Genomic DNA, 52,533 nt, shown 5'->3' with positions numbered 1-52,533 from the left:
CAGTTCTAAATGACGAAGGCTTCTAAATTCCATCTGGTACATAAACTCCGTTTTCATGACCTTGTAGGTGGCTTCGGCCACGGCATTATCGTAGGGACATCCTTTCTTGCTGAGTGATCGACCAATACCAAATGTACCTAGAAGCTGGTCCATCGTGTGATTTTTAAACTCACTTCCACGATCGGTATGAAACCACTGGATTTGGCTCAAGTCGCCTTCTACCGTTGCAAAGGCACGTGAAACCAGAGCAGCGTCCTTATGTGGACCTGCACTGTGGCCAATGATCTCGCGATTGAACAGGTCAATGAGGACACAAACGTAATGCCAGCGATATCCGACCTTCACATACGTGAGATCGCTTACCACGAAGCGCTTTGCTTCCGTCTGGTCAAACTTACGATCGAGCTCATTCGCAATTGTCGCCTCATTACAGGCCGTTTTATTTGGCTTAAACTGGGCAATCGTATACGTGGAGACGAGACCTTGTTCTTGCATGATTCGACCAATACGACGTCTGGAGACGATGAATCCTCGTTCCTGAAGTTTGGTTTTGATTTTTCGTGTACCGTAAGCTTTTCGGTTTTTGTGAAAGATACTCACAATAGCTGCCGTGAGCTCATCTTCACGTGGCGCTTCTTTCATTTCATAATAGAAGGTACTTTTAGCGATTTCGAGGACGCTGCACATTGCTGATACCGAGTATTTATCACGGTTATTCTGGATGATAGCTACTTTCGTCCCATGATCAGCGCGGCTTGCTTTAAAATGTCGTTCTCCATTAGGAGACGCTGGTTTTCTTTTCGTAAGGCGATAAGCTCATTTTCTTCAGGCGAACGATTGTCTTTTTCTTTAAAAGAACCCGTGTCCTGCGATTGCTTGATCCAGCGATCTAAAGCTGAAGCTGTGAGGTCGTACTCCTCTACAATTGCAGCTCTGGGTTTGCCATTTTCATAAAGCTGCACCATCTGTTTTTTAAACTCTGTTTTAAACGTTCGTCGTTGTTGTTTGGACATGGTAGAAATCCGCTCCTTAGCTTAATAAGTTCATTCTACTAGCCCTTATTTTTTCTGTCCAACTAAGTGTAGCCGATCCAGAGCATGGTCAGCAAGATAGGGAAGGAATAAGCGTGTGGAGGCCGTATGTAGGTGTTGAACTCTAACGATCACGAGAAACCGATACTCTCCTTCCAGTCGAGACTGCGAAGTTAAAGCTTTCGATGCGGATGCTCCGACGAACCCTTGGGGTTCTCATCCCCAGAACGCAAAAAAGCTTCACGAAGGAAGCTCCTTTATATGACGTCCCAGGAGGGATACTCTCCTTCCAGTCGAGACTGCGAAGTTAAAGCTTTCGATGCGGATGCTCCGACGAACCCTTGGGGTTCTCATCCCCAGAACGCAAAAAAGCTTCCCGGAGGAAGCTCCTTTATATGACGTCCCAGGAGGGATTCGAACCCCCGACCGACGGCTTAGAAGGCCGTTGCTCTATCCTGCTGAGCTACTGAGACATGAAATTTTTCAAGCAAAAATGATTTTATCATAAATAAAAAAAAATATCAAATGTTTTATTTCAGGCTCATTTTCGTATATGATATTTGGCGGCTGCAACGTTTTTTTCTTTCTAATTAAGGTTATGTTAGAATATCAGAAGAACTCAGACAATAGATCCATATTTCGTTGATATATATCTATTCTTGGTCGATTCCAGCTGGAGATTCAGGAACAGAGGAGGTGCCCCTATCAAGGAATCCAGGACCCCGGAGACTGAACAAAATAACAATATTGTACTGTTTCCAAAAACGCTTGACTATTATCAAATCCAACTGACGGTTATGCTTGAAAATGAACGTTACGTTGAAGCAGTGGACTTGCTTCGCTTTTTGTTGCAATGCCAAGGACAGGAAGAACGTCACTATGATGAGTGGAGAGCATTGCTCGAATGGCTGCAGGCAGCATTTCCTCAATATGAAGAAATGGAAATGCCGGCAATTCGTGAAGAAGAGGAAGAAGACATCAGTGAGGAAGACATGGCGAGGCAGCATGCCAAGTTGAAACTTGCACAGGACGATGGTTATGTTGATAAGCTGCTTCGTACCGTTATGGAGGGGCCACTATCTGAACAGACGATGCTGGCACTCGAGCAACTGGCCTTTTTGGACGTTCCTAAAGTGGATGAAGAACTGATCCAGTGGTTGCAAAATAAAGCACTCCATCCTTTATTACAGTTCAGAGTGATGCAGACCTTACGTCGACGAGGGGTGCAAGATATCGTACGGTTCACAAGAGGCGAGGAAGATGTAGAGATTGAGATCGCTGATGTTCCGCTTAGACCGGAAGAATTCCCACTACAGATTGTACAGATTTTGGAGCGAGTGGCAGACCAGACGGAGGTTCATGAACCTACGCTCTTTTATTTTGCTCAGGAATTGTGGATACAGTATGTTATGGCAGTATATGGAACACGTGATTACCAGTCTATGCTGGAGCCAAATGATGCTATGGCCGACATTTGGGCTGCTGCGTTACATATGACGGTGGCAGACAGTCTTGGCGGATCGCACGATGAGGAAAATACGCGCTCAATGTATGCTGTGACTGGTGCGATGAGGTTTCGGCTTGAGCAGGCATATCGCTCTATGAAACAGTTTGTTTCTGCCGGTTTGGACGGTCATTAGAGGCCGGAAACGTTTACCTCAAACCGTATCAAGGGATTCCCCTTGAAAAAGAATGCAAACTTGTTTATACTAAAATGGTTATTTTGTACGTGATTGCCTACGTGAACATGTGAATTTTGGAGGGGAAAGTATACAATGAAAGCAACTTGGGAAAAGATAGAGAAGAACCTTGGGGTTCTTGAGGTTGAAGTCGGTGCAGAGCGTGTAACGGAAGCACTCGACAAAGCTTTTAATAAAGTGGTTAAACAAGCAAACGTACCTGGATTCCGTAAAGGTAAAGTACCACGTCCAATCTTCGAAGCTCGTTTCGGAGTAGAGAGCCTTTATCAAGAAGCAATCGACATTTTGCTTCCTGAGGCTTACACAGAAGCGATTGATCAAACGGATATCTTCCCGGTGGATCGTCCTGATGTAGACATCGAGCAATTCGGTAAAGGACAATCCTTCAAATTTAAAGCGAAAGTAACTGTGAAACCAGAAGTTACCCTGGGTGACTACAAAGGTATCGAAGTTGCTGTAGCTAAAGGTGAAGTAACGGATGCAGAAGTTGCAGAAGAGCTGGAGCGTCTGCAACAGCGTCATGCTGAGCTTGTTGTTATTGATGAAGGTGCTGCAGCGAACGGCGATGTTGCTGTAATCGACTTCGACGGTTCTGTTGATGGTGTACCTTTCGAAGGTGGACAAGCAGAGCGTTATTCTTTGGAACTGGGTTCCAACACATTCATTCCTGGCTTTGAAGAGCAAGTAGTGGGTCTGTCCACTGGCGACTTGAAAGACGTAGAAGTAACTTTCCCGGAGAGCTACCATGCAACTGAACTTGCTGGTAAACAAGCGGTATTCAAAGTGAAAGTTCACGAAATCAAACGCAAGCAACTTCCAGAACTGGATGATGAGTTTGCTAAAGATGTTAGCGAATTTGATACTCTTGAAGAATACAAAGCTGATCTCAAAACACAATTGGATTCCCGTAAAGCAGACGAGTTTAAAGCTGCTCAGGAAAATGCAGTTGTAGAAAAAGTAGCTGAGAACGCTGAAGTGGACATCCCTTCTGCAATGGTTGACAGCGAAGTACAGAACATGATGCGTGATTTCGACAACCGTCTCCGCAATCAAGGGATGAACCTTGAGATGTTCCTGAGCTTTTCCGGCCAAACTCAAGCTGACTTGAGAGCTCAAATGAATGATGATGCTTCGAAACGTGTTCGTAATAACCTGGTGCTTGAAGCAGTAGGTAAAGCGGAAAACATCGAAGTTTCCGATGAAGAAGTGAACCAAGAACTCGAGAAAATGGCTGAATCTTACAAGCGTCCTGCTGAAGAGATCCGTGGCATCCTTGAAGGTAATGGTTCCCTGGACAGCCTTCGCGATGAAGTTAAATTGCGCAAAACAATCGATGTTCTCGTTGAGAACAGTAAAGTTGTTGAGCCGGTTGAAGCTCCAGCCGAAGAAGCTGCTGCAGAAGCTGACGAAAAATAAGACAAGCTGTTTGAATTTGACAGCTGTATAAACGATAAGGCACGTGAGTTATTGCGTGCCTTATTTTTAAATTGTGACATCCATTTTATAGAAAAATGAGTATTGATATGGATTCTCATTGATCTTGTTTCTAGGTGCCCGTTTTCCGTTGATTTGATACCTTTGTTGTTGGCTGGAAATAAAAAAAGTCAATACGGCATAGGATGGGTGTAATTTGCACATACATAGAAAACATGGTTAAATATGATCAGGCTAAATCGTAAACATCCCTATGATGACGTGATTTCTGATAAATGACATTGTCACAGGAACATGTTAAAATGATTTTGGGTTTGCTTTACATTTAGCAATGTCTAATTACATGTAGAAAAGAGGTTGGTCTCATGAGTCTGGTGCCAATGGTTGTTGAACAAACCAATCGAGGCGAGCGTTCTTACGATATATATTCACGTTTGCTGAAAGATCGCATTATTTTTCTTACCAGTGCGATTGATGACGATGTAGCCAATCTTGTCATAGCTCAGCTTTTGTTTTTGGCAGCCGATGATCCTGAGAAGGATATCAGCTTGTATATTAATTCACCTGGTGGTTCTGTTACCGCAGGGATGGGTATATACGATACGATGCAATTTATCAAGCCTGATGTATCGACCATTTGCGTAGGCATGGCAGCGAGCATGGGCTCTCTTTTGCTGACCGCAGGCGCTCCTGGCAAAAGATATGCGCTTACGAACAGTGAAGTGATGATTCACCAGCCGCTTGGCGGCGTTCAGGGACAGGCTGCGGATATTAAAATCCACGCAGAATGGATTATTAAAACTCGTCAGAAACTAAATCAAATATATGTTGATCGTACAGGTCAGCCCCTTGATAAAATTGAGCGGGATACAGACCGTGACTTTTTCATGAGTGCGGAAGAAGCGAAAACGTACGGCATTATTGACCAGGTGCTCAGCAGACCGATCAATTCCTAAAGGGGTGGTTTCATGTTTAAATTTAACGATGAGAAAGGGCAACTGAAATGCTCTTTTTGCGGTAAATCTCAGGAGCAGGTTCGCAAGCTGGTCGCTGGACCAGGGGTATACATCTGTGATGAATGTATCGAACTTTGCACCGAAATCGTAGAGGAAGAACTCGGTCATGATGAAGAGTTGGACCTGAAAGATATTCCAAAGCCAAAAGAAATCCGTGATATTCTCGATCAATATGTTATTGGTCAGGACCAAGCGAAAAAATCATTGTCCGTTGCAGTGTACAACCACTACAAACGGATCAATACACAAAGCAAGATTGAGGATGTAGAGTTGTCGAAGAGTAACATTTTGCTGTTAGGACCTACGGGTTCGGGTAAAACGTTGCTTGCACAAACGATGGCGAAAATCCTGAACGTTCCTTTTGCTATTGCGGATGCAACTTCATTGACAGAAGCAGGATACGTGGGTGAGGATGTAGAAAACATTCTGCTCAAGCTGATCCAGGCAGCTGACTATGATGTAGAAAAAGCAGAACGCGGCATTATCTATATTGATGAAATTGATAAAGTGGCACGTAAATCGGAGAACCCGTCCATTACTCGTGACGTATCCGGTGAAGGTGTTCAGCAAGCTTTGCTGAAAATTCTCGAGGGTACCGTTGCTTCCGTGCCTCCACAAGGTGGTCGCAAGCATCCACATCAAGAGTTCATTCAAATTGATACTACAAACATTTTGTTCATCTGCGGTGGTGCTTTTGATGGCCTTGAGCAAATGATCAAACGCCGGATCGGTAAAAAAGTCATTGGCTTTAATGCTGCTACGGAGCAAAAAGATTTGAAACCGGGTGAATACCTGGGGATGGTATTGCCGGAAGACTTGCTGAAATTTGGCTTGATTCCGGAATTCGTAGGCCGTCTGCCAGTCATCTCTACTTTGGAGCCACTGGATGAAGATACGTTGGTACGGATTTTGTCCGAACCGAAAAACGCGCTGACGAAGCAGTATCAAAAACTGCTTGAGCTGGATAATGTCAATCTGGTGTTCGAACCGGGTGCATTGCTAGCGATTGCCAAAGAAGCAATCAAGCGTAACACGGGTGCACGTGGTTTGCGTGCAATCATTGAAGGTATCATGCTGGAAATCATGTATGAAGTGCCTTCACGTGAAGACGTAACCAGCTGTGTCATTACCGAAGAAGTTGTCGAGAAAAAAGTTGTGCCTGAACTTGGCCAATCAAAGGATGATAAGCAAGAAGAGAGTGCTTAATCAGCACATCTTCAATTGAGCTTTGAAATATAGACTTGTCAGTTCTCCACTTGGGCAGAAGGCGTATATATGGTCTTTTGTCAGAGTGGAGCTTTGACGTTGTGGGGAGAGAAATCACTCATGTATTTAAGACAGGACACCCGTCCCGTAAAAGTAGGGAACTTGACAATTGGCGGCAGTAACGAGGTTATTATTCAGAGTATGTGTACGACCAAAACAGCAGACGTTGAAGCGACAGTTGCAGAAATTTTGCGATTGGAAGAAGCTGGATGCCAAGTGGTGCGTGTAACAGTGAATAATGAGGAAGCTGCAGCAGCGATTAAGGAAATCAAGAAGCAGATTCATATCCCGCTTGTAGCGGATATTCATTTTAACTATAAGCTCGCTTTGCTTGCTATCGAGAATGGCATTGATAAAGTTCGGATCAATCCGGGCAACATCGGTAAACGTGCCAAAGTAGAAGAGGTTGTCAAAGCGTGCAAAGAAAAGGGTATTCCGATTCGGATCGGGGTAAACGCGGGTTCACTAGAGAACCATCTGCTTGAAAAGTATGGTTATCCTACAGCAGATGCTATGGTCGAAAGTGCTTTGTTCCACATTGGTATTCTGGAAGAGCTTGATTTTCACGATATCATTGTGTCACTTAAAGCATCCGATGTACCAATGGCTATCGAAGCTTATACCAAGGCGGCTCAGATTATTCCGTATCCGCTGCACCTTGGCATCACCGAGGCAGGAACACTGTTCTCGGGCACGATTAAAAGTTCCGCGGGTATGGGCGCACTTCTCTCCATGGGAATTGGTTCAACGATGCGTATTTCGCTTAGTGCCGATCCGGTAGAAGAGATTAAGGTTGCACGCGATCTGCTCAAAACCTTTGGCCTGATTTCTAATGCGGCTACACTGATCTCTTGCCCAACTTGCGGGCGTCTTGATATCGATCTTTTTTCCATCGCCAACGAAGTGGAAGAGTATATCTCTAAACTTAAGGTACCGATCAAAGTATCTGTGTTGGGTTGTGCGGTGAATGGTCCAGGCGAGGCAAAAGAAGCGGATATCGGCATTGCTGGTGCCCGTGGTGAAGGGCTTTTATTCCGTCATGGTAAAATGATTCGTAAAGTGCCGGAAGAGATCATGGTAGAAGAATTGAAAAAAGAAATCGATAAAATTGTCGAAGCATACGAAGAAACAGGTGTCATCCCTGGACGTTCGCACTAATCTTATGATGTACAATTGTTCCGAATGAACTTGTTCCTAATTTTATTCAAGCGATCGTGTTAAGTTAAATAGGTGAAATATGAAGGCCCGTCATACTTGGCGGGCTTTTTGTATGGCTACATACAATTTCTCTGGCACAAAATCCTCTTCTTCCGTTTACGTCTCGTTGAAAAGGCTATACTACCAAGTATTAGAATGATCACAGATGAGATGAAGCACAGAACAGGAGGATGTTGAAATATGGGTGACTTGGGCATGGTATTCATGTTGATACAGTTATTTTTTGGCGTGGTGATCGGGTTATACTTCTGGAATTTGCTTCGGGGCCAGAAAACAAACCGGACTGCCGTTGAGCGTGAATCAAAGAAAGAATTGGAGAAGCTCCGCAAGCTACGTTCTATCTCGCTGACCAAACCACTGGCGGAGAAGACACGTCCGGCTACCATTAACGATATTGTCGGGCAGAAAGATGGACTTCGTGCACTCAAAGCAGCATTATGCAGTGCTAATCCGCAGCATGTGATTATATACGGCCCGCCAGGAGTGGGGAAAACGGCTGCTGCAAGGGTCGTGCTGGAAGAGGCGAAAAAAAATCCGACCTCTCCATTCAAAGCCGATGCCAAATTTACAGAACTGGATGCGACAACTGCTCGCTTTGATGAGCGAGGTATCGCTGATCCGCTAATTGGTTCTGTCCATGATCCGATCTATCAGGGAGCAGGAGCCATGGGCGTGGCGGGTATTCCTCAACCGAAGCCGGGTGCGGTCACCAAAGCGCATGGCGGTATGCTTTTTATTGATGAAATTGGAGAATTACATTCTATCCAGATGAATAAGCTGTTGAAAGTACTGGAGGACCGCAAAGTCTTTTTGGAAAGTGCGTACTATAACTCGGAAGACACGCATACTCCTGCTTATATCCATGATATTTTCCAGAATGGGTTGCCGGCTGATTTTCGTCTTGTTGGAGCGACGACACGTTCCCCGCATGAGCTTCCCCCTGCTTTACGTTCACGGTGTATGGAAGTTTACTTCCGTCCATTGTTACCAGAGGAGATTGGGGAAATTGCGGAAGATGCGGTACAGAAAATCGGGTTCAGTCCTTGCCCGGATGCAGTAGATGTGGTCAAGCGATATGCGACTAATGGACGCGAAGCAGTCAACATCATTCAGCTGGCTGCTGGACTCGCGCTTACCGAAAAGCGTGAGACGCTTCAGGCTTCCGATGTAGAGTGGGTTGTCGGGAGCAGCCAGATTCAGCCAAGGCCGGATCGCAAGGTTCCTTCGAAGCCGCAGGTCGGTTTTGTCAATGGGCTTGCCGTCTACGGACCAAACATGGGCACGATTCTGGAAATCGAGGTGTCAGCTGTTCCTGCTCCGAAAGAGCAAGGCCGCATCAATATCACAGGTGTCGTGGACGAGGAAGAGATTGGAGGCGGTTCCCGCACACTCCGGCGGAAAAGTATGGCTAAAGGATCGGTTGAAAATGTGTTAACCGTATTAAAAGCGATGGGCATCCGCACGGGTGATTACGATTTACATGTGAATTTCCCGGGAGGTACGCCAATCGATGGGCCATCGGCCGGAATTGCCATGGCGACAGCGATTACTTCAGCCATTCAAGGACGCCCTGTAGACCATGAGTTGGCGATGACGGGTGAGATTAGTATCCACGGTCGTGTTAAGCCGATTGGCGGCGTGCTGGCGAAGGTAGAGGCAGCTTTCCAGGCTGGAGCGAAGACGGTTATTATACCGGCGGAAAACTGGCAGTCCATTTTTGATAATCTGGATGGTTTGCGGGTAATTCCTGTAGAAACAGTTCAGGATGTGTTCCGTGAAGTCTTTGGCTGGGAGCCGGGAGCGCAACAAGTGGAACGGCAGTTGGCGGCAGAAGAGACTGTGACACCGAAACCGGAGATTTTCCCACCGGCCTCGGCCTCTTTTTTTAGGGCAGAGTCATCTCGTCAAGAGCGAGTTACAGATTCGGGAAGCTGCTAAGCGCTTCCCTTCATTGGTTTTTTATGTGAACATTTGATAGAATAATGGATGACTACAACCTGAGAGCCATTGGAGGTGCGAAAGCGATGGGACCGAGCAAAGCGAAAGGTCGTCGTTTTCCTTTACTGCCTTTAAGAGGACTTCTCGTCTACCCGAGTATGGTGCTGCATCTCGATGTGGGCCGGGAGAAATCGGTCAAGGCTTTAGAAAAAGCGATGGTAGAAGAACATTTGATTCTCCTATGTTCCCAAGCCGAGGTAAATATTGAGGAACCTACACGAGAGGATATATTCCGCATTGGAACCGTAGCTAAGGTAAGACAGATGCTTAAGCTGCCCAACGGAACGATTCGAGTACTTGTGGAAGGCTTGGAACGGGCTGAAATTATTGAATATACGGACAACGAAGAATATTACGAGGTGCTGGCGCAAGAGCTGCCTGAGGAAGAGAATAACCATCCAGAGACGGATGCCCTCATGCGTACCGTTCTGAACCAGTTCGAGAATTATATCAATCTGTCCAAAAAAGTAACCCCCGAGACACTGGCTGCCGTGTCAGACATTGAAGAACCGGGGCGTCTTGCGGACGTTATTACAAGCCACTTGTCTTTGAAGATCAAGGACAAACAGGAAATCCTGGAGACCATTGATGTGCGTGAGCGTCTAGAGAAACTACTGGACATCCTGAACAATGAGCGTGAAGTGCTGGAACTTGAACGCAAGATCAGCCAGCGTGTGAAGAAACAGATGGAGAAAACACAGAAGGAATACTATTTGCGTGAGCAGATGAAGGCAATCCAGAAGGAACTCGGTGAAAAAGAGGGCCGTGCAGGCGAAGTGGAAGAACTTCGTAATCAGATGGAAAGTCTCGGCCTGCCGGACAAGGTGAAAGAGAAGGTTGAGAAAGAGATTGATCGATTGGAGAAAATGCCGGCAAGCTCTGCCGAGGGCGGCGTCATCCGTAACTATGTGGATTGGTTGCTAGCTCTACCTTGGAGCCAGATGACGGATGATGATCTCGATATTCAAAAGGCTGAAGAGGTGCTTAACGCAGATCACTATGGTCTCGAGAAACCCAAAGAGCGTGTACTGGAATATTTGGCTGTGCAGAAGCTTGTCAAAAAGCTTAAAGGTCCGATCCTTTGTCTGGTTGGCCCGCCAGGGGTAGGTAAAACCTCTCTTGCCCGTTCCATCGCCAGATCGCTGGGTCGGGAGTTTGTCCGGATCTCGCTCGGCGGCGTACGGGATGAAGCAGAGATTCGTGGACACCGTCGTACCTACGTAGGTGCGATGCCTGGTCGAATTATTCAAGGCATGAAAACAGCAGGATCACTTAATCCTGTATTTTTGCTCGATGAGATCGACAAGATGGCTTCCGACTTACGCGGAGATCCTTCGGCTGCATTGCTAGAGGTGCTTGATCCAGAGCAGAATAATACGTTTAGTGATCACTTTGTAGAGCTGCCGTTTGACTTATCCAACGTTATGTTTATAACTACGGCGAACACGGTGCACAACATTCCGCGTCCGCTATTAGACCGTATGGAAATGCTGAATATCCCAGGTTACACCGAGCTGGAGAAGCTGCAAATATCCAAAAATTATTTGCTGCCCAAACAGAAGAAGGATCATGGTCTGGAAGAAGACCAACTGGAAGTTCCGGAGGACAGCCTGCTTAAAGTTATTCGCGAGTATACGCGTGAATCGGGTGTGCGGAATTTGGAACAGCAAATGGCGTCGCTCTGCCGGAAAGCAGCTAAAAATATTGTATCCGGTGCAGAGGGCCAGATTGTGATCTTGCCAGATGATGTTAAAGACTATCTCGGTCCGGGCAAATTCCGGTATGGCATGGCTGAGCTGGAAGATCAAATTGGTACTGTAACAGGGCTTGCATGGACTGAGGTCGGCGGAGACACGCTTGTGATCGAAGTAACTGTGGTGCCAGGAACGGGCAAGCTGACCCTTACAGGTAAGCTGGGAGACGTAATGAAAGAATCTGCTCAGGCGGCTTTCAGTTATACACGTTCGAAAGCTGCACAGCTGGGCATTGCTTCGGATTTTCATGAGAAAAATGACATTCACATCCACGTACCGGAGGGTGCTATCCCTAAAGATGGCCCATCTGCCGGTATTACGATGGCGACTGCCTTAATCTCGGCCCTGACGAATAAACATGTGTCCAAAGACATTGCCATGACTGGTGAAATTACACTGCGCGGACGGGTGCTGCCGATTGGCGGTTTGAAAGAAAAGTCACTTGCGGCCCACCGTGCGGGTTACAAAAAAATATTATTGCCTAAGGATAACGAACGAGATCTGCGCGACATTCCAGACAGTATCAAGGAAGATGTGGAATTTGTGCCAGTAGCTCATATGGATCAGGTGTTGCAGCATGCTCTAGTGGAGCAGGCGGGCATTCATCTGTAATCTACACGTATCCGCAGGGATCGTATGGAGAGTAGACCGTTCTGCGGAAGCTTCGGCGTCCGCTGGAACGGTTTTTTTTGTTATAATCTGTTGTGATTTGGTCAAAATCGTCGTTTTTCGAGTTCAATCGTTGTTTTTTTGGTACAGGAGAAGTTTTTTTTGATATGATAGAAGGTATGATGGCATAATACGGGATGAAAATGTGGAATCGTTATGCTCGCAAGACAGGTGTTCAAGAGAGGAAAGATGCAATTTGAAAGTCAATCAATCTGAATTTATAATTAGCGCCGTTCGGCCTGAACAATATCCAGATGATGGCCTGCCGGAGGTTGCCCTGGCGGGGCGCTCCAATGTGGGCAAGTCATCACTGATTAACCGTTTGATCAATCGCAAAAATTTGGCGCGTACAAGTGCTACACCCGGTAAGACCCAGCAACTAAACTATTATAAGATCAATCAGGATCTGTATTTTGTGGATTTTCCGGGTTATGGGTACGCCAAGGTATCCAAAGAGCAACGTTTTGCCTGGGGTAAAATGATGGAAAAGTACTTGCTACAGCGCGATGAATTGAAACTTGTCATGCAGATGGTGGACATGAGGCATGAGCCGTCCAAGGAAGACAAGATGATGAATGAATGGCTACGCCATCATGGTCTGCCGCTGGTCGTTGTGGCTACGAAGATGGACAAGATTCCTAAGACTCGCAGAGCAAAGCATATTAAAGTCATCAAAGAAGCACTCGGTCTTCGCTCAGGGGACTTGTTTGTCCCTTTTTCATCCGAGGAAGGTTTGGGCAAGGAAGAGCTTTGGGATATTATTACCCGCCATGCCCGCATAGACAAATACGCACCAGTTGAAGAAGAGGCCGATCACGAGACCGGAGAAGCTGTTCAAACAGCTGAAGATGACAATCGCTAACCTAAAATATTTGAAAAACACATCATGTTTCCCGCAACTAGATAGTCATGGAATGATTCCATGGCTATTTGTTATAAGCAGTCTTGAATCGGCTTGCAAAGTCTTCGTTTCCTCGAATGTTCATCATTCCTATTCTATAACGCATAACGGTGAACATTGGTGAGACACTACAATAAATGACAATGCATATGATAATCATCATGTGGATTTCATAAACATTTCATAAAAACGGGCGAGTGGTGGACGTGATGTGTGATATAATTAACTATGTCATTCTGAATTGGATAGAGATATACAGTAAGCACTTTGATTGGAAATTTATTAGGCAGGTGAACTTGCAATGCACATCGTTGTTGTTGGTTTGAATTATCGCACGGCGCCTGTAGAGGTCAGAGAACGATTCACATTTGCAGAAAAGGACTTGTCTGAAGCGCTGCAGCAGCTCAAGCTGACCAAGAGTGTATTGGAAGGTGTAATCGTAGCCACTTGTAACCGTACGGAATTGTACGTTGTGGTCGACCGTCTTCACATGTGCGGTTATTTTATTCGAACTTTTATGGAGCAGTGGTTTAACGTTCCACGGGAAGAATTTACGCAACACTTATATATATATGAGGATGATCAAGCCATGCGACATCTGTTCCGGGTCATTTGCGGACTGGATTCAATGGTCATTGGAGAGACTCAGATTCTTGGCCAAGTGAAACAGGCTTTTTTCAAAGCGCAGGAAGAGAGAGCAACCGGCACTTGGTTTAACAAACTGTTCAAACAGGCAGTGACCTTGGGCAAACGAGCGCATTCGGAGACTTCCATCGGGGAGAGTGCCGTTTCTGTCAGCTATGCTGCGGTTGAACTCGGCAAGCGGATTTTTGGTATGTTCACAGACAAGAAGGTGCTTATCTTGGGTGCCGGCAAAATGAGTGAACTTACGGTTAAACATCTGTATGCCAACGGGGCATCTGAAGTTATTGTAGCCAATCGTACGCTCGCCAGAGCGGAGGAGCTTGCCAGCAAATTCCGGGGAACGCCATGTACGATGGAGCAAGCCCTGACCAGACTGGGTGAGGTTGATATCGTCATCAGTTCCACTGGAGCTGAACGTTATATTCTCGATGCAGGCATTGTTCGGGAAGGTATGAAGCGCCGGCAATCACGTCCGCTGTTCCTCATTGATATTGCAGTACCACGCGATATTGATCCGGCGATTGGCGAAATCTCTAACGTATTCCTATACGATATCGATGATCTGGAAGGCATTGTGGAGAGTAATCTGGAGATGCGTAAGGTGGAAGCGGCGAAGATTGAGAGAATGATTGAGCTAGAGATGGAAGATTATTACCAATGGCTCAGAACACTTGGTGTTCGTCCAGTCATTCGGGCATTGCAAGAGAAGGGCGTGTCTATTCACGAAGAAACGATGGATAGCCTGTTTAACAAGCTGCCAGAGCTCGATGAGCATCAGCGTAAAGTCATTCGTCGATTGACTAAGAGTATTGTGAATCAAATGACGACCGATCCGATCAACCGGATCAAGGAAATGGCAGGTACGAAGCAAGGTGATGAAGCACTGCGCATGTTTACGCAGATTTTCGCGCTGGAGGATGCAGTTGATATGGCTGCTGAAAAAGTGAATCAGAGTGACGCAACAGCTCTGGGCAAACCAGCGGTTCACCTTAACGAAAACCGGCAAGAACCCGTGCCGGCTTATATTCCGGCAGGCGTATAAGGCAGGTGAGCAGCATGACCCTTGCTGAACAAGTCTATGAGGCTTTAATTTATATGTATGCCCTGAGCCTACTGTTCTATTTCTCGGACTGCATTCGACGCAATGCGGGGGCGAAACGGACAGGCACAGGGTTTCTTGTTGTTGTTTGGGGATTGCAGGTAACCCATGTTATTCTGCGCATGTGGATGGAAGGTCACTTCCCTATTTATACTACCTTTGATTTTCTGTTTATTTTCTCTTTCAGCATCGTTCTGATGTCATTGATTATGACTCGGGTACAGCGCTCGGAGTTTGTTATCTTGTTGCTCAACATCGTTGGATTCTCGGTGACCGTACTGAACCGGTTATGGTTTACAGCAGGTGAAATCTCGCTGCACAATTGGCAGACAGTTCATGGTTTGCTGATTATGCACATTACGCTAGCCAACCTGGGCTTTGCAGCACTCACGGTTGCTTCCGTATTCGCTTTGTTGTATCTATTCCTTCATCACAAGTTGAAAAACAAAAAATGGAATGACACGGTGCGGCGTCTGCCCAGCCTGGAGGTCATTGGAAAATATATGGATGGCGCAACACTGATTGGTACGCCGCTTCTGGGAGTATCTGTTGTGCTGGCTGTGTTGTCCATCGTGGCGGAACGGCGCTGGCATCTATTGCTGGATCTGAAGGTCATTTCGACAGGTCTGGCGATTGCCATCTATTTTGGCTATTTTATCGTGAAGAGAAGAAAACAGTTTTCGATGATGGTCATGTCCAGATGGACATTGATTGGCTATGCGCTTGTCATCATCAGCTTTTTATCCAATGCGTATTCGGCGTTTCATCGCTGGACGGGAGAGTGAAGGGTATGGAACACTACACGCCGATTTATGTGAATATTTCAGACAGATCCATACTTGTGATCGGCGGCGGGCGTGTCGCTGAGCGTAAGGTGAGGGGATTATTGCAGACGGAAGCCCGAATTACGGTGGTTAGCCCTCTGCTTACGCCTGCTCTCGAACAATTGCATCAGGAATTCCGAATTGATTGGATAGCCCGGTCCTACCGCAATGGAGATTTGCGGGGGGCCTTTCTCGTATATGCTGCAACGGATGATCAGAATGTGAATCATGCTATAGTTCAAGAGGCTGAAGCGGAGGCAATACTGGTGAATGATGCGATGTCTTCTGGCAATAGCAGCTTTATTACGCCGAGTGTGGTCAGACGAGGGCGGTTAAGCATCGCCATCTCGACTGCCGGTGCAGGACCTGCTGCGGCAGCCGAGATTCGTGCTTTGCTTGAACAACAGTTTGGAGATGAATACGAGACGTATCTTGATTTTTTACACCAGATGAGAATGGAGATCAAGTCCCGTGGACTGCCTCCAGTTGCGAGAAGAACATTGCTACGGCGTCTGACGGAAATGGATATGCTGGATACGATACGTGCGGGGCAGTTTGAGTGGTGGACCGAAGAAGAAATCGGGAACTGGATATCCCGTAATCAGGAGGAAATGTAGATATGCGTACAATTAAAGTGGGCAGTAGACAAAGTGCTCTGGCGTTAACACAGACCGGATATGTGATTCAAGATTTACGTGATATTTGTAAGCGGGAAGGTTTAGCTTTTGATTTTGAGGTACATAAGATCGTAACAAAGGGAGACCTCATTCTGGATGTTACGTTGTCCAAAGTGGGCGGTAAAGGATTGTTTGTCAAAGAGATCGAACAGGCGATGCTGGAGTGCACCATTGATATGGCTGTACACAGTATGAAGGACATGCCTTCCGAGCTTCCCGAAGGTCTCGTGAACGGTGCAGTTCCCCGGCGGGCAGATCCTCGGGATGCACTTGTATCTCGTGGCGGCCTTACACTGGACCAGTTGCCAGAGGGTGCACGGGTTGGGACAAGCAGTCTGCGCAGATCAAGCCAGTTGAAGGCCTATCGCCCAGACCTGCAACTGGAATCTATCCGCGGTAATATCGACTCACGGCTGCGGAAGCTTGAAACCGAAGGACTGGATGCCATTATTTTGGCAGCAGCTGGCTTGTCTCGAATGGGCTGGGAGGATCGGATTACGGAATATTTGTCTGAGGAAGCTTGCCTTCCGGCTGTGGGCCAAGGGGCTCTTGGCATTGAGTGCCGCGAAGATGATGAGGAATTACTACATTTGCTGTCTCTCTATAACGATCCGGCAACAGCTTCGCCAGTCATGGCAGAGCGTCGTTTCCTGAGCGTGTTAAACGGAGGTTGTCAGGTACCGATTGGTGCACATGCGGTGTGGATTCCGGAAGATGCAGATTCCCTGAACAGTGAAAACAAGTTACAATTAACGGGAATGGTTGGTACGCCGGATGGAGGACTGATCTTGAAGGAAACATTGAGCGGTAAAGATCCGGTTCGCCTGGGAGAAGAAGTGGCCTGGAGATTAATTGATCGCGGGGCTGAACAGATACTGGCAGAAGTTAGGGGATGAAGGCATGGTGGGGAAAGTCTTTTTGGTAGGTGCGGGTCCTGGAGACGCAAGACTGATTACGGTAAAAGGATGGGAGAGCATCGGCAAGGCAGATGCCGTTGTTTATGATCGGCTCGCAAGTCCACGATTGCTGAAACTAATGAAACCCGGTGCAGTTAAAATTTATGTGGGGAAACGCCCGGATCGACATACGATGAAACAGGAAGAGATTAACCAGCTCCTTGTGGATCTGGCTCTTGAAGGCAAAGTGGTTGTGCGTTTAAAAGGTGGAGATCCGACCATATTTGGACGGGTAGGGGAAGAAGCGGAATTGTTGCACAAAAACGGCATTCCGTTTGAGATTGTACCTGGTGTAACAGCAGCAATCAGCGTGCCTGCGTATGCGGGTATTCCGGTGACACACCGGGATTATGCCTCCTCCATCTCCATCATTACCGGACATGAAAGTCCGGACAAGCTGGATCGCAGCATTCAGTGGGATAAAGTAACGAATGCAACGGGCACACTGGTGTTTATGATGGGTGTTGCCAAGATTGGTTATATTAGCGAGCAGCTCATTCGTCATGGTCGTCCGGCTACTACCCCCGTGGCGCTTGTACGTTGGGGGACTCGGGCGGAACAGGATACCATTACGGGAACGCTGGAGGATATCGAAGCCAAAGTCATTGCGGCGAATTTTCAGCCACCAGCTGTGATCGTCGTTGGAGATGTGGTCAGACAGCGGGAGCAATTGAAATGGGCTGAGGTGCTGCCGCTGTTTGGCAAACGAATTCTGGTTACCCGTGCCCGCAGTCAGGCGAGTGAACTGGTGAATCGTATTGAAGAACTCGGTGGTGAACCCTATGAGTTCCCGGTCATTGAAACGGTTATGCCGTCGAGCGAATCCTCCAAACAAAGTGTCAAAGATGCACTGAGTGCGTTAAATACATTTGATTGGGTCTTTTTCACAAGTGTCAATGGTGTAGAGTTTTTCTTCCGTCATCTGGAAAACGAAGGTAAGGACATTCGCTCGCTTCATCTGGCCAGAATCGCAGCCGTGGGACCATCCACGGCAGAAGCGCTGCGCAAGCACGGGATCGCGCCTGAAGTTGTTAAAGGGCCTTTTCAAGCAGAAGGCATGCTCGAAGCGTTTGAAAGTGAGTTGAAGGCAGGCCAGAAGGTGCTGATCCCTCACGGCGATCTCGCGCGGTCTTGGTTACCGGAGCAATTGAGAGAGCGAGGATTGCACGTTACCGAGGCAATCATATATGATACCATCCTTGCGGGTGAGGATGATGACGAATTACTCAAACTGCTTGAAGAGGGTGGTATTCATGCGGTGACCTTTACCAGCTCATCTACGGTGAAGAACTTCATGAAGATGCTGAAACGAATGGGTGTGGAAGATCCGTTGCCGCTACTAAAAGGAGTAGAGGTTGCGTGTATTGGACCAGTTACCGCTGAGACCGCGGAGGCTGCCGGGCTAGAGGTTACTCTTATGGCGAAGGAAGCCACGATGACTAGCCTGATCGATGTTTTATGTGAATGGAAACGCGCTGCCGCAAGTGTTGGTAGCAATTAAGCTGGATTAGCTGTGGTTAAACATATGAAGCGTGCTGAATTCGTGAAGAACCGGCGCGCTTCCCTTTTTGCAAATGAAATTCAGGGAGGCAAATGATAAATGGGTTTTCCAATCGTACGTCATCGCCGGTTACGTCAATCGTCAGGTATTCGCAACATGGTGAGAGAGACACATCTGACAGTGGATGATTTTATTCAACCGATCTACGTCACATATGGTGAAAATGTAAAGTCTGAGATTAAATCAATGCCAGGCGTATTCCGTTTCTCGCTGGATCGTCTACAGGAAGAAGTCAAAGAAATTGCTGAACTGGGTATACCGGCTGTACTGTTGTTCGGTATTCCGGAAACAAAAGACAGTGTGGGTTCATCCGGTTTTGCAGAGGATGGCATTGTGCAGGAAGCGACGAGATTGATCAAATCCTGGTATCCTGAATTACTGGTGATTGCAGACACTTGTCTATGTGAATTCACCGACCATGGTCACTGTGGCATGGTGCATACTACAGAGATTGACGGACATATCTGCGGTGATGTTCTGAATGACGAGTCCTTGGAATTGCTTGTTAAAACAGCGGTATCGCAAGCCAAGGCAGGCGCAGATATTATTGCACCTTCGAATATGATGGACGGTTTTGTACAAGCGATCCGTACCGGGCTGGATGAGAATGGATTTAATCATATTCCAATCATGTCTTATTCCGTTAAGTATGCTTCGGCATTTTACGGTCCATTCCGTGAAGCTGCAGATTCCACACCGCAATTCGGGGATCGAAAATCCTATCAGATGGACCCGGCAAATGCTCGGGAAGCGCTGCGCGAAGCTGAAACGGATGTGCTGGAGGGAGCGGACATGTTGATGGTCAAACCATCATTGTCCTATCTCGATATTATGCGTACCATTAAGGATCAGTTTGATCTTCCGCTCGTGGCTTACAATGTAAGCGGGGAGTATGCAATGGTTAAGGCGGCCGCAATTCAAGGATGGATTGATGAGAAAAAGGTGGCTATGGAAATCCTGCTCAGTATGAAACGTGCCGGGGCAGATATGATTATTACGTATTACGCCAAAGATGCATCCCGCTGGTTGGCTGAAAAGTAAATTTAAATTAAGGAGGATGTTCATGACTGCACAACAAGGCAATCGCCGCAATGATGAGCGCTCACGCAGCGCATTTGAGGAAGCCAAGCAGTACATACCTGGAGGGGTGAACAGTCCGGTTCGGGCGTTCAAATCGGTCGGACTCACGCCGATCTATGCCGAGCGTGGGGAGGGCTCCAAAATCTACGATATTGATGGCAATGTGTTTATTGATTACGTAGGTTCATGGGGTCCACTGATTATGGGACATGCTCATCCTGAAGTCGTGGAGGCACTCCGGCAGACAGCCCTGAAAGGCACAAGCTTCGGTGCACCAACCCTGCTTGAGACAGAAATGGCAAAGCTTGTATGCGAGCGTGTGCCTTCTATTGATATCGTGCGCATGGTGAATTCCGGTACGGAAGCAACGATGAGTGCCATTCGTTTGGCTCGCGGGGCAACTGGACGTAGTAAGATTTTGAAATTTGAAGGCTCCTATCATGGACATGCAGACAGCTTGCTTATCAAAGCTGGATCGGGAGTCGCTACGCTGGGCTTGCCGGACAGCCCGGGAGTACCTGAAGGGGTGGCTTTGAATACCATCACGGTTCCTTATAATGATTTGCAGTCCGTGCGTCTGGCTTTTGAAAAATTTGGAGAAGAGATTGCGGCTGTGATCGTTGAGCCGGTTGCTGGCAATATGGGTGTCGTGCCTCCCGCTACTGGTTTTCTGGAAGGATTGCGCAGTGTGACTAAGGAGTATGGAAGCCTGTTGATCTTTGACGAAGTCATGACAGGTTTCCGTGTAGGACTTAACTGTGCACAAGGCCGATTTGGGGTTACACCGGATTTGACATGTCTGGGTAAAGTTATCGGCGGCGGGCTTCCAGTAGGAGCTTATGGTGGTCGCCGAGATCTGATGGAACAGATTGCGCCGACAGGACCAATCTATCAGGCTGGTACACTAAGTGGTAATCCGCTCGCAATGGCGGCAGGTTATACGACGCTGAAGCTACTGACACCAGAAGTTTATGATCGTCTGGAGATGTTGTCTGCACGTTTGCAGGCTGGATTCGAAAAAAATGCAACAGAAGCAGGCGTTGCGGTGACGATCAACCGTGTCGGTTCAATGGTATGTCCATTCTTCAGTGACGTGCCAGTAACGAATTATGATATTGCAAAGGAAAGCAATCTGGATCAGTTCCGCCGTTATTTTGCAGCGATGGTTGATCAAGGAGTTAGTGTGGCGCCTTCCCAGTATGAAGGGATGTTTGTGTCCGGTGTGCATACGGAGCAGGATATCGAGGATACCATTGAGGCCAACCGTAAGGCTTTGCAGTCACTATGAATATAAAAAGCTGGAAACGTCGCGGTCAATGGCTTGAACTGATGCCAGGCAAGGCGGTGATTGGAAAAGAGGACAGACAAGCTGCTGCTGAACAGTGGCTCCTGTCTGAACTCGAGTTCCCGGAAAAGCTATTGCGCCAGCTCAAGGCAACCCAGGGAGTACAGCTAGCAGGGGACCGGCTTCGGCTGGCCCTTTTTGCTGTGCAGCCGTTAGATGTGGAGCCACGTTGGTCTGATCTGGATGTGTTGTACGAAGATGATTTCTGCCTCGTTGTGCACAAACCAGCCGGAATGAAGCTTCACCCGGATGGCAGTCGTGAAGAACAGACAATAACGCTGGATCAAGCGGTGGCTTCGCACTACCAGATGAATGGAATCGAAACCAGTGTGCGTCATGTTCATCGTCTGGATGAATATACGACCGGCCCTGTTTTATATGCCAAAAATGCTTTTGCGCTCGCCAAACTTGATGAAGCGATGCGCCGTAAAGCGATCCATCGCCAGTATGTTGCTATCGCAGGCGGCCAAATAGCGAGTGATCTTCGCAAGATTGATGTGCCGATCGGCAAGGACAGGCATCATAAGCAACGCAGACGTGTCTCCGAAGCAGGACAGGATGCGGTCACTCATGTGGACATCGTAAACGCATGGGAAAAGGCAACGCTCGTACGTTTGAAGCTGGAGACCGGACGTACCCATCAGATTCGCGTGCACCTCAGCTATGCGGGTTATCCTCTTGTCGGTGACAAACTGTATGGAGGTCGCCCAGATCCCATTGGGAGACAGGCATTGCATGGCGAAGTGCTCAGCTTTAAGCATCCTCTAACCGGAGCTTTAATTGAGGTGCAGGACCCTTGGCCAGTCGATTTCGAACAATTGGCAGCGAGGGAGAGTAACAGCGTAAAAGGACAGACCTGATATAGCAGGTCTGTTTTTTAATTCTTGCTTCTTCATTCCTCCAAAAATGGATGAAACCAGAGCAGGCTTTTTCACAAAAGGTGGCATGCCCATCTCTTTTAAGGCATATAGATGGGTAACGAAGGATTGGACCATGGATCAGTCCCATGAGAAGGATCATGGTGAACATATGCCGAAAGGAGGACGCCACCTTTGTTGAATCAACCTTATGGTTTACGGTTCGATATTTATGAGCGCGTTCATTTGTCTGAGGGAGTGCCGGCTATTGAGGAACTAGAGGAAATTGAATTATATCCCCGCATTCAAGTGATTGGACAGGACGACCATGCTACCTTGAGGGGGCATCTGCTGCTTACAGGAACGTACCGGGGAGAGAGCGAAGATTCGGAGGAGTTAAAACATTTTATTCCTGTCGAGATTACCGTGCCATTGAACAGGGTGAGATCCATTGATGACATTTCAATTGAGATTGAAAATTTTGATGTAGACCTGTTATCTAGCCGGAGTTTGAATATTACAGGTGTATTGTCTTTGCGAGGTATTGAAGGTTTCCCGGCAGAGGAGCCACAAGTGTGGTCGGCCGACGAATTCACGGTTGTTCATTCTCCCGAAGTTCAGCCTGACAGCAGGGAGAGCGAACTGGGTAAGACAGATCATTCCGAGTTGTCGGAACAAGCCGGGTTGCGTAATGAAGAGCAAGAGCTGGCGAATGCGGCTGAGCTTGCTGCGTACGGTTCTCCAGAATCTGCTGATTTGTCTCTGAGAGTTGAAGAGCAATCGGGGTATGAAGAGCTCTCGCAAGCCTACTGGAACCAGGCAACAGCCGAGCCTTTTACATCTGATGCTGCTCCTTTGGAAGAACCGGATGAAAATAGACAGCCTGATTCGGGTGAGGGAATTCTACCATCACAAGCATCGAATGAAATGGTTGAAGCCCCTTCTCCAATCTCATCGTTCATGGCCGAAACGGCTGACAGATTGGCTTCTTATCCAGAATCCGAGCCATTGCTTCCGATAGAGGATGAAGCCTCGGCATGGCCCGAACCTTCGGTAAATAGTGCACCTGAGAGTTCAGGATCATGGAGTCCAGATACGTCTGTGCAGGCCCGTTCTGAAACAACATCGAAGCCACTTGTGGAGACTGCACCTGATGTATGGCACTTTGAAGAAGCTCGGTCCGTGGGCCCGCAAGCAGAGCAATTGATTTCGAGTGCTCCAGCACAGGCTCAGACAGAGAACTGGCAAGATGTATTTGCGACATCCGAAGCGGCTCAGTCTGAAGAGGAGCGGCCTTCTGTTGAAGCTGCGGAAGAAGGGGGTCTTTTACAGAACGACGGGACTGTCCCTGAACCGATCGCTGAGATGGAAGACAAGCCGGAATTGAAGGTTGCTTTTGGCAGTAAGAAGGAATCGGCAAGAAGAGAAGAAGAGGGCGTAGGCATTTCTTCTCTGTTGTCTTCCGGCCGTGCTGTCCGTGAAGGTGAGGGCGAACGCAGCGAGGAAATATCAGCTGGAGTCGTTCCGGAAGAGGATAGTCAGGCAGAAGATGTGGAATGGAAAAATCTGTTCCTGGGTACGATCGTGGATCAGACGCCTTTCCGCAAAGTCAAACTGTGCATCGTACAGCGCGAAGAAACACTCGATGCTATTGCAGACAGGTACCAGCTTAGCACCAGAGAGCTTCAGTTATATAATCGATTGACCGAACAGGTTGTTGAAGAAGGACAGATTCTATATATTCCTTAGTCAAACTTACTAAGGTAATCCTAGTTTAAGCTACCCGTAATCCTTGGCCAGGATTACGGGTTTTACTTGTTTTTTAACATTACAGTTGTCCGATAGCCTGGTTCCGCTGCTGCCAGGTTGACTATCACTCACGAGCAAGGTATGATGTGTTTAGGTTTTTTTGAATAATGACGTGGATCGGGAGTAGTAGACAGTATGACCTTTCAGAGAGTGGAATCGATACGCTGTGAGATTCCGCAGGAACCAACTGATCGAAGTCGCCCGGGAGTTGCCTGTTTGAGTACTTGAGGTGGATGTGTTAATTCACTAACCTCGGAGGTAGGATGGGCCGGTCGCAGCCGTTATCTGCTTGAAGTGTCACGCCAGATACAGAGGATAGATGGTTATTCTGTTGTCAGCGTGAAACAAAGGTGGTACCGCGAAAGCTAACCTTTCGTCCTTTGATGGATGAAAGGTTTTTTTTGTTTTTTTTGCCCTAATAATGAGTTTAGGGGCTATGATGAAGATGAAGTAACGGAGGAATGACACATGTCTGAACAAAAAAATGCAACAACCGAAATGCCGACAACATACGATCCGAAGGCTGCAGAGGACAAATGGTACTCCACCTGGACAGAGCGCGGGTATTTCCAAGCGGGTAAACGAAAGGATGCCGAGCCCTATACTATTGTAATTCCACCCCCAAACGTAACGGGGATGCTTCACATTGGGCATGCGCTTGACTTCACATTGCAGGATATCCTTATTCGTACAAAGCGGATGCAGGGATACGATGCACTTTGGCTTCCAGGCTCTGACCATGCAGGGATCGCGACCCAAACGAAGGTGGAGCAGAAGCTGCGTGAAGAGGGATTGACGCGGTACGATCTGGGACGGGAGAAGTTTCTGGAGAAAGTATGGGACTGGAAAGACCAGTACGCTACAACCATTCGTCAGCAATGGGGTAAAATGGGGCTATCGCTGGATTATTCGCGTGAACGTTTTACACTGGATGAAGGTCTGTCCAAAGCGGTGCGTAAAGTGTTTGTACAATTGTATGAAAAAGGCCTCATTTACAGAGGTAAACGCATTATCAACTGGGATCCGGTAAACCGTACGGCGCTCTCAGACATTGAGGTTGAATATAAAGAAGTTCAGGGACATCTCTACCATCTGCGTTATCCGCTCAAAGACGGAAGTGGTCACATTACTGTGGCAACGACACGTCCGGAAACAATGCTGGGTGATACCGCTGTTGCTGTTCATCCTAAGGATGAGCGTTATGCTGACATGATCGGCAAAACTCTTGTGCTGCCAATCATTGGACGCGAAATTCCGGTCATTGCAGATGATTACGTAGACAAAGAGTTCGGCAGTGGCGCGGTGAAGATTACTCCAGCACATGATCCGAATGACTTTGAAGTAGGTCTTCGTCATAATCTCCCACAGATTACAGTGATGGATGAGACTGGCACGATGAATGCTGAAGCAGGCAAATATCAGGGACTAGACCGCAGTGATTGCCGTAAACAAATTGTGGCTGATCTGAAAGAACTGGGTGTTTTAATTAACATTGAAGACCACCTGCATCAGGTTGGACATAGTGAACGTACGGGTGCAGTTGTAGAGCCTTATCTGTCCACACAATGGTTTGTTGAGATGAAACCTCTCGCCGAGAGAGCGATTCAGAAACAAAAAAGTGGAGATGGTGTAAACTTTGTACCCGAACGTTTTGAAAAAACGTATTTGAACTGGATCGAAAATGTTCGTGACTGGTGTATTTCACGTCAGCTTTGGTGGGGACATCGTATTCCTGCTTGGTATGACGAAGAGACTGGTGAAATTATTGTCACTGCTGAAGACCCAACCACGATGCCTGAATATGCAGGACGCAAGTTGAGACAGGATGAAGATGTCCTGGATACATGGTTCAGCTCTGCGCTCTGGCCTTTCTCCACACTGGGATGGCCGGAAGAAACCGAAGATTTACAGCGTTATTATCCAACGAATGTGCTTGTAACCGGATATGACATCATTTATTTCTGGGTGTCCCGTATGATCTTTACGGCATTGGAATTTACCGATGAAATTCCGTTCAAGGATGTGTTGATGCATGGTCTTGTACGTGACGCAGATGGACGGAAGATGTCCAAATCTCTTGGTAACGGTGTAGACCCGCTGGATGTTATCGAGAAGTATGGTGCAGATGCAATGCGTTACATGATTTCGACTAGCAGTACGCCGGGACAGGATTTGCGTTTCCGCTGGGAGCGGGTGGAGCAAGCACGTAACTTTGCCAACAAAATCTGGAACGCTTCCCGCTTTGCATTGATGAACCTAGAAGGGTTCACTTACGAGGAACGTGACATCAGCGGTGAGCTGGGAACAGCGGATTATTGGATTTTGCACCGCCTGAACGAAACTTCCCGTGATATTACGCGTCTAATCGATGCGTATGAATTTGGGGAAACAGGCCGCGTATTGTACAACTTTATCTGGGATGATCTGTGTGACTGGTATATCGAATTTGCCAAGCTGTCATTCTACGGAGAAGATCCGGTTGCGAAGAAGAAAACACAATCAGTGCTGGCTTACGTGCTGGATCAGACTATGCGCCTGATTCATCCGTTCATGCCTTATATCTCCGAAGAGATCTGGCAACATCTGCCTCATGATGGGGAGACGATTACACTTGCTTCCTGGCCGGTATACGACCCTGCGCTAGAGAATCCGGAAGCTGTTGCCGAGATGAACTTGCTCATGGATACCATTCGTGCCGTTCGGAACATTCGTGCCGAAGTGAATGTGCCAATGAGCAAAAAGATCGAATTAATGGTCAAAGCGAATAGTGATGAAACGTCCAGCATTATTGAGCGCAACAGTCATTACATCAAACGCTTCTGTAACACATCCGAATTCGAGAGTGGATTGGATCTGAGTTCGCCAGAAAAAGCCATGACAGCGATCATCACGGGAGCAGAATTGTACTTGCCGCTGGCTGGTCTGATTGATATTGAGCAGGAAGTAGCTCGTCTGGAGAAAGAACTTCAGAATCTCGAAAGTGAAGTACTCCGCGTGGAGAAAAAACTGGCGAATGAAGGTTTCGTAGCAAAGGCTCCCGCTAAAGTCATTGAGGAAGAACGTGCCAAACAAGCAGATTATTCCGATAAACGGGATAAAGTCATCGCACGGATCAAAGAACTGAAGGGTTAATATCCAAAGGGTCGGATGGATTGCTTGCTGCGCCATCCGGCTGCTTTTTTCAATCTTCAATCAAACACAGAGAACCGAAGGTGAATTAGATGACGGAATTAAACGGAACAGATACAGCAACTCCTTTACAAACTTACGATGAGGCCGTGGACTGGATCAATGGCCTTATTCCTTTTGGTATCAGGCCAGGGTTGGAACGAATCGAGAGTTTGATGTCAGAGCTTGGCAATCCGCATCAACGGCTCAAATTCATTCATGTCGCGGGAACGAACGGTAAAGGTTCGACTTGCGCTTTTTTGACGTCAGTGCTGCTTCAAGCGGGATATGATGTTGGAACGTATACATCACCTTATATCACCAAGTTTACAAATCGTTTTCAATATAACGGTGAAGACATCCCAGAAGAAACGTTGTTAAAATTGTCGAACCGCTTACGTCCACTCGTGCTGGAGATGGCTTCTACACCGCTGGGTTCACCGACGATGTTTGAAGTGTCTACGGCTTTGGCACTGCTTTATTATGCTGAAGAGTGTTACCCGGATATTGTAGTATGGGAGACTGGGCTGGGGGGAAGGATGGACGTAACGAATATTGTTATTCCAGTCGTGTCCGTCATCACTAATATCGGTATGGATCACACGGATTTGCTTGGAGATACCATCGAGCAGATTGCATGGGAAAAGGCAGGCATTATTAAGCCTGGTGTACCTGTTGTGACCTGTGCGGTACAGCCTGAAGCCGTAAAGATCATTCAGGAGCGAGCGAAGCAGCTGAAATCAACGGTTTATCTGGCTGGAGATCAATTTTCCTACCGCAGACTCGATAGCAGCAAGGAGGGGCAAAGTCTTCATTTTTCGGGCCCATTCCGTGATTTGAACATTCACATTCATATGCAAGGGATATATCAATGTGATAATGCTGTAGCCGCATTAATGTCTCTCGAATTACTGAGACAATATATGGCATTTATGCTGGATGAAGACGATATTAAACTTGGATTTAAAAATGCCTTTTGGGCGGGTAGATTTGAGAAAGTCACTGACAATCCTCTGATTATACTTGATGGTGCTCATAATCCCGAAGGGGCAGAATCGCTTGCCAAGAGCATTATCGACGTATATCCTCAAAAAAAGTTAATTTTGATGATGGGTATGCTGGCGAATAAGCATCACGAAGCATATTTGCAGCATATACTGCCACTAGTGGATACGCTGATCCTGACCGAGCCAGATTTCCGCCGTAAAATGGCTGCAACCGAACTGTTGCAGATTGTAGAACGGGTACGTCCCGCCATTGCGAAGCAGGAACTGGATGTCATTGTCGAGCCTGAATGGGCAAAGGCACTTGATCTATTGAAGTCACGGACGGAAGCGGAGGATCTGGGGGTGGTTTCCGGCACGCTTTATCTGATTGCGGACGTGCGGGCAGCCCTTTTGCATCAAACCGATTCTGAAAAAGGTTGGTGAAAGTTTTGTTAAACACATCGGAACACGTTCATTTTATAGGGATTGGCGGTTATGGCATGAGTGCCATCGCCCGGGTTATGCTGGAGATGGGATATACCGTTACCGGATCGGATGTCGCTTCACAGGAGTTGACGGAGAAGTTGGCAGCCAAAGGGGCGAAAATATATATTGGACATACCGCAGAGCATGTGAATGGAGCAGATCTGGTAGTCTACTCTACAGCAGCTCCTGCGGATAACGTAGAGCGTGTCGCTGCTGAGCAGCTAAACATACCTATTCTTCACCGCGCGCAGATGTTAGCGCGTTTGTTAAACGAGCGCAAAGGCGTGGCCGTAGCGGGGGCGCACGGCAAAACGACGACTTCTTCCATGATTGCGCTGGTCATGGAGCAATGTGATACAGATCCGACCTATATTATTGGTGGAGAGATCATGAATTTGGGTACGAATGCCAAAGCAGGACAAGGCGAGTGGGTTGTTGCGGAAGCGGATGAGAGCGACGGCTCCTTTTTGCAATACCATCCTTGGCTCGGCATCGTAACGAACATTGAAGCTGACCATCTGGAAAATTATAATAGTGACTTTGAGGAGCTCAAAAAAGCCTATGTACAGTTTCTGAGTCAGATTCGTCCAGAGGGTACAGCGATTGTGTGCGCTGATGATGAAAATGTGCAGGCCATTTTGCCGCATCTTAAATCCCGCATTACCACTTATGGCATCGATCAGGCAGCGGATTATACGGCTACAGATATCGTACTTGGGGACCGCCGCATTTCCTTCACCATGAATCATCAAGGAAGTGCAATGGGAACAGTAGAGTTGTCAGTACCTGGTAAACACAATGTTTATAATGCGATGGCTACAGTGATTACCTGTCTCGAGGCAGGCATTCCGTTTGAGAAGATTACAGCGGCTATCGTGCAATTCCATGGGGCTAAACGCAGATTCCAAGTGCTGGGTGAAGCGCGTGACATGCTGATTATCGACGACTATGCTCATCATCCTACAGAAATAGAAGCTACGATCAGTGCGGCGAAAGCAACAGGCAAGCGTATTATTGCCGTATTCCAGCCACAGCGTTACACACGTACATTTTTCCTGCTGGATGCGTTCAGTCGGGCTTTTGCCGAGGCGGATGAGGTGCTGATTACCGATATCTACTCTCCTGCCGGCGAAAAGCAAATTGAAGGAGTGCATTCGGCCAGACTGGTTGAACTAATTGTGCAGAATAGCAATGCTACAGCAAGATACTTGCCTACCAAAGAGGAAGTTGTTGCTGATCTGCAGCCAAGGCTGCAACCGGGGGATCTTGTGCTTACAATGGGTGCAGGGGATATTTGGAAAGTGGGCGACACACTGGCCAAAGGTTTGAAATAACTATTCAAATGTGAAGTTCTGTTTATATCGTATTCAAAACGTCTGTCTTCTTCATGAAGCAGGCGTTTTTTTGTATGTCACATACATGAGTGAATTATATGCGGGAAATGATTTTTACCGACTCATGGAATATTGTCCTCATTGCAATCATATAGCTGATATAAATGGGACAAAGGAGAGGGTACGGGTGAGCAATGCCAGAATGACGTTTCGCTTCGGAGATCAAGAGTCGGACAAGCTGGAGAGCAGGGAAACGCCGACATCCAGTCCGCTGGTTACAAGGAACGAAGAATTATCTAATGCCTTCCAACCGCAGCGGAATTCTGAACCAGGCACAAACCATACGACAGTACCATCATGGACAGCGGAGGACATGCCTGTGGACTGGGGAGGAACGATTCTGGCAGACGCTTCCCGTTCTGGATCGGATCGTTTGGAGTACACGGATTCGCTGAACTACCGGAATTTGGATCCAGAGTTGGATTTTGCTCCTCGTACAAACGATGTAGACTCCCCTTCAAATCAGGATGAGCATTATGATCCCTATGAGTCTGAGCGAAGTCACGATCTGGATCAAGGACATAACTGGATGGTCGAAACAGAGAATTATTCATATAAACGAAATCGCCCTCCCAAAGGGTGGAAGATGATTGGGTCTGTTTCAGGGGCATTGGTAACTGGAGCTTTGTTTGGGATGGTTATTTTGTCCTTCTTTAACAAGGAGAGCTTGGTAAAACCGGATGAGATGCTTCCTGTGAATCAAACCATTGTTGCTGAAAAAGATCAGGAGGGGAGTGCTGGAACAACAGGACAACTTGGAGTTTCCTCAGTGGGCGGTACATATTATGCATTGCAATACGGGGTGTTCAGTTCCCCGGAACGAGCGGAGCAAGCGAAGCTTGAACTCACTCAAGCAGGCATCGCTGCTGGTTCAGATCCGGAAGATGGCAATCGTATCTATGCAGGCATCTCTGCTGATCGTGAGGAGGCCAAGCTCCTTAGTACCAGACTAAAGTCCCAGGGAGTTGAATTGTATGTAAAAGAGATCGTTAACCCGGAAATAAATCCGGAAATTTTCGGTAACAAACAGGAGGATGTCGCTCTTTTTTTCAACAGCAGCTCGGCTCTTGTCGATCAGTTATCAACCCTGTCGATCCAGCAGCTGGGTCAGTCGGTGCAAGCGGCTATTGTACCGGATATGATGGCAGCACTACAGACTCAGCATCAAACGTGGATGACTGGGATAAAGAGCCTCATGCCAGGAATGGCGGCCGATGTGCAACCGGTCATGTCCAGCATGGAGAAATCCATGAACAGCGCTATAACAGCAGTGGCGGAATATAATAAAAATCCAGATGTCGTTCATATGTGGGCAGTCCAGTCGAATTTGATGGAGTATGTGTTGCAACAGAAAAAGTGGCTTGAGTCGATTAAGCAATAAGAAAATCTCTTCCCATAACAACGACTTTAAATCCCTATCCGGCAAGGAACTGGAAATAGTTCCCCCTGCCGGATTTGTGTTTGTATTGACGTACAAAACCCCGTATAATAATGTGGGTGTCAAAAAATGGCGAGGGAAGATTAACCGATGAAAAAAAACTTCGGCGTGTTATTATTGTTTCTGCTGCTCGGCTGGATGGCTGGAGCGTGGATCGCCAAGGCACTGCAGCCTGTAAAGGCCGTAGCCTTTCTAACCAAGGTCACAACGATTAGTTGGTCGCCTCAGGCTGATCTGGATATTTTCAGTTATGACCTTTCATTTCAATTTCAAATGAGCCTCTTAAGTCTGATCGGTATTATTGCAGCAGTATGGCTGTATCGCAGACTGTAGGAGAATGACGAATGTTGACCAAAAAAATAAACTAGTGACATCTATTATTGTGATTCGGACAGGTGTTGCCACAGTATAAGGAGCCGTTAATGTTGAATAACACAGAGCAGCGCCCGATTATTCTGGCCTCCACATCGCCGCGGCGCAAGGAACTGATCGCATCACTCCATTTAGCGTTTGAAATTATACCAAGTTATGCAGACGAGAACACACCATCGGACTGGACACCGGAACAGACGGTGCAGGAACTCGCTCTGCGCAAGGCGCTTGCAGTGTATCGCGGACTTGAAGGTAGCGGGCAGAATGCTATTATCGTTGGCAGTGATACCGTAGTTGTGCTGGATAATGAGATTCTTGGCAAACCTGTCGACGAGGCGGATGCTGAACAGATGTTGTCTCGACTGCAAGGGCGAGAGCATCGTGTGTTCACCGGCGTCGCTTGTATTGATGCAGTCAGCGGACATTCGGTGGTGCATTATCGTCAAACCAATGTAACGATGAAGGAACTGTCTGAAGCCACTATTCGCGCTTATGTGAAGACGGGAGAACCTTCGGATAAGGCAGGATCGTACGCCATTCAAGGTATTGGCGCTTCACTGATCGACCGCATTGAAGGGTGTTATTTTAATGTGGTGGGCTTGCCTCTATCCTTACTCAGTGACATGCTGAAGGGGTTTGGCGTGTACGTGTTGCCACAGACTTAAAAAACGGATGCTGTGAAAAGAGGGTGCATATGGAGTCGCCTCATTACATGATGCGCGACATCCCCCAGGAAGAACGCCCGAGAGAACGCATGATGGAATACGGGGCGGGCGCCTTGAGTCATACCGAATTGCTGGCTATATTACTTCGAACAGGCACCAGACAGGAATCAGCGATGCATATGGCGCAGCGGATACTGAATCAAGCAGGTGGCATCCGTTCGTTGATGGATCTGACCCTTGAAGAGATGACAGCTATGAGGGGCATTGGACAAGCCAAAGCGGTTCAACTCAAAGCTGGTATTGAACTAGGGCATCGCATTGCCAAGAGCCGGCTTGTTGCCTCGACATCAATCCGTACTCCGCGTGATGCTGCGGATATTTTAATGGAACAGCTGCGTTATTTACAGAAAGAACATTTTGTGTGTCTTTTTTTGAATAGCAAAAATCATATCATAGCCCAGGAAACACTCTCCATGGGCAGCCTTAATGCTTCGATTGTACATCCGCGTGAAGTATTTCGTGCCGCCATCAAATGCAGTAGTGCCTCAATTGTGTGTGCACATAACCATCCTAGCGGTGACCCAACGCCCAGTCCGGAAGATATTCAGATAACCAAAAGACTGATTGAAGCCGGTGCAATCGTGGGCATTGACGTTCTGGACCACCTTGTTATTGGTGACGGAATTTACGTAAGTTTGAAGGAGAAGGGCTTGGTATAATATAATGGTTGGCGTTGATGTTTTCCTATGAATGATAACGGACGTGTCCGTCAAAGATAGGTTCACTTTATTTTTACAGATTCAAAATACGAGATGCGAATATTAGCTCCACGGTTTCGTGGGAATGAAAGTTATGCTCTTGCAATGAAACAAGAGCAGCAATATGAGGCAGAAAAGGAGAATACGTCATGTTTGGTGGTTTTACGAAAGATTTGGGTATTGATTTGGGGACAGCGAACACGCTGGTTTATGTGCGGGGTAAAGGAATTGTGGTGCGGGAGCCTTCGGTTGTTGCACTGCGTACGGATACAAAAAGCATTGAAGCGGTGGGGGAGTCTGCCAAAAAAATGATCGGACGTACACCTGGCAATATTCGTGCCATTCGTCCGATGAAAGATGGCGTAATCGCTGACTTCGATACTACAGCAACGATGATCAAATACTTCATTCGTCAGGCACAGAAGCAGCGCTCGATATTCCAGCGTCATCCCAACGTGATGGTATGTGTACCATCCGGAATTACGGCAGTAGAGCAACGTGCGGTGGAAGATGCGACCAAACAGGCGGGAGCACGCGAGGCTTACACGATCGAAGAACCATTTGCAGCTGCGATTGGTGCGGATCTGCCTGTATGGGAACCGACAGGTAGTATGGTCGTTGATATTGGCGGCGGTACAACGGAAGTGGCAGTCATTTCTTTAGGTGGTATCGTAACGAGCCGTTCGGTGCGTGTGGCGGGTGACGAGATGGATGAATCCGTCATTCAGTACATCAAACGCCAATATAATCTGATGATTGGTGAACGCACGTCTGAGCAGTTAAAGATGGATATCGGATCAGCTATGCCACTGGAGCAAGTAGAAACGATGGAGATTCGTGGACGTGATCTAGTGACAGGTCTGCCGAAGACGATCACTATCACTTCTGATGAGATCAGCGAAGCTCTGGCAGACACCGTGAATGCTATTGTTGAAGCGGTAAAAGTAACACTGGAGAAATGTCCTCCCGAGCTTGCAGCAGACATTATGGATCGTGGAATTGTCCTGACAGGCGGCGGAGCATTGCTTCGCAATCTGGATAAGTTGCTTGCTGGTGAGACAGGAATGCCTGTCATTGTTGCAGAGAACCCGCTGGATTGTGTAGCAATCGGAACAGGTAAAGCATTGGAGAATATTCATATGTTTAAAAGCAGAAGCAGTTCAGCAGTTCGTTCCAAGCGTTAATGGGTTGCTTGCCGTTTGATCTCTAAATTAGGCGGCAGCACTTCAATGTAGATAGCCCGGTTAACCCGGGAGGGCTATAACCCGCTTAACAGGGGAGGATCGACTGATATTCTCGCAGGGACTTGAGGTCTGATGTCTCCCCGCCGGGCTGGGCTCGGAAGAGAATAATGGATGTTAGAGGGTGTTGGAACTGTTTAAACTGCTGGGCAACAAAAGACTTTTTGTTTTGCTGGTGGGCCTTGTTACATTTATCGCGCTGATGGGCTTTACGCTTAGTCCGCGAGCCAATTTATCCTGGCCGGAGAAATTCCTGAAGGATTCAGTTGGATTTGTACAATACGTATTTTACAAGCCCGCTTCTTATGTAGCGGGCTTTTTCAAAGATGTGGCGAACATGCGTGCGGTATATGAGGAAAATGAAGAGCTCCGTATTGCAATGGGGCACTATACACGTGACCGGCTGAAATACAATGATTTGGAGCAGACAAATCAGCAGCTCCAAAAGGAACTTAACTTCACTGAAGAGCAGAAGAATCGATATAACTACGGCTCACGAATTGCACAGGTTATCAGTGCGAATTCCGATCCGAACAGCAGAACGATTAACATTGATATCGGAGAAAACGCAGGTATTAAACCAGGCATGGCTGTTACTTCGCAGCAAGGACTCGTTGGGGTGATCAGCCACGTCAGCTCATACACATCAACGGTCAATCTGTTAACTTCGATGGATGCCAATGACCCAACATCGAATGCGATTGCAGCTACGGCTGTAGGCAAAGAGAAGGTATTTGGCATGATCGAGAGTTATGATCCGAAGAGCGGCACACTGAAGATGACGAAAATTTCGGAAGACTCCAATATAGCAGACGATGATGAAATCATCTCTTCGGGTATTATCAATAATTTTCCGAAGTACATGCGCATTGGTAAAGTGAAGAGTGTGGAGAAGAGCGAATATGGTTTGACCAAGACAGCTACCATTGAGCCCTATGCCAACTTCCTCGATTGGAAACAGTTGATTGTGATCATTCCGCCTGAGGTTAAACAATAATGGTTACGCGCAAACAGGTTCTGTTTCTGTTACTGTTTGTTCTGTTCATTGCTGAAGATACGATTCTGCCGCAGATCATTCCTTCGGCTTGGCAGATGCGCATTTCAGTCAATCTGGTTTATATTGTTATTCTGTTTTTTGCTGTGTATCATCACCGGCATACGGCATTGGTACTGGGCATAATGTTTGGTCTTCTGCATGACGTCGTCTTCTATGGGGAGATGATTGGGCCTTACGGATTCTCGATGGGATTATCTGCGTATACGATGGGACTCATATTTCAAGCACCGCGTGCACCGATGCCTATCATGGTTTCGGTTGTCCTGCTCGGAAGTTTGCTGAATGATACGATGTTATTTTTCTTATACAAACTTTTTCAGCTCAATCATGTGACCTTTGACTGGGCACTGATTGAATACATGATCCCTAATCTGTTTGTCCACTTTGTGTTTACCCTGATCATTTATGTTCCTCTGCGCAAACAGCTGGAGAAGATCGGCACACCGAAAAGCAAGGCAGATGAAGCTTCCTGATGACATTTATGGAGCAAGAAGCAGGAACTCGGGGACCAGGGCACGAAATGTAATGAGATGGGAGGGACAGGCTTATGACGGTAAAATCGAATCACGTAACGATTAAAGGCATCCGAGACGGCTTGGTTTTCCTGTTGGACGATCAATGTGAATTCGAGGAATTGCTCTATGAGCTCCGCTATAAGCTGGAACACAGCCATCAAAACATTTTGACCGGACCGATAGTTCATGTGGATATCAAGCTGGGAGCGCGAGAAGTTACAGAAAACCAAAAAGAAGAGATTCTGGATGTTTTGAAGCAAAAAGGCAATTTGTTGATCCGTTCCATTGACTCGCCTGCACTTGTACAGGAGGTCAAAGGTCCACCGCCAATTTTGACGATGTGTGGCATGGTACGGTCAGGTCAGGTGCTTCATCATGAGGGGAATCTTCTGTTTCTTGGAGATATCAATCCTGGCGGCACAGTAACGTGCACCGGGGATATATATGTTTTGGGTTCACTCAGAGGTATGGCTCATGCCGGAATTAGCGGGGACGAAGAGGCTATTATCGCAGCATCGGTGTTTGCACCGACACAACTACGTATTGCAGATGTGATTAGCCGTCCTCCGGATGAATGGGAGAGCCGTGAAACCGGAATGGAATTTGCTTACTTGCAGGACAATCAGATGCAGATCGACAAGATGAGCAATATCGTTCGGTTGCGCCGAGATTTTAATGTGTTTAAAGGAGTGTAGCTCATGGGAGAGGCGATCGTGATCACTTCGGGTAAAGGCGGCGTGGGTAAAACAACCACCTCGGCAAACATCGGGACAGCGCTGGCGCTGCTTGGCAAAAAGGTTTGTCTGGTCGATACGGATATCGGCCTTCGTAATCTGGATGTTGTGATGGGACTCGAGAACCGCATTATTTACGATCTGTGCGATGTTGCGGACGGCCGCTGCCGTCTGAATCAGGCTTTGGTGAAAGACAAGCGTTTCGAAGAATTATACATGTTGCCTGCAGCGCAGACGAGAGACAAAAACTCTGTATCGCCAGAACAGGTGAAGGATATCATCCTGGAACTAAAAAAAGATTTTGAATATGTCATTATTGACTGCCCGGCGGGTATCGAGCAGGGATTCAAAAATGCGGTAGCCGGAGCAGATCAGGCCATCGTGGTCACTACACCGGAAAATGCAGCAGTACGTGATGCGGATCGTGTCATCGGTTTGCTGGAGAGCTCACACATCCAGTCACCGAAGCTGGTGGTGAACCGGATTCGCAATAATATGGTGAAGTCAGGCGACATGTTAGATATCGATGGTATTCTACAAGTACTTAATATCGACCTGATTGGTATCGTGCCGGATGATGAACTTGTCATCAAGGCTGCCAACTCAGGCGAACCTACAGTGATGAACCCGGATTCACTTGCAGCCATTGCTTATCGCAATATTGCAAGACGAATTTTGGGAGATACCGTGCCATTAATGCAACTGGAGCAGAAAAAGGGTGCGTTTTCCCGTTTCAAGAAATTTTTTGGAATGGGTTAAATGATACGAATCACTTTAAATAAACATAGTTGACCGTAAATTAACGCATACAGCCGGGGCATTGTGCCCGGCTTTTTTTGTTTTCATTTAATTCGTCTGTTTAACGTGTAGCCTTATTTACAGTTCTGTAGAGGGGCTTGTTCATATTCTCCGCTGCTGTTTCATAGGATGTAGTAAACAAGCCTCAGCGGGAGGACATGGCATGAATACAAAACTGAGAATCAAACAGAGAAGAGAAGAACGGATTCGGCGGCTTATGGATGGGGCAGTGCATGAAGTATTACAAGAACAAAAGCCGATTTTTCATTGGGACAGTGAAGGGGAAGATCGAGGCAGAGAAAGAGATAGGAAAATCGTTCAAAGTATAGATGACAGTAAAGATCAAGGGAGAAATAGCGAGCGTGTTGAAACGGCCCGGCAAAAGCCGTTTGCTTTTGTAGAGGAAGCATCGGAACGAGATCCGGAATGGCTATGGAAAAAGGAGAATGGACATTTTCGCCCTACAGGGCATTCTGGTTTTAATTTGTTTCGATCGTTGCTGCGGCGCACAATAGTTAGCGCCGTTATATTTGCAGGCGTGTGGGGACTGTTCCAACTAAATGCATCGTGGACAGTAGCACCCAAGACGGTCATTGCTGATGTACTTCATAACGATATGGATTTTGCGGCGGCTACGGCATGGTATGAACGGAACTTTGGTGGAACCCCCTCTTTCTTGCCAGTGCTCGGACACACCACTGATGTAGTGAATGGTTCGGGAGTTCGGCCGCTTCTAGGGAAACCGATCTCGGGAACGGTAGTGCAGCCGTTTGCCCTGAGCATGAAGGGGATTGAGATTGTTCCTGAGGCGGCAACAGCAGGAGGACTGGTGCAAGTGGTTAGTTCGGGCGCGGGGCGTGTACTCGAGGTTCTCGGGGATGCTTCCACTGGGTATACCGTTGTTATTCAACACTCCGGCAAGGTAACAGCCATATATGGCCGGATGAATGAGATTGATGTCCAGGTGAGTGATTGGGTCGAAGCGGGGAATGCAGTGGGAAGTTTGAAGGCCGGAAGCACGGAACAGCCGGCAACGCTCTATTTTGCGATAAAAGAAGGAGAAGATTACGTGGACCCCGCGGAAGTGGTTGCCCTTGATTAGGGTCTGGGATGTACGAATTTCGCTTCACCCGTTTTTTGTCATTATCATGATGACCTCTTTGCTGACTGGACATTTTATCGAACTGATAACGTTGTTTGCTATCGTATTTATTCATGAATGCGGACATGCTGCTGCGGCAGCCCTTCTGGGCTGCCGTGTACTGTCCATACAGATGCTTCCTTTCGGAGGAGTGGCAGTCATCGAAGATGGCGGTAAACTGACGGCTTATCGCGAGATTGTAATTGCTTTGGCAGGTCCGCTACAGAATGTGTTAATGGTTGGCATTGTGCTGTTATTACGTCAATTTCAGTTGGGTGATCCTGTATTTCTGGATTATATCATTCAGGCGAATCTGCTTATTGCGCTGTTTAATCTGTTGCCTGTGCTGCCGCTGGATGKAGGTAAGATCGTTCAAGCTGTGGTCAGCCTATGGGCTCCATACTATACCACGCTCATGTGGACTTATCGTATCAGTATCCTGAGCAGCGCAGGGGTCGTTTTGGCTGCGGTTATCCAGTGGTTTTCTGGCGATTACGGGCTTCCGTTAAACCTTTTATTAATAGGCCTTTTTTTGTTTTATTCTAATTTTACCGATTATCGGAACGTTCCTTATCGATTTATCCGTTTTCTGATGAACCGGGAGGCTGTTTTCGTCCGGCATGCAGCCGCAGGCAGTTTGGTCCAGCCAATAATCTCGTTTCCGGCGAAACCTTTGGACACAATTTTGCGTCTATTAAAAAGAGAAAGATACCATATGGTATACGTGATGAACAAGCAGGGGCGTATAATGGCAGTTTTGCCTGAGCAGCGCGTGATCGGTTCTTATTTTCAACAAAATATGGATAAATTGTGATAGCTGCTGATGAACCTGCTCTCAAACGGGGTAATACATTTATGATCAATATTGCCCATAATATGAAATGGATGTGGATGAATTGAAGGGTCTTCTAGAGGTGAAGCCATGAAACAAATGATTGTACATAATGAACATAACCTCATGCAAATGGCGCTTCTGGAAGAAGGCAAAGCTGTGGAGTTCACGGCAGAGCGTACACGCGAGCGCGGGCTACTGGGTTCCTTTTTCAAGGGACGTGTAGTGAATGTGTTACCGGGTATGCAGGCTGCCTTTGTGGATATCGGTCAGAAAAAGAATGCTTTTCTGTATGTGGATGATGTGCTTCATCCCCATCTGGAGAAGCAGCCGAAAGTAAAACCTTCCATCTCGGAACTGCTGCGTCCGGGTCAGGAATTAATTGTACAGGTTCTGAAGGAACCGGTAGGAAGCAAAGGTGCCCGGGTGACTACGCATTATTCACTTCCGGGCCGCTGGCTTGTCTACATGCCTGTAGCGGGTTATGTGGCTGTGTCCAAGAAGATTGCCCGGGAGGGAGATCGTTCCCGTCTCAAAGCGATGGGGGAGCAGTTGCTAAGGGATGAAGAGGGCTTGATTATTCGTACCGTATCTGCGGAAGAACCTTATGAGGCAATTCAGACTGATTTGGAGGCATTGCGCATTCAGTGGCTTCTGATTCGAGAAAAAGCAGACAGTTTGCCTTCTCCAAGCTTGTTGCACCAGGATCAAAGCATGATTCAGCGAGTGATCAGAGATGTGTACACACCTGGTAATGACGAGGTGATTACGGATAGTGAAGGACAGGCTCGCGTGATTCGATCCCTCCTTGAAGAGATCTGTCCAGGGCACCAGCCTCAAGTTCAAGTGTATTCCGGAACGGAATCCATCTTTGATGCGTATGGCGTACAGGAGCAACTGAACAAGGATTTTGCCCGCAAAGTCTGGTTACCTGGCGGGGGATATATCGTCATTGATCATACCGAAGCGCTGACAGTGATTGATGTTAATACCGGAAAATATACAGGTGCAGGCGGAGACAGTCTGGAAGAAACGGTTACTGAAACTAACATGCAGGCTGCACTCGAAATTGCAAGGTTAATGCGGCTGCGAGATATCGGCGGTATGATTATCGTGGATTTCATTGATATGGAAGAGGCGTCTAATCGGCATGAAGTGGCTGGTGCACTGGAGCAGGAGTTACGGAAGGATCGAACGAAGGCTTTTGTTCTGGGGTGGACCAAGCTGGGATTGCTTGAACTGACTCGTAAAAAGGTGAGAGAAGAAAGCACACTGCCCTACGTGGAGCCTTGTTCTTCCTGTCACGGGACGGGGAAAAGATATATTTCACCTTTGCATTGATTTTTAGTATGGTGCGTGATATACTCATCAAGTATGTGTTTAGCCTATTGGTCTTGCACATGCTGTAACCGCACTGGCCAGGTATAAGAACAGTTTCGCAAGGTACTGTCACCTGAGAACGGGCGAGTCTGAGACATGAGGAGGTGCAAGGCAAATGTACGCAATTATTGAAACAGGCGGCAAACAGTACAAAGTCCAAGAGGGCGATGTTCTGTTCATCGAGAAATTGAATGCGAACGACGGCGAAAGCGTAACGTTCGACCGTGTCCTGGCTGTATCTAACGATCAAGGTTTGACAGCAGGTACACCATTGGTTTCCGGAGCTACTGTAACGGCTAAGGTGGAGAAACATGGCAAAGGTCAAAAGGTTGTTGTATACAAATACAAACCGAAAAAGAACTACCATGTGAAGCAAGGTCACCGTCAACCGTACACTAAAGTAACTATCGAAAAAATCAAAGCGTAAGAAGGTGCGATAAGTGATTATCGTTCAAATCTTTCGTGATGAGGACGGGAACATCGAACGCTTTTCCATCGAAGGGCATGCCAATTTTGCCAAGCGGGGAGAAGATATCGTATGTGCCGGGGTATCTGCTGTTACAGTGGGTACAGTGAACTCGATTGAAGCATTGACTGGTGTCGAGATGGATGCCAAGATGAAGAATGGTTTTTTAAGCGGTTCTTTACCATTGCTTGCAAAAGGGGAAACTTTTTCTCAGGTACAGTTGTTGCTCGAATCCATGGTAGTTATGCTCTCTAATATTGCAGAGTCATACGGGAAGTATATTCAAATACAGCAACACCAATAAGCAAAGAAGGAGGAAAACCAATCATGTTGAAATTAAATCTTCAGTTGTTCGCATCGAAAAAAGGTGTAGGTTCCACGAAGAACGGACGTGACAGTAATGCACAACGTCTGGGTGTTAAACGTGCAGATGGCCAAACTGTAACTGGTGGTAGCATTCTCGTTCGCCAACGCGGAACGAAAATTCACCCAGGAACAAACGTGGGTATCGGTAAAGATGACACTTTGTTCGCGAAAATCGACGGCGTTGTTAAATTCGAACGTTGGGGTCGCGATCGCAAAAAAGTAAGCATCTACCCTGTTGACGTTGCTCCAGTAGCAGCTGCAGTAGAAGCTTAATATCGGCATTCCGCCTAAGGAGCCTTCGGCATTTTTGCCGGAGGTTTTTTGCATTCTGCGACTATTCGATAATGAACTGGCAGAAAAGACATGTTATACTTGGTTACGGTGGGTCTAAACCAACCGAGTTTTGTAGAACGGGGAGAAGCCATGAAATCCTGGAAAAGAGTGCCGTGGATTGCGGCATGTTCACTTGTGATTCCTTTGGTTTTCGTTATGCTGTATCCGGCGGCCTTCGCGAGCGTCGTTTGCGCATTGTGGTCCGTTGCGGCGATGTTCATTTCTGTATATGCACTGAAAAGGCAAGCGGAAGCGGAACGCAAAACCATCATACAATCCATGGAAAAAACAGCAATAGCCTCATTAAATCATCATAGGCATGACTGGATGAACGATCTTCAGGTGTTATATGGATATCTTCGGCTGGGCAAACTTGATAAATCTCTGCAGTGTGTGGAAAGAATAAAAGAGCGGGTCACAGAAGAAAGCCGGATATCCAAATTAGGCATTCCTTCACTCGTATTTTATTTGCAGTCTTTTCGAGCCAGTGGAGTTGCGCTGGAATTGCATGTGCAAGTGGAAGAAGAGTTGCAGCTCAGTGCTCTGGTCTCTCCCGAGGATGGCGAGTCGCTTACGGGGGCGATTGCGGATGCAATTCGGGCCTACCAATATGGCGGTGGCCGGTCGTCTTGGGGAGAGGTTCGCAAACTGACCTTGAACTTCGGACAGGATCATGGAGATGTCGTCGTCAGGCTGGACGGTGATCAAACTCTTGATCCGGAAGCACTGCGGCAATTAACGGCCGTACTCAAAGGTAAAAAAGTCAGAACGGAGCAGCTTCCGTCTGGGGATACGTTTGTACAATTCAGAATGCCTTGTGGAATATAGGAAGAAGGGGTAACCAATGTTTGTTGATAAAGCGAAGATTTATGTAAAAGCCGGAGATGGAGGGGACGGCATCGTCTCTTTCCGTCGTGAGAAATATGTACCAGAGGGTGGTCCTGCTGGCGGCGATGGCGGCCGGGGAGCCGATATTATTTTCCGGGTAGATGAAGGTCTGCGGACTTTGATGGACTTTCGTTACCAGCGTCACTTCAAAGCTCCACGTGGAGAAAAGGGACGTAACAAAAGCCAGCATGGTGCAAATGCAGAGAATATGATTGTACGTATCCCGCCGGGTACGACTATTGTGGATGAAGACAGTGGGGAAGTGTTAGCCGATCTTACACGTCATGGGCAGCAGGTTGTTGTTGCTAAAGGTGGTCGGGGCGGTCGGGGGAACATTCGTTTTGCAACGCCGAGAAACCCTGCTCCTGAACTTGCCGAGAATGGTGAAGAAGGCGAAGAGCGTTATATTGTGCTTGAGCTTAAAGTCATGGCGGATGTTGGACTAGTTGGTTTCCCGAGTGTGGGTAAATCTACGTTGCTGTCGGTTGTATCTGCTGCGAAGCCGAAGATCGGGGCATACCACTTTACAACCATTACACCTAACTTGGGTGTCGTTGATGTGGGTGAGAGTCGCGGTTTTGTTATGGCCGATTTGCCGGGTCTTATTGAAGGAGCGCATGAGGGTGTTGGACTTGGACATGAGTTCCTGCGACATGTTGAGCGGACACGGGTTATTATTCATGTTGTGGATATGTCCGGTTCAGAAGGGCGGGATCCTTTCGAAGACTGGCAGAAAATTAATGATGAGCTGAGACTATACAATCCAGCCCTTGCCGAGAGACCGCAGGTTGTAGCTGCGAACAAAATGGATATGCCGGATTCCGAAGCCAATCTGGAGCAATTTTTGCAACAGGTCCGCGAAGTGAAGCCAGATATTGAAGTCATGCCTATTTCGTCTTTGACTCGTCAAGGTATTCAGGAATTGTTGTACCGTGCGGCTGATCTGCTGGATCAGATTCCGGATGAGCCTGAGGTAGAGGAAGTGTCTGATCTCTCCGAGCGTAAAGTATACAGCTTGGAGAAAAAAGAGGACGAAGGTTTCCGTATTGTGCGTGAGAATGATACGTTCATTGTGGAAAGTGCCAAGATTGATCGCATGATGAAACGGATGCAGTTGAATTCACACGAGGCTATTCTGAAGCTGGCACGTACACTTCGTTACATGGGTGTGGATGATGAGCTTCGTAAACGCGGCGCCGTGGAAGGCACGATTGTGCGCATTGGAGATTTCGAGTTTGAATTCGTGGAAAGCAGCAGTTACTATTAAGACGTTAGGTCGCAAAATTAATATTATAAACATCATCGGCTGATGATTGTTAAATAAAAATGAGAAACGCAGTGGAGCGGGAAGTTACCGTGATGCTGCGTTTTTTTGTTTGTTTTCTGACATTGGAGAGAGAGAAGCCTGTATAATGTGAGAAACAGTTTTTGAAAAATAGACTGTCACGTATTGCCCTTTTGTGATTCATCCTATATAATGTCCACTAGATGAATACATGAGTCTTTGAGGAGAGGACGTTCTGTGAATGAACGCTATTACTTAGTACGGGAAGATATTTTACCAGAGGCTGTGGTAAAAACGATGCAGGTGAAAGAGTTACTTGCTTCCGGTGATGTCAAAACAGTGCATGAGGCCGTCGAGCAGGTCGGATTAAGCCGAAGTGCCTTTTATAAGTACAAAGATGGAATCCATCTGATCAATCAGCTGGAGCGTGAACGAATTGTAACCATCTCGATCGACCTGGAGCATCAGTCTGGTATTTTGTCTCGTGTGCTTGGACATTTTGCAGGTTATGGAGCCAACGTACTTACGATTAATCAGAGTATTCCGCTTCAGGGCAGAGCCAATGTTGTCATTTCCGTGGAAACGACGCATCTTCATGGAGAGATTGGAGAAATGCTGGATCGAATGCAAGATATGCCTGGGGTGAAGCGTACACGGATCGTAGGCCAAGGTTAATCGGGCTTTGAGAATATAGGATTAGACAATAGGGGGTAGGTCGTTAGTGAAACCGGTAAAAGTCGGATTGTTGGGCCTGGGCACGGTTGGAACGGGCGTTGTCCGAATTGTGGAAGGGAATCAGGAGGATCTGAGCAGTCAGGTGGGGTCGCCGATTATCATTGAGAAGATTGCGGTGAAGAACACGGAGAAGGATCGTGTTATTCCCATTGACCGGGCGAAGCTGACAGAAGACCCTTGGGAGGTCATTCGTCACCCGGACATTGATGTTATCGTTGAAGTGATGGGTGGCATTGATCAGACGAAAGAATATATTCTTGAAGCACTGGAACGTGGGAAACATATCGTAACAGCGAACAAGGATCTAATGGCATTGCATGGTTCAGAGATTCTGGCTAAAGCACAGGAAAAGCAATGTGATGTGTTTTATGAGGCTAGTGTGGCCGGGGGTATCCCGATCATCCGCACGCTGATTGAAGGTTTCTCTTCGGACCGGATCACTCGAATTATGGGGATTGTGAACGGAACAACGAACTATATTTTGACGAAAATGAGTCAGGAAGGCGCATCCTATGAAGAGGTGCTAGCAGAAGCACAAGCTCTAGGGTACGCGGAAACAGATCCAACTTCGGATGTGGAAGGGCTCGATGCTGCTCGTAAAATGGCAATCTTGGGCACTCTCGGTTTCCGTACGAATGTGGAATTGAAAGATGTTGCTGTTAAGGGGATCGCTTCCGTCACGCGTGAGGATATCATGTATGCCAAAAGATTAGGGTATGAGTTGAAGCTGCTCGGCATCGCAGATCGCATCGATGAAGAGATTACAATTAGTGTGCAACCAACGATGGTGAGAAAGAACCATCCAATCGCATCGGTAAATGGTGTGTTCAACGCAGTGTATGTGCACGGTGAGGCAGTAGGCGAGACGATGTTTTACGGAGCAGGAGCGGGTGAAATGCCAACAGCGACTTCCGTAGTTGCTGACATTGTTGCCGTAACGAAAAATCTCAAGCTTGGGGTAAACGGAGTAAAAGCGATCGCGCCATATAAACAGAAGAGATTGCAGAGTGATGAGCAGATTTTTTCGAAAAATTTCATATTACTGCACGTGGACGATAAAGCAGGGGTGCTAGCACAGATTACGCAGATTTTTGCCGAATATGAAGTCAGTCTCGCCTCCGTTGTGCAACAGCCGAATGAGCACAATCCAGACGCTGAAATCATTATTGTTACGCATAATGCAAGTAAGGCCAGCATGGACAAAGTACTCAAACATTTTGAATCACTCAACGTGATTCGTCGGATTAAGAGTGTTTACCGCGTAGAAGGTTAGTTGTTAAGTCATTTTAAAATGAAATCATTATAAATTTCGGTTGTGCAAGCAAGCCTTAAACCATTATTTAGATTAATTAAACCTAAAGGAGTCTACCTACAATGAGATATCAAGGATTATTGCAAACGTACAAAGAACACCTTCCAGTCAATGAAAATACGCCACAGCTTACACTTCAAGAAGGCAATACGCCATTGATCCATGCAGAGAATCTGTCGAAGGATCTAGGTTTGAATTTGTACTTCAAATATGAAGGCTTGAATCCTACAGGTTCTTTCAAGGACCGCGGAATGGTTATGGCTGTTGCCAAAGCAATGGAGGAAGGCAGCCGCACAATTATGTGTGCATCTACGGGTAATACATCCGCAGCTGCTGCAGCCTATGCCGCACGTGGTGGGTTGAATTGTATCGTGTTGATTCCAAATAACAATATTGCACTGGGTAAACTCGCTCAAGCGATGATCTATGGTGCCAAAGTCATCGCGATCAATGGTAACTTTGACCGTGCCCTTGAGATCGTACGTGAAATTACGGCTAAACACCCGATTACACTTGTAAATTCCGTGAATCCATACCGGATTGAAGGACAGAAGACAGCCGCCTTTGAATTGGTTGAGCAATTGGGAGATGCACCGGACGTTCTGGCTATTCCGGTTGGTAATGCGGGTAATATTTCGGCATACTGGAAAGGCTTTAAAGAGTATAACGAGGCAGGGAAATCGAACACATTGCCGCGTATGGTTGGCTTCGAGGCAGAAGGAGCTATGGCCATCGTTAAAGGAGAGCCAATTCTTGAGCCGGAAACCGTAGCTACAGCGATTCGAATCGGTAACCCAGCCAGCTGGAAAACAGCAGTGGCTGCTGCCGAAGAGTCCGGTGGTCAAATTAACTATGTTACGGATGACGAGATTTTGGCGGCATACCGCACCATTGCAGCACGTGAAGGAGTATTTGCTGAACCGGCTTCTGCTGCATCTGTGGCTGGTGTGTACAAATTGCATAGTGAAGGCTACTTCAAAGGTGGAGAAACGGTTGTATGTGTGTTGACAGGTAACGGACTGAAAGACCCGAATGTAGCGATTAAAACGGCTGCTGTGGAGCCACTGGTCGTTGAAGATACGGAAGAAGCGGTTATGGCAGCTATTGCCCAACTGGAGCAGCAGTCTGTATGAGCTTGCGTGAAAAAGTAACTGTCAAAATCCCGGCAAGCACAGCCAATCTGGGTCCAGGGTTTGATACCCTGGGCATGGCCTTGTCTTTGTATGCCTGGCTCGAGTTTAAACCTGCAACTCAGACGACATTCCATCTGTACGGGGATCATCTAACCGGTCTGCCTACGGATAAGTCAAATCTGATCTATGAAGTCGCACAAATGGTATTTGATGAGGTTGGGGTTTCTGTACCAGAGCTTGAAATTTCGATGTATTCAGAGATCCCCCTCACTCGAGGACTTGGAAGCAGTGCTTCGGCAATTGTCGGTGCGCTTGCCGGTGCTAATGCATTGATCGGCAATCCGTTATCGAATGATAAGCTGCTAGACATGGCTACAGCACTGGAGAAACATCCAGACAACGTTGGTGCATCGTTATATGGGGGTATCATTACTGCAGCATGGGACGGTCAACATGTCGACTACATCCGGATTGAGCCTCACCAGGATCTGCAGTCTCTGGTTATCGTGCCAGACTTTCAGTTGTCCACTTCTAAAGCAAGGGATATTGTTCCCAAGCAGTTTGGCATGTCTGATGTTGTACACAATGTGAGTCGTTCTTCGTTGCTCGTTGCTGCATTAGCCAGCGGACGACTCGATATGATTGAAAAGGCGATGTCGGATCGAATTCACCAGCCGTATCGTGCATCACTGGTGCCTGGCATGAAGGAGATTTTGGAACATGCTACCGAGCATGGCGCTTTGGGTGCCGCATTAAGTGGGGCTGGTCCAACGGTTCTTGCGCTGGTGGATCGTCACGATACCCGGAAGGCAGAGTTGGAGCAATACTTAATGGGTGTTATGAAGCAGGAGGGGATCACAGCCTCTGCTTTGTGGCTGGACCCAGATTTGGACGGCGTGGTTATAATGCCGGATCAAGATGAACGTCCTTTTTTGGACAGAATCAAAGGGGAAGTTAACGAATGAAACGAATTGCAGTATTACCAGAAGGCTCAGTCTCACATGAAGCAATAGATTTCCTTTTTGATGGGGAAGCCCTGGATTTGAAGCACTCCAAACTCATTTCGGACATTTTTCGTGCAGTGGATAACGGGAGTGTACAGTACAGTGTCATTCCAATGGAAAATACAATTGAAGGTTCTGTTAGCCTGCATATGGACTGGCTTGTAAATGAGGTAGATATTCCGATGCAAGCGGAGTGGGTGTACCCATCCATTCAAAATGTGATCGGACATGGGAATGAATTTGTTACAGGAGATGGCACATATGATTTTGGTAAAATCACCAAGATTCTATCCCATCCGGTGGCCATCCCGCAGTGCCAGAATTTTATTCGTCAGCATTCACCTGATGCAGACCTAGAAGGCGTAAACAGCACGGCTGAAGGGGTAGAAATTGTAAAAAGAAATCCGGGAAAAGGCTGGGTGGCAATCGGTACGAAGCTTGCGGCTCAAAAGCATGGTCTGGATATCATGGCTGAACGTGTGACGGATCATGACAATAACTACACCCGCTTCGTACTAATTGGTCATGAACCTGTCAGCATTCCGCGTGAGCCCGACCATGTGAAGACAAGTTTGATTGTAACACTACCAGAGGATGCACCGGGGGCACTTCATCAAGTGCTGTCAGCGTTTGCCTGGAGAAAGCTGAACTTGACTCGTCTTGAATCTCGTCCAACGAAGAAACGTTTAGGCAGTTACTACTTTTACATTGATGTCATTGAATCGGTTGATTCCATATTACTTACGGCAGCTATGGCTGAAATCGAGGCTTTGAATTGTCAGGTTCGCGTTCTTGGTAGTTATCCATGTTATACATACCCTTCACGGAAATAACCGGTAGTGGTTGGATAATGAATGCAAAGAGATCATTCGGCGTCTATGTGAAATAAGAGAGTTTTTCCGTTATTTTTGTTGTAAAATGGACAGGTTCATTATGTTCCGGAATTTTAGGAAATGCATATTTAATGGAGGTGCAGTTAGTCATGGCAGAACAATGGATCTATTTGGATGGTCAGTATGTAACCAAGGAAAATGCAAAAGTTTCGGTGTATGACCATGGATTCTTGTACGGAGATGGTATCTTCGAAGGTATTCGGATTTACAATGGAAATATTTTCAGATGTAAGGCTCACTTGGATCGCTTGTATGATTCGGCAAAATCCATCAGTTTGAACATTCCGCTGTCTTACGATGAGATGCTTGAAGTGATGGCTGAAACGGTACGCCGCAATGATATGCGTAACGGTTATATCCGTCTGATCGTTTCACGCGGACCAGGGAACCTGGGTCTTGACCCGACACGTTGCCCTAAAGCTTCCGTGATCATTATTGTGGAACAACTAGCAATCTATCCGGAAGAAGCGTATCTTACTGGATTGAAGGCCGTCTCCGTATCCCAGCGTCGTAACATCCCGGATGCGTTGAATCCGAAGATTAAATCCCTCAACTATCTGAACAACATCCTTGTCAAGTTGCAATCGAACTTTTCGGGTGCAGGTGAGGCTATTATGTTGAACTCCCAAGGCTACGTAACCGAGGGTTCAAGTGATAACATTTTTATTATCAAAAACGGTGTGGTGTATACTCCTCCTTGTTACCTTGGGGCACTTGAAGGCATTACACGTCAAGCGATTATCGATCTGTGCGTAGAACTGGGTATTGAATTAAAAGAAGTGCCTTTCACGCTTCATGATGTGTATATTGCAGATGAGGTATTCTTCACAGGAACAGCGGCGGAAGTTATTGCGGCGTGCGAAGTGGATGGCAGAGTGATTGGTTCTGGTGTAGCAGGTCCTGTTACATTGCAATTACTTGAAGCTTTCCGCCAGATTGTCGACAAAGATGGTTACAAGGTTTGGGAATAAACCGTTTACGTTTAATCAAATAAATTACAGAAATTCTCCTTGTCCGATAAAATGCAGCATGCCTTGTGTATGCGGGATTTTAGAAGGCGGGAGGATTTTTTTTGTTCAAATGATGTCATTAGCCCGGTTGCTGCATAGGATGTAGTAACGGTATGGGCGAATGTACTGCCCAAGTATGACGTCTAGGAGGTTAGTTCCCTGTGAAAATACACATGGTGAAAAAAGGCGACACATTATATCTGCTGTCCCAAAAATACAATGTAGCGCTGGACAAATTAATTGCGGCCAACTCGCAAATTGCAGATCCCGACAAGCTGGACATTGGTATGAAGGTCAAAATTCCCGCACAGCCAGTAACACCAAAGCCAGAGGGCGTACTGCACAGTCACAAGGTAGTACAAGGCGATTCATTATGGAAGTTGTCACAAGCCTGGGGTGTTCCATTGAAAGACATGATCAATGCGAATCCACAATTGAAAAACCCAAATGCTCTTCTGGTCGGAGAAACCGTCTATATTCCTTCTATGCATACACAAGGGAATCAGGCTGCGAATCCTAACATTGGTAATATTGGTGCGCAAGAAAAATTATCACCTGAAGGCAAAGAGTACACAGGCGTAAAAGAAGAAACGGCACCTGTCGTACCATCTCCCCCTCCTCAGGCAGTTGAAAAGCCAGTCCCTGTACCAGCTCCAGCACCTGTTGCCCCGGCTAAGCCTAATGTCATGCCTGAATTGGAGGCTTTGCCGCAATTGCCTGAAATGCCTGAAATGCCTGAAATGAAACCCGAGAAGAAAACGGATAAAAAAGAAGAGATGAAGCCAGAGGTTCAAGTCCAACCTGTGAACGAAGCTAAACAGTCTCCATTGCCTAATCTTTCACCTGAAATGATGCCTTTACCGGTAATGCCTAACATGGAACCGCCTGTGAATACTACACCAGCGACTAAGGCTCCTTGTGGTTGTGGTCAAAAAATGCTGTATGCTCCGATAGAACATCCTTATATGCAAGTCCCGGTGCCAGCACAAGAGGTGTATGCTGTGCAGCAAAATAACATGTATACCGCAGGAGTAGCGAATAACTCTCCGTTCCCTGGTGTTCAGGATGTCGGTGCTTATAGCATGGGGGATGTGCCTAACAGCCCATGGACAGGAGCGGAACAGTCTTATAATCATAATAACGTCATGCCCAATTTGCCTAATGTATCTCCAGACATGGTGAACAATGCATTTCCAATTTCACCAGCTGGTCAAGTGAACAGCCCTTTCCCGAATATTGCAGCTGCAAATAATCAAATGAATCATCAGCCGCCGTTTATGTCTCCGTACTCGATGCTTCCGTACCCTCCATGTGGATGTGGATCACATACACATGCACCTCAGTATACTTATCCTACGTACGGTTATCAGGAACCGGTTTGGGGCATGTATGGTCATCCGAATGGTATGCCGCCTGAAATGTCCACATCAGTTATGCCGAATCATCCGATGGAATATGCTTACCAAAATCCGTATCCTACTCAAAATAAGGTTCCTCCATCTCCGCTTGGTGCTTTTGGGGAGATGTACCCTTCTCAGGCCCATGGTGACAATAGTGGGAAAAAGGGAGGGCGTGACAATGCGAACTTAAGTCAGGTTGCTTTTGAAGATGCAGATTCCGAATCTGAGGCAAAACCAAAATCAACACCCCCTAAAAATGGCCCAGCGAAGCGGAGAACAAGTAAGACGCCTGCGAAAAGTAAATTCAAGGTATCTGTATCTGGTAAATCTACCAGACAAGGCTCAGCATCATCAAGTTCACAAAAACCTGCCAAGAAACGTCGCAACCCCTGGATTCAACATTAAAAGTTAACAGAAGAAAGTTATATATTGTTGTTGATTGAGAAAAGTCAGTTCTGATATGTAGAACTGACTTTTTCGCTTTTATAGTTATAGCGAGTAAAAAATGATGCGCTTCGAGTAGTGGATGGTTGAGATAAATAAAAAATATTGTGGATAATGTTTGAAAGCCCATTTATATATATGTTACAATATGAATGCGCTTTAATTTTCAGGTTGCCAACAGGGAAAAGTGGAGTGTATATGCCAAGTTTATAAAAAACTAAACTATTACAGAAAAACATCTTGCATTAAATTTGGTGATGTGATACATTATTTAAGTCGCCGCTGAAACACAGTGCTGACGAAGCTAAACAAGTTTGATCTTTGAAAACTGAACAACGAGTGAGTGAAACATTCTGCTTGCAGAATGAACGTGAAGGTTTTGGTACATGCCATCCGGCTGTATGAAAACTGGAACACAATTGAGATTTTTAATCTCGTCAGATTCAAAATGAGCTTATC

45 protein-coding genes, 1 tRNA gene and 2 other annotated features are annotated in these 52,533 nt (G+C 47.0%); of the genes, 44 read left to right on the top strand and 2 right to left on the bottom strand.

Features of this window, described 5'->3' with window-relative positions:
* A protein-coding gene (locus AB4Z30_RS27975) for an IS3 family transposase (protein WP_441930873.1) occupies positions 1-1,013 on the bottom strand; the annotation gives its coding sequence in 2 pieces (ribosomal slippage) (positions 1-764 and positions 764-1,013; 1,014 coding nt annotated over the 2 pieces). This gene is flagged as partial in the annotation.
* A gap of 417 nt (positions 1,014-1,430) precedes the next feature.
* Positions 1,431-1,504 (bottom strand) — tRNA-Arg (locus tag AB4Z30_RS27970).
* A 324-nt stretch (positions 1,505-1,828) separates the two neighbouring features.
* On the opposite strand from AB4Z30_RS27970, the gene AB4Z30_RS27965 reads away from it, so the two are divergent.
* From AB4Z30_RS27965 to AB4Z30_RS27750, 44 genes are all read left to right on the top strand, one after another.
* The gene (locus AB4Z30_RS27965) at positions 1,829-2,671 is read left to right on the top strand and encodes a hypothetical protein (protein WP_441930871.1); all 843 of its coding nucleotides are present in this window, start codon (positions 1,829-1,831) and stop codon (positions 2,669-2,671) included.
* A 135-nt stretch (positions 2,672-2,806) separates the two neighbouring features.
* Positions 2,807-4,147: a trigger factor gene (gene tig, locus AB4Z30_RS27960; protein ID WP_441930869.1), complete on the top strand. Its 1,341-nt coding sequence runs from the start codon at positions 2,807-2,809 to the stop codon at positions 4,145-4,147.
* A gap of 383 nt (positions 4,148-4,530) precedes the next feature.
* Entirely contained in the window at positions 4,531-5,121 is a 591-nt protein-coding gene (gene clpP / locus AB4Z30_RS27955) for an ATP-dependent Clp endopeptidase proteolytic subunit ClpP (protein WP_090919143.1), read from the top strand.
* A gap of 12 nt (positions 5,122-5,133) precedes the next feature.
* On the top strand, positions 5,134-6,387 hold the full coding sequence (clpX, locus tag AB4Z30_RS27950; protein ID WP_434749705.1) for an ATP-dependent protease ATP-binding subunit ClpX: 1,254 nt from the start codon (positions 5,134-5,136) through the stop codon (positions 6,385-6,387).
* A 120-nt stretch (positions 6,388-6,507) separates the two neighbouring features.
* A complete protein-coding gene (ispG, locus tag AB4Z30_RS27945) occupies positions 6,508-7,605 on the top strand; it encodes a flavodoxin-dependent (E)-4-hydroxy-3-methylbut-2-enyl-diphosphate synthase (RefSeq protein WP_441930866.1) in 1,098 nt (365 codons plus the stop codon).
* Between the two features lie 240 nt (positions 7,606-7,845).
* Positions 7,846-9,603: an ATP-dependent protease LonB gene (gene lonB, locus AB4Z30_RS27940; RefSeq protein WP_441930864.1), complete on the top strand. Its 1,758-nt coding sequence runs from the start codon at positions 7,846-7,848 to the stop codon at positions 9,601-9,603.
* A gap of 86 nt (positions 9,604-9,689) precedes the next feature.
* Positions 9,690-12,029, top strand: coding sequence for an endopeptidase La (gene lon / locus AB4Z30_RS27935; protein ID WP_441930862.1), 2,340 nt, complete (start codon positions 9,690-9,692; stop codon positions 12,027-12,029).
* 253 nt (positions 12,030-12,282) lie between these two features.
* Entirely contained in the window at positions 12,283-12,948 is a 666-nt protein-coding gene (gene yihA / locus AB4Z30_RS27930; protein WP_441930860.1) for a ribosome biogenesis GTP-binding protein YihA/YsxC, read from the top strand.
* Between the two features lie 340 nt (positions 12,949-13,288).
* The gene (hemA, locus tag AB4Z30_RS27925; protein WP_441930858.1) at positions 13,289-14,674 is read left to right on the top strand and encodes a glutamyl-tRNA reductase; all 1,386 of its coding nucleotides are present in this window, start codon (positions 13,289-13,291) and stop codon (positions 14,672-14,674) included.
* Positions 14,675-14,688: 14 nt separating this feature from the next.
* Positions 14,689-15,516: a cytochrome c biogenesis protein CcsA gene (gene ccsA, locus AB4Z30_RS27920; RefSeq protein ID WP_441930877.1), complete on the top strand. Its 828-nt coding sequence runs from the start codon at positions 14,689-14,691 to the stop codon at positions 15,514-15,516.
* A gap of 5 nt (positions 15,517-15,521) precedes the next feature.
* A complete protein-coding gene (locus AB4Z30_RS27915; RefSeq protein ID WP_441930856.1) occupies positions 15,522-16,172 on the top strand; it encodes a precorrin-2 dehydrogenase/sirohydrochlorin ferrochelatase family protein in 651 nt (216 codons plus the stop codon).
* A 2-nt stretch (positions 16,173-16,174) separates the two neighbouring features.
* Positions 16,175-17,128 carry a hydroxymethylbilane synthase gene (gene hemC / locus AB4Z30_RS27910; protein WP_441930854.1) on the top strand — a complete coding sequence of 318 codons (954 nt, stop codon included), beginning with the start codon at positions 16,175-16,177 and terminating at the stop codon, positions 17,126-17,128.
* 4 nt (positions 17,129-17,132) lie between these two features.
* Positions 17,133-18,689 (top strand): uroporphyrinogen-III C-methyltransferase, encoded by a 1,557-nt coding sequence (gene cobA, locus AB4Z30_RS27905; RefSeq protein ID WP_441930852.1) that lies wholly within the window; start codon positions 17,133-17,135, stop codon positions 18,687-18,689.
* Positions 18,690-18,788: 99 nt separating this feature from the next.
* Positions 18,789-19,790, top strand: a complete 1,002-nt coding sequence (hemB, locus tag AB4Z30_RS27900; protein ID WP_441930850.1) for a porphobilinogen synthase — start codon at positions 18,789-18,791, stop codon at positions 19,788-19,790.
* Between the two features lie 22 nt (positions 19,791-19,812).
* Positions 19,813-21,117: a glutamate-1-semialdehyde 2,1-aminomutase gene (hemL, locus tag AB4Z30_RS27895; protein ID WP_441930848.1), complete on the top strand. Its 1,305-nt coding sequence runs from the start codon at positions 19,813-19,815 to the stop codon at positions 21,115-21,117.
* Positions 21,114-22,034: an RluA family pseudouridine synthase gene (locus AB4Z30_RS27890; RefSeq protein WP_441930846.1), complete on the top strand. Its 921-nt coding sequence runs from the start codon at positions 21,114-21,116 to the stop codon at positions 22,032-22,034. Before hemL ends, AB4Z30_RS27890 begins: the two co-directional genes overlap by 4 nt.
* Positions 22,035-22,226: 192 nt before the next feature.
* Positions 22,227-23,780: a LysM peptidoglycan-binding domain-containing protein gene (locus AB4Z30_RS27885; RefSeq protein ID WP_441930844.1), complete on the top strand. Its 1,554-nt coding sequence runs from the start codon at positions 22,227-22,229 to the stop codon at positions 23,778-23,780.
* Between the two features lie 164 nt (positions 23,781-23,944).
* Positions 23,945-24,224: a binding site (T-box leader), on the top strand.
* 84 nt (positions 24,225-24,308) lie between these two features.
* The gene (locus AB4Z30_RS27880; RefSeq protein ID WP_441930842.1) at positions 24,309-26,972 is read left to right on the top strand and encodes a valine--tRNA ligase; all 2,664 of its coding nucleotides are present in this window, start codon (positions 24,309-24,311) and stop codon (positions 26,970-26,972) included.
* An 89-nt stretch (positions 26,973-27,061) separates the two neighbouring features.
* A complete protein-coding gene (locus tag AB4Z30_RS27875) occupies positions 27,062-28,438 on the top strand; it encodes a bifunctional folylpolyglutamate synthase/dihydrofolate synthase (RefSeq protein ID WP_441930840.1) in 1,377 nt (458 codons plus the stop codon).
* A 56-nt stretch (positions 28,439-28,494) separates the two neighbouring features.
* Complete coding sequence (gene murC, locus AB4Z30_RS27870) at positions 28,495-29,814, top strand: UDP-N-acetylmuramate--L-alanine ligase (RefSeq protein WP_441930875.1); 1,320 nt, start codon at positions 28,495-28,497, stop codon at positions 29,812-29,814.
* Positions 29,815-30,001: 187 nt separating this feature from the next.
* Complete coding sequence (locus AB4Z30_RS27865; protein ID WP_441930838.1) at positions 30,002-31,255, top strand: SPOR domain-containing protein; 1,254 nt, start codon at positions 30,002-30,004, stop codon at positions 31,253-31,255.
* A gap of 147 nt (positions 31,256-31,402) precedes the next feature.
* The gene (locus AB4Z30_RS27860) at positions 31,403-31,645 is read left to right on the top strand and encodes a DUF4321 domain-containing protein (protein ID WP_441930836.1); all 243 of its coding nucleotides are present in this window, start codon (positions 31,403-31,405) and stop codon (positions 31,643-31,645) included.
* Between the two features lie 89 nt (positions 31,646-31,734).
* A complete protein-coding gene (locus AB4Z30_RS27855) occupies positions 31,735-32,349 on the top strand; it encodes a Maf family protein (RefSeq protein ID WP_441930834.1) in 615 nt (204 codons plus the stop codon).
* A gap of 29 nt (positions 32,350-32,378) precedes the next feature.
* A complete protein-coding gene (gene radC, locus AB4Z30_RS27850) occupies positions 32,379-33,068 on the top strand; it encodes a RadC family protein (protein ID WP_441930832.1) in 690 nt (229 codons plus the stop codon).
* 188 nt (positions 33,069-33,256) lie between these two features.
* Positions 33,257-34,291, top strand: a complete 1,035-nt coding sequence (locus AB4Z30_RS27845) for a rod shape-determining protein (protein WP_441930830.1) — start codon at positions 33,257-33,259, stop codon at positions 34,289-34,291.
* 181 nt (positions 34,292-34,472) lie between these two features.
* Positions 34,473-35,345 carry a rod shape-determining protein MreC gene (gene mreC / locus AB4Z30_RS27840; RefSeq protein ID WP_441930828.1) on the top strand — a complete coding sequence of 291 codons (873 nt, stop codon included), beginning with the start codon at positions 34,473-34,475 and terminating at the stop codon, positions 35,343-35,345.
* Positions 35,345-35,878, top strand: a complete 534-nt coding sequence (locus AB4Z30_RS27835) for a rod shape-determining protein MreD (protein WP_441930826.1) — start codon at positions 35,345-35,347, stop codon at positions 35,876-35,878. Before mreC ends, AB4Z30_RS27835 begins: the two co-directional genes overlap by 1 nt.
* 74 nt (positions 35,879-35,952) lie before the next feature.
* Positions 35,953-36,615 carry a septum site-determining protein MinC gene (minC, locus tag AB4Z30_RS27830; RefSeq protein ID WP_441930824.1) on the top strand — a complete coding sequence of 221 codons (663 nt, stop codon included), beginning with the start codon at positions 35,953-35,955 and terminating at the stop codon, positions 36,613-36,615.
* A 3-nt stretch (positions 36,616-36,618) separates the two neighbouring features.
* Positions 36,619-37,413, top strand: coding sequence for a septum site-determining protein MinD (gene minD, locus AB4Z30_RS27825; RefSeq protein WP_024633965.1), 795 nt, complete (start codon positions 36,619-36,621; stop codon positions 37,411-37,413).
* A gap of 202 nt (positions 37,414-37,615) precedes the next feature.
* Complete coding sequence (locus tag AB4Z30_RS27820; RefSeq protein ID WP_441930822.1) at positions 37,616-38,554, top strand: peptidoglycan DD-metalloendopeptidase family protein; 939 nt, start codon at positions 37,616-37,618, stop codon at positions 38,552-38,554.
* On the top strand, positions 38,547-39,407 hold the full coding sequence (locus tag AB4Z30_RS27815) for a M50 family metallopeptidase (RefSeq protein WP_441930820.1): 861 nt from the start codon (positions 38,547-38,549) through the stop codon (positions 39,405-39,407). Before AB4Z30_RS27820 ends, AB4Z30_RS27815 begins: the two co-directional genes overlap by 8 nt.
* Before the next feature lie 108 nt (positions 39,408-39,515).
* Positions 39,516-40,766 (top strand): Rne/Rng family ribonuclease, encoded by a 1,251-nt coding sequence (locus AB4Z30_RS27810; RefSeq protein WP_441930818.1) that lies wholly within the window; start codon positions 39,516-39,518, stop codon positions 40,764-40,766.
* 56 nt (positions 40,767-40,822) lie between these two features.
* Positions 40,823-40,906, top strand: a sequence feature (ribosomal protein L21 leader region).
* A gap of 14 nt (positions 40,907-40,920) precedes the next feature.
* Positions 40,921-41,232 carry a 50S ribosomal protein L21 gene (gene rplU / locus AB4Z30_RS27805; protein WP_090919085.1) on the top strand — a complete coding sequence of 104 codons (312 nt, stop codon included), beginning with the start codon at positions 40,921-40,923 and terminating at the stop codon, positions 41,230-41,232.
* A 13-nt stretch (positions 41,233-41,245) separates the two neighbouring features.
* A complete protein-coding gene (locus AB4Z30_RS27800; protein ID WP_441930816.1) occupies positions 41,246-41,575 on the top strand; it encodes a ribosomal-processing cysteine protease Prp in 330 nt (109 codons plus the stop codon).
* 23 nt (positions 41,576-41,598) lie between these two features.
* Positions 41,599-41,910 (top strand): 50S ribosomal protein L27, encoded by a 312-nt coding sequence (rpmA, locus tag AB4Z30_RS27795; RefSeq protein WP_110898889.1) that lies wholly within the window; start codon positions 41,599-41,601, stop codon positions 41,908-41,910.
* A gap of 150 nt (positions 41,911-42,060) precedes the next feature.
* Entirely contained in the window at positions 42,061-42,798 is a 738-nt protein-coding gene (locus AB4Z30_RS27790; RefSeq protein ID WP_441930813.1) for a Spo0B domain-containing protein, read from the top strand.
* Positions 42,799-42,814: 16 nt separating this feature from the next.
* The gene (gene obgE, locus AB4Z30_RS27785) at positions 42,815-44,125 is read left to right on the top strand and encodes a GTPase ObgE (protein ID WP_441930811.1); all 1,311 of its coding nucleotides are present in this window, start codon (positions 42,815-42,817) and stop codon (positions 44,123-44,125) included.
* Between the two features lie 255 nt (positions 44,126-44,380).
* Positions 44,381-44,818, top strand: a complete 438-nt coding sequence (locus AB4Z30_RS27780; protein WP_110898886.1) for an ACT domain-containing protein — start codon at positions 44,381-44,383, stop codon at positions 44,816-44,818.
* Positions 44,819-44,864: 46 nt separating this feature from the next.
* On the top strand, positions 44,865-46,151 hold the full coding sequence (locus AB4Z30_RS27775; protein ID WP_441930809.1) for a homoserine dehydrogenase: 1,287 nt from the start codon (positions 44,865-44,867) through the stop codon (positions 46,149-46,151).
* Between the two features lie 101 nt (positions 46,152-46,252).
* Positions 46,253-47,323, top strand: a complete 1,071-nt coding sequence (gene thrC / locus AB4Z30_RS27770; RefSeq protein WP_441930807.1) for a threonine synthase — start codon at positions 46,253-46,255, stop codon at positions 47,321-47,323.
* Entirely contained in the window at positions 47,320-48,288 is a 969-nt protein-coding gene (gene thrB / locus AB4Z30_RS27765; protein WP_441930805.1) for a homoserine kinase, read from the top strand. The genes thrC and thrB overlap by 4 nt, the downstream gene beginning before the upstream one ends.
* Positions 48,285-49,160, top strand: a complete 876-nt coding sequence (pheA, locus tag AB4Z30_RS27760; RefSeq protein ID WP_441930803.1) for a prephenate dehydratase — start codon at positions 48,285-48,287, stop codon at positions 49,158-49,160. Before thrB ends, pheA begins: the two co-directional genes overlap by 4 nt.
* A 149-nt stretch (positions 49,161-49,309) precedes the next feature.
* Positions 49,310-50,191, top strand: a complete 882-nt coding sequence (gene ilvE / locus AB4Z30_RS27755) for a branched-chain-amino-acid transaminase (protein WP_441930801.1) — start codon at positions 49,310-49,312, stop codon at positions 50,189-50,191.
* 200 nt (positions 50,192-50,391) lie between these two features.
* A complete protein-coding gene (locus AB4Z30_RS27750; RefSeq protein ID WP_441930799.1) occupies positions 50,392-52,035 on the top strand; it encodes a LysM peptidoglycan-binding domain-containing protein in 1,644 nt (547 codons plus the stop codon).
* Positions 52,036-52,533: the final 498 nt, after the last annotated feature.

The organism is Paenibacillus sp. 2TAF8 (assembly GCF_052114825.1).
Classification (GTDB): domain Bacteria; phylum Bacillota; class Bacilli; order Paenibacillales; family Paenibacillaceae; genus Paenibacillus.
The sequence above is the reverse complement of the archived record's forward strand: the minus strand, read 5'-3'. Positions and strand labels throughout refer to the sequence as shown.

Bases quoted from the DNA above. Each gene is read 5' to 3' on its own strand.
- AB4Z30_RS27965 (WP_441930871.1), top strand. From the start codon at position 1,829: ATGCTTGAAAATGAACGTTACGTTGAAGCAGTGGACTTGCTTCGCTTT.
- tig (WP_441930869.1), top strand. From the start codon at position 2,807: ATGAAAGCAACTTGGGAAAAGATAGAGAAGAACCTTGGGGTTCTTGAG.
- clpP (WP_090919143.1), top strand. From the start codon at position 4,531: ATGAGTCTGGTGCCAATGGTTGTTGAACAAACCAATCGAGGCGAGCGT.
- clpX (WP_434749705.1), top strand. From the start codon at position 5,134: ATGTTTAAATTTAACGATGAGAAAGGGCAACTGAAATGCTCTTTTTGC.
- ispG (WP_441930866.1), top strand. From the start codon at position 6,508: ATGTATTTAAGACAGGACACCCGTCCCGTAAAAGTAGGGAACTTGACA.
- lonB (WP_441930864.1), top strand. From the start codon at position 7,846: ATGGGTGACTTGGGCATGGTATTCATGTTGATACAGTTATTTTTTGGC.
- lon (WP_441930862.1), top strand. From the start codon at position 9,690: ATGGGACCGAGCAAAGCGAAAGGTCGTCGTTTTCCTTTACTGCCTTTA.
- hemA (WP_441930858.1), top strand. From the start codon at position 13,289: ATGCACATCGTTGTTGTTGGTTTGAATTATCGCACGGCGCCTGTAGAG.
- ccsA (WP_441930877.1), top strand. From the start codon at position 14,689: ATGACCCTTGCTGAACAAGTCTATGAGGCTTTAATTTATATGTATGCC.
- AB4Z30_RS27915 (WP_441930856.1), top strand. From the start codon at position 15,522: ATGGAACACTACACGCCGATTTATGTGAATATTTCAGACAGATCCATA.
- hemC (WP_441930854.1), top strand. From the start codon at position 16,175: ATGCGTACAATTAAAGTGGGCAGTAGACAAAGTGCTCTGGCGTTAACA.
- cobA (WP_441930852.1), top strand. From the start codon at position 17,133: ATGGTGGGGAAAGTCTTTTTGGTAGGTGCGGGTCCTGGAGACGCAAGA.
- hemB (WP_441930850.1), top strand. From the start codon at position 18,789: ATGGGTTTTCCAATCGTACGTCATCGCCGGTTACGTCAATCGTCAGGT.
- hemL (WP_441930848.1), top strand. From the start codon at position 19,813: ATGACTGCACAACAAGGCAATCGCCGCAATGATGAGCGCTCACGCAGC.
- AB4Z30_RS27890 (WP_441930846.1), top strand. From the start codon at position 21,114: ATGAATATAAAAAGCTGGAAACGTCGCGGTCAATGGCTTGAACTGATG.
- AB4Z30_RS27880 (WP_441930842.1), top strand. From the start codon at position 24,309: ATGTCTGAACAAAAAAATGCAACAACCGAAATGCCGACAACATACGAT.
- AB4Z30_RS27875 (WP_441930840.1), top strand. From the start codon at position 27,062: ATGACGGAATTAAACGGAACAGATACAGCAACTCCTTTACAAACTTAC.
- murC (WP_441930875.1), top strand. From the start codon at position 28,495: ATGAGTGCCATCGCCCGGGTTATGCTGGAGATGGGATATACCGTTACC.
- AB4Z30_RS27860 (WP_441930836.1), top strand. From the start codon at position 31,403: ATGAAAAAAAACTTCGGCGTGTTATTATTGTTTCTGCTGCTCGGCTGG.
- AB4Z30_RS27855 (WP_441930834.1), top strand. From the start codon at position 31,735: ATGTTGAATAACACAGAGCAGCGCCCGATTATTCTGGCCTCCACATCG.
- radC (WP_441930832.1), top strand. From the start codon at position 32,379: ATGGAGTCGCCTCATTACATGATGCGCGACATCCCCCAGGAAGAACGC.
- AB4Z30_RS27845 (WP_441930830.1), top strand. From the start codon at position 33,257: ATGTTTGGTGGTTTTACGAAAGATTTGGGTATTGATTTGGGGACAGCG.
- AB4Z30_RS27835 (WP_441930826.1), top strand. From the start codon at position 35,345: ATGGTTACGCGCAAACAGGTTCTGTTTCTGTTACTGTTTGTTCTGTTC.
- minC (WP_441930824.1), top strand. From the start codon at position 35,953: ATGACGGTAAAATCGAATCACGTAACGATTAAAGGCATCCGAGACGGC.
- minD (WP_024633965.1), top strand. From the start codon at position 36,619: ATGGGAGAGGCGATCGTGATCACTTCGGGTAAAGGCGGCGTGGGTAAA.
- AB4Z30_RS27820 (WP_441930822.1), top strand. From the start codon at position 37,616: ATGAATACAAAACTGAGAATCAAACAGAGAAGAGAAGAACGGATTCGG.
- AB4Z30_RS27810 (WP_441930818.1), top strand. From the start codon at position 39,516: ATGAAACAAATGATTGTACATAATGAACATAACCTCATGCAAATGGCG.
- rplU (WP_090919085.1), top strand. From the start codon at position 40,921: ATGTACGCAATTATTGAAACAGGCGGCAAACAGTACAAAGTCCAAGAG.
- rpmA (WP_110898889.1), top strand. From the start codon at position 41,599: ATGTTGAAATTAAATCTTCAGTTGTTCGCATCGAAAAAAGGTGTAGGT.
- AB4Z30_RS27790 (WP_441930813.1), top strand. From the start codon at position 42,061: ATGAAATCCTGGAAAAGAGTGCCGTGGATTGCGGCATGTTCACTTGTG.
- obgE (WP_441930811.1), top strand. From the start codon at position 42,815: ATGTTTGTTGATAAAGCGAAGATTTATGTAAAAGCCGGAGATGGAGGG.
- thrC (WP_441930807.1), top strand. From the start codon at position 46,253: ATGAGATATCAAGGATTATTGCAAACGTACAAAGAACACCTTCCAGTC.
- thrB (WP_441930805.1), top strand. From the start codon at position 47,320: ATGAGCTTGCGTGAAAAAGTAACTGTCAAAATCCCGGCAAGCACAGCC.
- pheA (WP_441930803.1), top strand. From the start codon at position 48,285: ATGAAACGAATTGCAGTATTACCAGAAGGCTCAGTCTCACATGAAGCA.
- ilvE (WP_441930801.1), top strand. From the start codon at position 49,310: ATGGCAGAACAATGGATCTATTTGGATGGTCAGTATGTAACCAAGGAA.